The sequence below is a fragment of the Parvibaculum sp. genome (genome assembly GCF_049671045.1).
Taxonomy (GTDB): Bacteria; Pseudomonadota; Alphaproteobacteria; order Parvibaculales; family Parvibaculaceae; genus Parvibaculum.
In genome coordinates, this window is sequence record NZ_JBATUH010000041.1 from 1 (window position 1) to 51173 (window position 51173).

47 protein-coding genes and 2 pseudogenes are annotated in these 51173 nt (G+C 65.4%); 17 read left to right on the plus strand and 32 right to left on the minus strand.

Annotated features, from left to right (window positions below; all coding sequences use genetic code 11):
• Nucleotides 1-287 (plus strand): hypothetical protein (locus tag WBG82_RS04985; RefSeq protein ID WP_424422135.1); only part of this gene is annotated, 287 nt, incomplete at its 5' end.
• 4 nt (nt 288-291) lie between these two features.
• The gene (locus WBG82_RS04990; protein ID WP_424422137.1) at nt 292-1749 is read left to right on the plus strand and encodes a methyl-accepting chemotaxis protein; all 1458 of its coding nucleotides are present in this window, start codon (nt 292-294) and stop codon (nt 1747-1749) included.
• A gap of 35 nt (nt 1750-1784) precedes the next feature.
• Here the strand turns inward: WBG82_RS04990 and WBG82_RS04995 are convergent, their stop codons facing one another.
• The 7 genes from WBG82_RS04995 to WBG82_RS05025 form a co-directional block, all read right to left on the minus strand.
• The gene (locus WBG82_RS04995; protein WP_424422139.1) at nt 1785-2879 is read right to left on the minus strand and encodes a zinc-binding dehydrogenase; all 1095 of its coding nucleotides are present in this window, start codon (nt 2877-2879) and stop codon (nt 1785-1787) included.
• Between the two features lie 105 nt (nt 2880-2984).
• Nucleotides 2985-3251, minus strand: a complete 267-nt coding sequence (locus WBG82_RS05000) for a SemiSWEET transporter (protein WP_424422142.1) — start codon at nt 3249-3251, stop codon at nt 2985-2987.
• Nucleotides 3252-3316: 65 nt separating this feature from the next.
• Nucleotides 3317-4489, minus strand: a complete 1173-nt coding sequence (gene chrA / locus WBG82_RS05005) for a chromate efflux transporter (protein ID WP_424422144.1) — start codon at nt 4487-4489, stop codon at nt 3317-3319.
• Nucleotides 4490-4599: 110 nt separating this feature from the next.
• Nucleotides 4600-5694 (minus strand): acyl-CoA dehydrogenase family protein, encoded by a 1095-nt coding sequence (locus WBG82_RS05010; protein WP_424422146.1) that lies wholly within the window; start codon nt 5692-5694, stop codon nt 4600-4602.
• Between the two features lie 12 nt (nt 5695-5706).
• A complete protein-coding gene (locus tag WBG82_RS05015) occupies nt 5707-6900 on the minus strand; it encodes an acyl-CoA dehydrogenase family protein (RefSeq protein WP_424422148.1) in 1194 nt (397 codons plus the stop codon).
• A gap of 166 nt (nt 6901-7066) precedes the next feature.
• Nucleotides 7067-9325, minus strand: a complete 2259-nt coding sequence (locus WBG82_RS05020; protein ID WP_424422151.1) for a putative bifunctional diguanylate cyclase/phosphodiesterase — start codon at nt 9323-9325, stop codon at nt 7067-7069.
• Between the two features lie 148 nt (nt 9326-9473).
• The gene (locus WBG82_RS05025; RefSeq protein WP_424422153.1) at nt 9474-11504 is read right to left on the minus strand and encodes a TonB-dependent receptor; all 2031 of its coding nucleotides are present in this window, start codon (nt 11502-11504) and stop codon (nt 9474-9476) included.
• A 179-nt stretch (nt 11505-11683) separates the two neighbouring features.
• Here WBG82_RS05025 and ppk2 point away from each other — a divergent pair, with 179 nt between their 5' ends.
• The 5 genes from ppk2 to WBG82_RS05050 all read left to right on the plus strand — a co-directional run bounded on the left by ppk2 (nt 11684) and on the right by WBG82_RS05050 (nt 17318).
• Nucleotides 11684-12514: a polyphosphate kinase 2 gene (ppk2, locus tag WBG82_RS05030; protein WP_424422156.1), complete on the plus strand. Its 831-nt coding sequence runs from the start codon at nt 11684-11686 to the stop codon at nt 12512-12514.
• Complete coding sequence (locus tag WBG82_RS05035; RefSeq protein WP_424422158.1) at nt 12511-13836, plus strand: MgtC/SapB family protein; 1326 nt, start codon at nt 12511-12513, stop codon at nt 13834-13836. The genes ppk2 and WBG82_RS05035 overlap by 4 nt, the downstream gene beginning before the upstream one ends.
• Nucleotides 13833-15035 (plus strand): MFS transporter, encoded by a 1203-nt coding sequence (locus WBG82_RS05040; protein WP_424422160.1) that lies wholly within the window; start codon nt 13833-13835, stop codon nt 15033-15035. The genes WBG82_RS05035 and WBG82_RS05040 overlap by 4 nt, the downstream gene beginning before the upstream one ends.
• Nucleotides 15032-15871, plus strand: coding sequence for a 23S rRNA (adenine(2030)-N(6))-methyltransferase RlmJ (locus WBG82_RS05045; RefSeq protein ID WP_424422162.1), 840 nt, complete (start codon nt 15032-15034; stop codon nt 15869-15871). Before WBG82_RS05040 ends, WBG82_RS05045 begins: the two co-directional genes overlap by 4 nt.
• Before the next feature lie 139 nt (nt 15872-16010).
• Entirely contained in the window at nt 16011-17318 is a 1308-nt protein-coding gene (locus WBG82_RS05050) for an MFS transporter (RefSeq protein ID WP_424422164.1), read from the plus strand.
• Nucleotides 17319-17373: 55 nt separating this feature from the next.
• On the opposite strand, the gene WBG82_RS05055 is transcribed toward WBG82_RS05050, so the two are convergent.
• Complete coding sequence (locus tag WBG82_RS05055) at nt 17374-18804, minus strand: aldehyde dehydrogenase family protein (RefSeq protein ID WP_424422167.1); 1431 nt, start codon at nt 18802-18804, stop codon at nt 17374-17376.
• Between the two features lie 357 nt (nt 18805-19161).
• On the opposite strand from WBG82_RS05055, the gene WBG82_RS05060 reads away from it, so the two are divergent.
• Complete coding sequence (locus tag WBG82_RS05060) at nt 19162-20700, plus strand: FAD-dependent oxidoreductase (RefSeq protein WP_424422169.1); 1539 nt, start codon at nt 19162-19164, stop codon at nt 20698-20700.
• 3 nt (nt 20701-20703) lie between these two features.
• Nucleotides 20704-21129 carry a hypothetical protein gene (locus WBG82_RS05065; RefSeq protein ID WP_424422172.1) on the plus strand — a complete coding sequence of 142 codons (426 nt, stop codon included), beginning with the start codon at nt 20704-20706 and terminating at the stop codon, nt 21127-21129.
• 69 nt (nt 21130-21198) lie between these two features.
• Here the strand turns inward: WBG82_RS05065 and mtgA are convergent, their stop codons facing one another.
• Nucleotides 21199-21945, minus strand: a complete 747-nt coding sequence (gene mtgA / locus WBG82_RS05070; protein ID WP_424422175.1) for a monofunctional biosynthetic peptidoglycan transglycosylase — start codon at nt 21943-21945, stop codon at nt 21199-21201.
• Between the two features lie 151 nt (nt 21946-22096).
• Between mtgA and WBG82_RS05075 the strand changes: the two genes are divergently transcribed.
• The 5 genes from WBG82_RS05075 to mctP all read left to right on the plus strand — a co-directional run bounded on the left by WBG82_RS05075 (nt 22097) and on the right by mctP (nt 28904).
• Entirely contained in the window at nt 22097-22330 is a 234-nt protein-coding gene (locus tag WBG82_RS05075) for a hypothetical protein (RefSeq protein ID WP_324300490.1), read from the plus strand.
• A gap of 337 nt (nt 22331-22667) precedes the next feature.
• Complete coding sequence (locus tag WBG82_RS05080; RefSeq protein ID WP_424422178.1) at nt 22668-23804, plus strand: efflux RND transporter periplasmic adaptor subunit; 1137 nt, start codon at nt 22668-22670, stop codon at nt 23802-23804.
• Nucleotides 23801-26932, plus strand: a complete 3132-nt coding sequence (locus WBG82_RS05085) for an efflux RND transporter permease subunit (RefSeq protein WP_424422180.1) — start codon at nt 23801-23803, stop codon at nt 26930-26932. The genes WBG82_RS05080 and WBG82_RS05085 overlap by 4 nt, the downstream gene beginning before the upstream one ends.
• Before the next feature lie 212 nt (nt 26933-27144).
• Entirely contained in the window at nt 27145-27360 is a 216-nt protein-coding gene (locus tag WBG82_RS05090) for a DUF3311 domain-containing protein (protein ID WP_424422182.1), read from the plus strand.
• 8 nt (nt 27361-27368) lie between these two features.
• On the plus strand, nt 27369-28904 hold the full coding sequence (gene mctP, locus WBG82_RS05095; RefSeq protein WP_424422184.1) for a monocarboxylate uptake permease MctP: 1536 nt from the start codon (nt 27369-27371) through the stop codon (nt 28902-28904).
• Here the strand turns inward: mctP and mtnC are convergent.
• The 4 genes from mtnC to WBG82_RS05115 all read right to left on the minus strand — a co-directional run bounded on the left by mtnC (nt 28895) and on the right by WBG82_RS05115 (nt 31522).
• Nucleotides 28895-29614, minus strand: coding sequence for an acireductone synthase (gene mtnC, locus WBG82_RS05100; RefSeq protein WP_424422186.1), 720 nt, complete (start codon nt 29612-29614; stop codon nt 28895-28897). The two genes, mctP and mtnC, sit on opposite strands and share 10 nt — an antisense overlap.
• Nucleotides 29611-30168, minus strand: coding sequence for a 1,2-dihydroxy-3-keto-5-methylthiopentene dioxygenase (locus WBG82_RS05105; protein WP_424422188.1), 558 nt, complete (start codon nt 30166-30168; stop codon nt 29611-29613). The genes mtnC and WBG82_RS05105 overlap by 4 nt, the downstream gene beginning before the upstream one ends.
• Nucleotides 30165-30794 (minus strand): methylthioribulose 1-phosphate dehydratase, encoded by a 630-nt coding sequence (gene mtnB / locus WBG82_RS05110; protein ID WP_424422190.1) that lies wholly within the window; start codon nt 30792-30794, stop codon nt 30165-30167. Before mtnB ends, WBG82_RS05105 begins: the two co-directional genes overlap by 4 nt.
• A gap of 95 nt (nt 30795-30889) precedes the next feature.
• Nucleotides 30890-31522, minus strand: coding sequence for a TetR/AcrR family transcriptional regulator (locus WBG82_RS05115; protein WP_424422192.1), 633 nt, complete (start codon nt 31520-31522; stop codon nt 30890-30892).
• A gap of 215 nt (nt 31523-31737) precedes the next feature.
• Between WBG82_RS05115 and WBG82_RS05120 the strand changes: the two genes are divergently transcribed.
• Nucleotides 31738-32238, plus strand: coding sequence for a winged helix DNA-binding protein (locus WBG82_RS05120; protein WP_424422195.1), 501 nt, complete (start codon nt 31738-31740; stop codon nt 32236-32238).
• Nucleotides 32239-32241: 3 nt separating this feature from the next.
• Here WBG82_RS05120 and WBG82_RS05125 read toward each other — a convergent pair whose 3' ends face one another.
• The 11 genes from WBG82_RS05125 to WBG82_RS05175 all read right to left on the minus strand — a co-directional run bounded on the left by WBG82_RS05125 (nt 32242) and on the right by WBG82_RS05175 (nt 43609).
• The gene (locus WBG82_RS05125) at nt 32242-32535 is read right to left on the minus strand and encodes a GNAT family N-acetyltransferase (RefSeq protein ID WP_424422197.1); all 294 of its coding nucleotides are present in this window, start codon (nt 32533-32535) and stop codon (nt 32242-32244) included.
• A gap of 159 nt (nt 32536-32694) precedes the next feature.
• Nucleotides 32695-33840 carry an L-lactate dehydrogenase gene (locus WBG82_RS05130; protein WP_424422199.1) on the minus strand — a complete coding sequence of 382 codons (1146 nt, stop codon included), beginning with the start codon at nt 33838-33840 and terminating at the stop codon, nt 32695-32697.
• Nucleotides 33837-34799: a prephenate dehydrogenase/arogenate dehydrogenase family protein gene (locus WBG82_RS05135; protein ID WP_424422201.1), complete on the minus strand. Its 963-nt coding sequence runs from the start codon at nt 34797-34799 to the stop codon at nt 33837-33839. The genes WBG82_RS05130 and WBG82_RS05135 overlap by 4 nt, the downstream gene beginning before the upstream one ends.
• 117 nt (nt 34800-34916) lie before the next feature.
• Complete coding sequence (locus WBG82_RS05140; RefSeq protein ID WP_424422229.1) at nt 34917-37190, minus strand: heavy metal translocating P-type ATPase; 2274 nt, start codon at nt 37188-37190, stop codon at nt 34917-34919.
• Between the two features lie 31 nt (nt 37191-37221).
• Nucleotides 37222-38004: a DUF2189 domain-containing protein gene (locus WBG82_RS05145; RefSeq protein ID WP_424422204.1), complete on the minus strand. Its 783-nt coding sequence runs from the start codon at nt 38002-38004 to the stop codon at nt 37222-37224.
• Between the two features lie 43 nt (nt 38005-38047).
• Nucleotides 38048-38272: a hypothetical protein gene (locus WBG82_RS05150; RefSeq protein ID WP_424422207.1), complete on the minus strand. Its 225-nt coding sequence runs from the start codon at nt 38270-38272 to the stop codon at nt 38048-38050.
• Complete coding sequence (ccoP, locus tag WBG82_RS05155; RefSeq protein WP_424422210.1) at nt 38269-39162, minus strand: cytochrome-c oxidase, cbb3-type subunit III; 894 nt, start codon at nt 39160-39162, stop codon at nt 38269-38271. Before ccoP ends, WBG82_RS05150 begins: the two co-directional genes overlap by 4 nt.
• The gene (locus WBG82_RS05160) at nt 39153-39323 is read right to left on the minus strand and encodes a cbb3-type cytochrome c oxidase subunit 3 (RefSeq protein ID WP_424422212.1); all 171 of its coding nucleotides are present in this window, start codon (nt 39321-39323) and stop codon (nt 39153-39155) included. The genes ccoP and WBG82_RS05160 overlap by 10 nt, the downstream gene beginning before the upstream one ends.
• A gap of 1 nt (nt 39324) precedes the next feature.
• Nucleotides 39325-40053 (minus strand): cytochrome-c oxidase, cbb3-type subunit II, encoded by a 729-nt coding sequence (gene ccoO, locus WBG82_RS05165; RefSeq protein WP_424422215.1) that lies wholly within the window; start codon nt 40051-40053, stop codon nt 39325-39327.
• A gap of 6 nt (nt 40054-40059) precedes the next feature.
• The gene (gene ccoN / locus WBG82_RS05170) at nt 40060-41715 is read right to left on the minus strand and encodes a cytochrome-c oxidase, cbb3-type subunit I (RefSeq protein ID WP_424422217.1); all 1656 of its coding nucleotides are present in this window, start codon (nt 41713-41715) and stop codon (nt 40060-40062) included.
• Between the two features lie 385 nt (nt 41716-42100).
• Nucleotides 42101-43609, minus strand: a complete 1509-nt coding sequence (locus WBG82_RS05175) for a flavin-containing monooxygenase (RefSeq protein ID WP_424422220.1) — start codon at nt 43607-43609, stop codon at nt 42101-42103.
• 116 nt (nt 43610-43725) lie between these two features.
• Between WBG82_RS05175 and WBG82_RS05180 the strand changes: the two are divergent.
• Nucleotides 43726-44189: pseudogene (locus tag WBG82_RS05180) on the plus strand (DUF2190 family protein).
• 97 nt (nt 44190-44286) lie between these two features.
• Nucleotides 44287-44916 carry a hypothetical protein gene (locus WBG82_RS05185; RefSeq protein WP_424422223.1) on the plus strand — a complete coding sequence of 210 codons (630 nt, stop codon included), beginning with the start codon at nt 44287-44289 and terminating at the stop codon, nt 44914-44916.
• 232 nt (nt 44917-45148) lie between these two features.
• Here the strand turns inward: WBG82_RS05185 and WBG82_RS05190 are convergent, their stop codons facing one another.
• The 8 genes and pseudogenes from WBG82_RS05190 to WBG82_RS05225 all read right to left on the minus strand — a co-directional run.
• Nucleotides 45149-46126, minus strand: a complete 978-nt coding sequence (locus tag WBG82_RS05190) for a nucleotidyl transferase AbiEii/AbiGii toxin family protein (RefSeq protein ID WP_325407429.1) — start codon at nt 46124-46126, stop codon at nt 45149-45151.
• Complete coding sequence (locus WBG82_RS05195) at nt 46127-46936, minus strand: transcriptional regulator (RefSeq protein ID WP_325407431.1); 810 nt, start codon at nt 46934-46936, stop codon at nt 46127-46129.
• A gap of 290 nt (nt 46937-47226) precedes the next feature.
• Nucleotides 47227-47535 carry a DUF736 domain-containing protein gene (locus tag WBG82_RS05200; RefSeq protein WP_325407433.1) on the minus strand — a complete coding sequence of 103 codons (309 nt, stop codon included), beginning with the start codon at nt 47533-47535 and terminating at the stop codon, nt 47227-47229.
• A 1-nt stretch (nt 47536) separates the two neighbouring features.
• On the minus strand, nt 47537-47839 hold the full coding sequence (locus WBG82_RS05205; protein WP_325407435.1) for a DUF2274 domain-containing protein: 303 nt from the start codon (nt 47837-47839) through the stop codon (nt 47537-47539).
• A 5-nt stretch (nt 47840-47844) separates the two neighbouring features.
• The gene (locus WBG82_RS05210) at nt 47845-49113 is read right to left on the minus strand and encodes a TrbI/VirB10 family protein (RefSeq protein WP_325407437.1); all 1269 of its coding nucleotides are present in this window, start codon (nt 49111-49113) and stop codon (nt 47845-47847) included.
• 9 nt (nt 49114-49122) lie between these two features.
• Nucleotides 49123-50142, minus strand: coding sequence for a P-type conjugative transfer protein TrbG (gene trbG, locus WBG82_RS05215; RefSeq protein WP_325407438.1), 1020 nt, complete (start codon nt 50140-50142; stop codon nt 49123-49125).
• 16 nt (nt 50143-50158) lie between these two features.
• Nucleotides 50159-50857 carry a conjugal transfer protein TrbF gene (trbF, locus tag WBG82_RS05220; protein ID WP_325407440.1) on the minus strand — a complete coding sequence of 233 codons (699 nt, stop codon included), beginning with the start codon at nt 50855-50857 and terminating at the stop codon, nt 50159-50161.
• Nucleotides 50857-51173, minus strand: a pseudogene (locus WBG82_RS05225) (P-type conjugative transfer protein TrbL); the annotation flags it as partial. The pseudogene WBG82_RS05225 and the gene trbF, both read right to left, overlap by 1 nt.

Here is a 51173-nt window from a genome sequence, read left to right on the forward strand (position 1 = left end):
GCGCCGCCGCGCCCCGGCCCGGCGCCGCGAGCGTCGCCGTCGTCTTCATGCCCGGCACCGGCTTTCCCGAGGCGGCGGCGAGACTAGCCGAGATCGATGCCCGCATCATGCGCATCGGCGCCGCCGAGAACATCGTCATCGCCCGCTTCGAGCATGGCTGGTCGCTCCCCGCGCTGTGGAAGATCGGCGCGCTCTTTCCTCTCGATGCGCTGGGGGTGGGCGACTGCCTCCTGCCGCGCAGGCAAGCTCTCTCCCCGCTCTCTCCGGCAAAAACCGTTCTGGATTAGGCCCATGTCAACGATCGACCGCATCCGCCTCAACTCGCTTCGCTTCCTGATCGCCTATCTGTGGCTGCATGTGCCGCTGCTCGCGCTCGGCGGAATCTGGTTCGGCGTGCCATGGATGTCGGCGACGATCGGCGCCGCCGTCTTCGCCGCGCTCGCAACCGCCGTCTGGCGGGCAAACCCGCAAGGCATGCCGACGCGGATGCTCGCCTCCGTGAGCCTCATGATCATGGCCATGCTGCTGGTCGACGAATTCCGGGGCAAGGCGCTGCAGATCGACCTCCATCTCTATTTCATGGCAGCGCTCGCCATGCTCGTCACGCTGGTCGACTGGCGCGCGATCGTCGTTTCGGCGGCGGCCGTCGCGATCCACCACCTCGCGCTCAATTTCTTCCTGCCCGAAATGCTCTGGCCCGGCGGCGCCGATTTCAGCCGCGTCCTCACCCACGCCGTCATCGTCGTCGTGGAGACGGCGGCGCTCATCTACGGCGCCTTCCACATGGAACAGGCGATCGGGAACGCCGACGAGGCGGTCGCCCGCGCCACCGCCGCCGAAGCCGAGGCCACGCGCCTCTCGCATCAGCGGGTCGAGGATGAGCGGCGCGCCAGCCAGGAGCGCAGGCAGGAGCGCACGCGCCTTGCCGATGATTTCGAGGCCATGGTCGGCCGCGTCGTCAGCTCCATCGGCGAGCGCTCGGTCGAGGTGAAGTCGACTGCCGAAGCGATGGTCGCCTCCGCGCACAAGACCGACGATCTCGCCGGAAGCGTCGCCAATGAAACCAACCTCGCCTCGACAAGCGTTCAGACCGTCGCATCCGCGGCCGAGCAACTGTCGAGTTCGATCGGGGAGATTGCGCGGCAGGTCGCCCGGTCGACCGAGATCGCGAGCGAGGCGGTTGCCGAGGCGGAAGCCGCCGACCGGACCGTCCAGAACCTTTCCGAAAGCGCCCAGCGCATCAGCGAGGTGATCGAGCTCATCACCAGCATCGCCATGCAGACGAACATGCTCGCCCTCAATGCGACGATCGAGGCCGCACGCGCCGGCGAAGCGGGGCGCGGCTTCGCCGTGGTCGCCGCCGAGGTGAAGACCCTCGCCAATCAGACGGCGCAGGCGACCGAAGGCATCTCGACGCAGATCAACGCCATCCAGTGCGTCACCGAGCAGACCGTCGGCGCCATCGCCTCGATCCGCGGCCGCATCTCCAGCATCAGCGAGATGAGCCAGGCCATCGCCGCCGCCGTTCAGGAGCAGAACGCGGCGACGGGAGAAATCACGAGAAGCACCCATGTCGCCGCCGAAAGCACCGGCGAGGCGGCAAGGACGGTCGATACAGTCCGCGCCGATACGGGCGAGACGGTGAGGACCGCCGAAGCGGTCGCACACTCCGCGGCCGAGCTGGCGAGCGAGGTCGCCACGCTCGGGCACGAAGTGCGTCAGTTCATGGGCTCGATCCGCAGCGCCTGACGGGCAGCAAGCGCCCGCCCGTCAACGCCCGCCCGTCAGCGCCAGGGCTCGACGAGAATCTTGGCGTGCTGCTCGGGATTGGCGAGATCGGAGAAAGCCTGCTTCACGCCCTCGACGCCGACCTGCCCGGTGACGAGCGGCGCGACCTCGATCTGTCCTTCGGCGATGTGGCGAAGGGTCAACGCGAATTCGTCCGGCGTATAGCCGAGCACGAATTGCATGTTGATTTCCTTGTTGATGCCGAAGAAGGGCTCGATGCGGTCCTGCTCCATGCAGACACCGACGACGACGATGCGCGCCTCGCGCGGCGCGCCTTCGAGCATCTGCTGGATGATGCCCGGCACGCCGACACATTCGAAGATCACCGCTGGGCGCATCTTGGGCCCGAGGCCGAGAATGGAGATGACGCTTGTGGGGTCATAGCCTTCGGGCGTCGCCTCCTCGGTCCAGCGCTTGTAGGGCGAATGTTCGGCCGGATCGACCACGAGGTCGGCACCCATGCGCTCGGCGAGCTTGCGCCGCGCCGGGCTGAAATCGGCCGCGATGATCGGCCCGACGCCCGCGATCTTGAGCCCCGCGATGACGGCGAGCCCAACCGGCCCGCAGCCGATGACGAGGGGAATGTCCTCCTTGGTGAGCCGCGCCTTCTGCACAGCGTGCCATCCGACCGCCATCGGCTCGGTCAGCGCCGCATGCTCCGCCGACAGACCGTTCGGAACTTCGAGAAGCAGCATCTCGTTCAGCACCATGTTCTCGGCGAAGCCGCCCGGCATCTCGTTGGAATAGCCGACCGGATGCACTTTCGCCTTCTCGCCCGCCACCGTGACCGCAATCGGCACCGAGCAGACCCGCGTGCCTGGCTTCAGCGTCTTCTGCGTGTTGGGCCCGTGATCGAGGATCTCGGCGCAGAACTCGTGTCCGAACACGATGTCGCGCTTGAGGTCCATCACGAAGCTCGAGCCCGAGCGCTTCGCCGCATCGACCATGTGATGCGCGTGATGGAACGCATGAAGGTCCGAGCCACAGATGCCGCAGGCCAGCGTCTTGACCAGGACCTGCCCGTCGCCGGGCTTTGGCTCCGGCATCGTATCGACGACGAGATCGCCATCGCGGAATATGGCAGCGCGCATTTTGTCCTCCCGGAATAGCCCGTTTCTGAATGTCGGTGGCGCTATGCAATCAGGCACCGCGCCATCGCGCAAGTCACGACATCGCGCGGAACGGCGAACGTCGCGTCAGCAAGGGTCGCGGCGGCGTTTCGACTGGTTGGCGAGCGCGATGAGAAGGATCGGCAGCGCGAAGACGAAGGTGAGCGCATTGGCCGCGATGAGCGCCACATCGCCAAGCAGCACGCCATAGACGAGCCAGAAGAAGACGCCGATCACCATGCAGAGATACATCAGCACCGAGATTCCGTCCGTGTTCCGGGTTTTGATCGTCTTCCAGGCCTGAGGCAGGAAGGAAACCGTCGTCAGGAAGGCTGCGGCATATCCGATATACATGGGCTGTCATCCCGAAGCACCGGCGGCCTGCTGCCGCCAACTCATCAATAGAGCAGTTCGCACACTCACGAAACGAGGATACCGGCGCCGCCGCAAAGAAGAACGATGGTCCAGACCGGCAGTCGTGTGAACGAAAGCGCCCCCCAGGCGAGAAGCGCGATCCCCGCATCGGCTGGCACGCGAATGGCCGTTGTCACGATGGGGTCGTAGAAGGCCGCGGCGAGGATGCCGACCACGGCCGCGTTGACGCCCATCATCGCCGCGCGTGCGGGCATGAGATGCGACAGGCGGACCCAGAACGGCATGGCCCCCGGCACGAGTAGGAAGGAGGGCGCGAACATGCCGGCAAGGCAGATGGCCGCGCCAATGAGGCCGCGCGGCCCTTCGCTGAGCGCCGCGCCGACATAGGCCGCGAAGCTGAAAAGCGGGCCGGGAACCGCCTGCGCCGCGCCATAGCCGGCAAGGAACACATCCCGCTCGATGAAGCCGCGCGGCACGAGCCCGGTTTCGAGAAGCGGCAGCACGACATGGCCACCGCCAAAGACGAGCGAGCCCGCCCGGAAGAAAATATCGAAGAGCTGGAGACCCGGCCCGCCTCGAGCCGCAAGCAGCGGCAGGACGAGGAGAAACAGGAAGAAGAGCGCGAGCGCCAGCGCGCCCGCCTTGCGGCTGATCGCAACCTGCAGCGGCACATGATCGCCGGGCGCCGCGGGCTTCAGCACGGCAAGCCCGATGAGCCCGCCCGCCAGGAGAACGCCGATCTGCGTCAGCGCGCCGGGCGAGAGGAGCGCCACCACGGCCGCACCGGCGCCAAGCGCCAGCCGAGGCGCGTCCGGCGTCAGTGCCCGCCCCATCTGGATGACCGCCTGTGCGACGACGCCGACAGCGGCGAGCATCAGCCCATGCGTGATGCCGCGTGCAACATCGCCTTCAAGAAGCGAGGCGCCATAGGCGACGGCGATGAGCGCCATGGCCGATGGAAGCGTGAAGCCCGCCCAGGCCGCCGCCATGCCGGGCAGCCCCGCGTGCATGAGGCCGAGCCCCATGCCGACCTGGCTGCTCGACGGCCCCGGCAGGAACTGCGCCAGCGCGACGAGATCGGCATAGGCGCGATCGTCGAGCCAGCGGCGGCGTTCGACGAATTCGGCGCGAAAATAGCCCAGATGCGCGATGGGCCCGCCAAAGGAAGTGAGGCCGAGCCTCAGAAAGATTCCGAAGACCTCGCCCGCTTTCCCCATGACCGGCATCCCCCGACGCTCCGGCCAGACGCTATCGAATGGCCCGTGACATTGATAACGCCTGCCACGAGCCATTCAATGCAAGGATTTGCGTCGATGCGGCAGTTTCGTCAGTCCGCCGCCCAGCCCTGCAGCACGGCCGCGTCATGCCGCGCGCGCTCGGGCGAGCCGAGCAGCTGCCGGTCGAGGCCGATGCGCTTGAACCAGTAATGCAGCCCGAGAAGATCAGTGAAGCCCATGCCGCCATGCACCTCGGTCGCGGTGCGGGCGACGAAGCGGCCGACCTCGGCCAGATGCGCCTTGGCATGCGCCGCCATCAGCGACGCCTCGCCGGGGATCGCATCGAAGGCATGCGCCGCATACCAGACGAGCGAGCGGCCGGGCTCGAGCTCCGCCGCCATTTCGGCGCACATATGCTTCACCGCCTGGAACGAACCGATGACGCGGCCGAACTGCTTGCGCTCCTTGGCGTAGTCGACCGCCTTGTCGATCATCATCCAGCCCGCGCCGAGCGTATCGGCGGCAAGCATGACGCGGCCCGCATCGAGCATGCGGCGCGACGTCGCCGCCACATCGCCGGAGGCGAGCGGCTCGGCCTCGACATCGCTGAAGCCGAGTTCACCGATGGAGCGCGTGAGGTCGATGGTCGTCAGCCGCTTGCGCGCGAGGCCCGGCGCGTCCGCCCGGACGAGATGAAGGCCGCCTTCCCGGTCGCCCACGATGAAGAAATCCGCGCCGCCGAAATCGACCGCGAAGAGCGCCGTGCCGTTGAGCTTTCCGTTGCGCGCCGTCACGCCCGCTTTGTCGCGGGCGCCAGACGCCCGCTCGGAAATCGCGACGCCGGCGATCACCTCGCCCGCCGCGAGCTTCGGCAGGTACGCCTCCTGCTGCGCCCTGCTGCCTGCGCCCAGGAGCGCGACCGGCGCCATGACGCCGCTGGCGAGGAAGGGCACCGGCGCGACATGCCGGCCGAGCGCCTCGGAGACGAGCGCGGCATCGAGCAGGCCGAGCCCCATCCCCCCTTCGGCCTCGGGGATGAGCATGCCCGACACGCCGAGTTCGACCAGCGCCTGCCAGACATCGCGGGCGTAATCCTCACCGCCATCCGCGGCCTTGCGCACGCGCTCGAGGGGCGAGACTTTTTCGAGCGTCCTGCCGACGCTCTCCTGCATCAGCCTCTGGTCTTCCGAAAGTCCGAATTCCATGTCCCGCTCTCCTCAGGCTTTTGCGAGCTTCGGTTCGCGGGGCATGCCAAGGCCGCGCTCCGAAATGATGTTCTTCTGAATCTGCGCCGTTCCCCCGCCGATGATGAGGCCGAGATCGAACATGTAGCGATGCTGCCACGCACCATGCGCGCGCAGGCGCGGACTGTCGCCATAGAGAACGCCGAGTTCCCCGAGCGCGTCGATGGCAAGCGCGGCGAGCTGATGATTGAGTTCGCAGCCCTGCAGCTTCACGATGAGCCGCGCGATGCCAGCATCCTCCTTCTTCGCCGACGCCGTCAGAAGGCGCAGCCCGTGAAACTGCATGGCGAAGACGCGCGCCTGCAACTGAAGCAGCCGGTCGCGGAACAGCGGATTGTCGATGAGGCGCTCGCCATCGAGCGTTTCCTCATGCATGAGCGCGACGATCTCCTTCAGCCGCGTTCCCGCCTGATTGGGATCGCCGAGCATTCCGCGCTCATGCTTGAGCGTCGCATTGGCGACATACCAGCCCTGCCCGCGGCCCGCGACGATATCCTTCTTCGGCACGCGCACATCGGTGAAGAAGACCTCGTTGAACTCGGCATGGCCCGTCATCGTCTTCAGCGGCCGCACCTCGATGCCGGGCGTCTTCATCGAGAAGATGAGATAGGAAATGCCCTCATGCTTCGGCTTGTCGGGCTCGGTGCGCACGAGACAGAAGATCATGTCGGCCGCATGCGCCGTCGAGGTCCAGATCTTCTGGCCGTTGATGACGAAATCGTCGCCATCCTCCACCGCCTTCGTCTGCAGAGAGGCGAGATCGGAGCCGGAGCCCGGCTCCGAATAGCCCTGGCACCAGACCACCTCGCCGCGAAGCGTCGGCGCGATCCATTTCTTCTTCTGCTCCTCGGTGCCGAGTTCGAGCAGCGTCGGAACCAGCATGGAAATGCCCTGGTTGGCGAGGCCCATGGGCACGCCCGCGCTCGAAAATTCCTCCGCGATGATCCGCGATTTCAGAATGTCGGGCTCGGCGCCATAGCCGCCATATTCCTTGGGGATCGTGCGCGCGGCATAGCCATGCTCGATCAGGAGGCGCTGCCATTCGAGAGAATCGCCCGAGGGACGCGACACGCCGAAACGGCGCGGCGCCCTGTCGCGATGCTTCGCGATGAAGTCGCGCACCTCCTGCCGGAATGCCTCATATTCGGGACCATACGCAAGATCCATCACATCCTCCTGCAACATCGTTCGCCCGCCCCGGACTTTGCGCGAGGGCGGATGCATGTCTTGTTTCATGCAGAATGTAGCTTGGGAACGCCGCGCGTAAAGCCGCGCGAAACTTGCGCCGGCCGCAACAGGCAGCCCCTGCGTCAACCGGGAGCAAGCTTTCGGATCAGGCCGCCGAGCCGGGCACGCCCTGCCTGCGGGGCGAGCCCTTGCTTGCCGCGATGGTCATGACGTCGCGCAGTTCCTCCACGGGATGGAGCCCGTTCGGCGAATGGCGGAGGAAGACCTCGAACTCGGCCGCCGGCATCGGCCGGCCGAGAAAATAGCCCTGCGCCTCGTCGCAACCCAGTGCGCGCAGGATTTCGAGCTGCGCCACATTTTCCACGCCCTCCGCGAGCACGTTGAGGCCGAGGCTGTGCGCAAGATCTATGATGACCTTCGGAATGATTTTCCCGTCGCGCGTATCCGCGATGTCGCGCACGAAGCTGCGGTCGATCTTGAGCCGCTTCACCGGAAATCTCTTGAGATAGGCGAGTGAGGAATAGCCCGTGCCGAAATCGTCGATGCCGATGCCGACGCCGAGGCTGCGCAGGCGCCGCAAGGTGCCGATGACCACATCGACATCGCGCATCACCATGCTCTCGGTCACTTCGAGTTCGAGATATTGCGGCGAAATGGCGTGGCGCACGAGCGTGTTGGCCACCATGTCGCTGAGATCCGGCCGGCGAAGATCGACCGCCGATACGTTGACCGCGATGCCGACCTTTGGAAGCCCCGCATCCTGCCAGGCGCGGTTCTGCCTGCACGCTTCCTCGAGCACCCACCGCGTCAGATCGCCGATGAAGCCGCAACGCTCGGCCACAGGCACGAAGAGATCGGGTGCGATGAGCCCGCGCTCGGGATGCTGCCAGCGGATGAGCGCCTCTGCCCCGCTGATGCGGCCGGAGGTGATGTCGACCTTAGGCTGGTAGTAGAGCACGAACTGCTTCTGCGCGAGCGCCGCGCGAAGATCGCGCTCGATGGAATTGCGCTCCATCACCCGCAGGTGCAACTCGTGACGATAGAGCACGCAGGCGCCCGACCCCTCGAACTTGGCCCGCGAAAGCGCGAGATCGGCATTCTTGAGAAGGACGTCCGGGTCGCGCGCATCCTGCGGATAGAGCGTGAGCCCCACACAGGCCGTCTGATGGATTTCCTGCGCGCCGATGCGGAAGGGCACGCCGACCGCGCGAATGAAGCGATTGGCATATTCCACCGCCTCGTCGGAGGACATGGCCCCGCGGATGACGACGCCGAATTCGTCCGCGCCGAGCCGCGCGACGATGTCGCCCGGCTTCTGGCAACCTCGCAATATGTCCGCCGTGCGCTGGAGGATCGCGTCGCCGGAATCGTGGCCGAGCGTGTCGTTGATATCCTTGAACTTGTCGAGATTGAGGATCATCACGGCGATGGTCTCGCCGGTGCGGGCCGCTTCCGCGATCTCCTCGGCAAGGCGCGATTTGAGAAAGCTCCAGTTGCCGAGGCCCGTCAGGCCGTCGGTATGGGCGAGGCTGGCGAGCCGGCTTTCGCTCGCGCTCGTGGCCTTGAACGAATTTGCAAGCGCACTCGCCACGATCGCGATTTCATCGGCGGGGCCTGAGGAAGGCAGGTCGGGCATGAGCTCGCGCCGCTCGGCGAAATTCCGCAGCGCCTCGATGGGCCCGACGACGATCCGCTGCATGAGGAGCGACACCGTCACCATGCCGACGATGATCGCACCCGTGAGCCATACGAGAACGTTCCAGGCCTTCGCCTTCAGGCTTTCGACGAGCGCGGCCTGATCGAGACGAATGAAGACGGCGGCCGCCTCGCCGCCGGGGAGCGAGACGCGACGCAGAAACGCGGCAAGGCCGGGACCGGCCGTCTCGACAGGCCGGAGCGCTGCCGCCCCCTCGGCAAGGAATTGCCGCAGGTCGCGCCCGGAAATCGGGCTCGCCGAAAAGCCGTCCCCTTCATCCTTCGATGCGGCGATGACCCGCCCGCCTTCATCGATGATGGCGACGGCATCGACATGCGACTGCTCCGCCATGCGCGAAACGAGATCGCGCAGATCGGCGTCTCCGTCGCTCGTGCCGATGGCGGATGCGAGCATGTCCGTGACGATGACCGCGCGCGTATGCATGCGCTCGCCTGCCTCGCTGTCATAGACATGAAAGACGAGGAGGCCGCTCGCGGCGAGCATGATGAGGGCGGCCAGTCCGAGCAGGATGACGACCTTCACGCGCAGCGCGAGGAAAAATCGGGTTGTGAGGCGGCGGAACGCCAGGCGAGCGCCCTCCGCGAGCGCGACGCGCGCTCCGGCTTTCGACCGATCCTCCGATGGAACGGAGGCATCGTTGCGTCCGCCCTCGTGGCCGGTGCCGCGCTGTGGAGCCGATCGCACCATGCTTGGCCTGGAAATCCCCTCTCATCCGCCGGATGAAGAAGGCACGAACGCTCTCCCGGCGGACACACTGATCCCGACCGTTATAAGGAAGTGATAGCTAAAATTCGGTTACGGGACGGCGGACAGGGCCCGGATCGACGTCGATCCCCTAGAACCTTGCAAGCGCCACGAAACGGATGCTTCGCCCCGGAAGCATCATTCCGTCCTTCTTAAACGAGACATGGTTGCGGACGTCGTCGTTGAGAAGATTGTCGCCGATGAGCGCAAGCTCGACCGCCGTCCCGCCGGTGAGAGACCTTGAAGGCCGATAGCGAAGCTCCGCATTGACGCGCGTATAGCCGGCGGTTTCCGTTTCGCCCGGCCCGAGCCTCTTTTGGTTGAAGGCGTGGAGAAAGCCGAGCCGGGCCGCCAGCAGGTCCGCCTCGTAATAGATGCCGGCGCCGATGCGCATTGGCGGAATGCGGGGCACATTGCCGCCCTCATCGAGCGTGGCGCGCACGAAGTCGAACTGCCCGTCGACGCCGATGATCCCTTCTCCGGCTTCCGCAAGCGCCCTGCGGCCGCCGATCTCGACGCCGCGGAAGGTCGCGCCCCTTGCGCTGAAGCGGAGCTGATCGAGTTCGTCGCCCGTGCCGCCCGGCACATTCGTGCAGCTGTCGTAGGTGTCGTCGCAGCTCTCGCCCGTCAGCGCCTTCAGAATGTAGTCGCGGAACCTCGTCTGATAGACCGCGGCCTCGAAGGATGAGCGTTTGCCCTCGCGGCGCAGCGACAATTCGGTCGAGAAGGCCGTCTCCTTGCCGAGCATCGGGTCGCCGATCTCGAAGGTGCCGGTCGCCTCATGCGGGCCCTTCGAGAAAAGCTCGGCCGCCTCGGGGGCTCGCTGCGAAAGCTGCGCGGTCGCGCCCACCACCCAGTCTCCACCGGGCGTCCACACCAGCCCCGCGGAGCCGCTGAGCGGCACGAAGCTCCGCTCGACCCGATCGACGGCCAATGTCGCCTCATCGAGCGCCCCGCCATTGACGACGACCCGCTCCGCGCGGGCGCCGAGCTGAAGCCTGAGCGCACGGGCAAGCGGCATCTCCTCGAAGAGGAACATGGCGAGCATCGTCCTGTCGGTCGGGGCGAGCAGTTCGCCACCCTCGCCGCCGGCGTTCAGATGGTGCCGAACCGCATGAATGCCGAATGCGCCGGTGATGGAGCCGGGCTCGCCGTGCAGGAGCTCCGCCCGCCCCTCCCACAAGCGGTCGTCGAATTGCGAGCCGACATCGCCCGACTGCGCGCCGACCTCGTCGTGATGATAGTTGCTGTAGCCGCCGGTGAGGCGAAGCGTTTCAAACAGGCTTCCAAGATCGTCGAATTCCGCTGCCGCCTGCATTTTCGTCTGGGTCATGTCGATCAATGTCGGGTCGAGCAGATCGTCCGGCACCGGAATGCCGTACCGGCTGCCGTAATGCGAGATCGAGGCGCCGGCATATCCCTGATCGAAGAACACGGACGCGCCGCCCGCCACGCCCTTCGCATTCGACCATGTCATGGCCTGCCGCGACGGATCGCCGGGAATGCGGTAATCCTCGGTCTTCCTGTCGAAGGCATCGAGATGCCAGACGATGGGACCGGCCGCGGCCTCCACCAGTCCTGCCGCCTGCCGTCCCTTGTCGGCGGTGCCATAGCCTGCCGTCACCTCGCCTTTCAGCCCGCCTGCCGGCACCGATGACGGGATGCGCGAATTGATGACATCGACCACGCCGCCGATTGCCTGCGATCCATAGCGCAGCGTCGCCGGACCGCGGATCACTTCGACCTTCGTCGCGCTGAAGGGATCGATCGGCACGGCATGATCCTCGCTCACCGTCGAGACGCCATTGCCGCCCAGACCGTTTTCGAGGATCTGAACACGCGCATTGTCGAGCCCGCGAATGATGGGCCGGCTCGCGCCGCCCGCGAAGGAGGATTGCGCCATTCCGGGTGCATCGGCAAGGAGCGCGCCGAGCGTCGACGCGCCGCTTTCCACGATCCGGTCGCGCCCGACGACGGTCACCGGCATTGCAAGTTCGTCGAGCGGCGAAGCCCAGGGCGCGGCGGTCACCACCAGCTCCGGCACATCGTCCTGCGCGACGGCCGGAGCGGACCAGACGACGGAAAGACCGAGACCGATCGAAACAGCAAACCCCCGGCGCATGACACATCGCTCCTTTTCTGAAATGTTATAACATTACATATCAGAGAAATTTTGCCGCGCAACCCGCAAGTGGAAATGAAGCCGCGCCCGAACGGCAAGGGCGCCGCATGAATGCCCCTTCTGAAAACGCCGCCGACGCACTACTCTGAAGGCACAACGCAGGGTGATCGAGGCTTGCCATGGCAGACAAGCTGAAAAAGGCGGGCAAGGCCGGAAAGAAGAACGCCGGTTTCCGGGACCCGAACGACGAAAACGACGATGACCTCTACAAGAAGGAGCTTTACGAGCTGCAGGTCGAGTTCGTGAAACTCCACAAGGATGTCATCGCCAACAATCGCAAGCTGCTCGTGATCTTCGAGGGGCGCGACGCCGCCGGCAAGGACGGCACCATCAAGCGCATCACCGAACATCTGAGCCCGCGCGAAACGCGTATCGTCGCACTCGGCAAGCCCTCCGACCGCGAAACGAGCCAGTGGTATTTCCAGCGCTATGCGCGCTACCTCCCGGCGGCGCAGGAAATCGTGTTCTTCAACCGGAGCTGGTACAACCGCGCCGGCGTCGAGCCCGTCATGGGCTATTGCACCGAGAAGGAGCGCGAGGAGTTTCTCGCCACCGTTCCCTCCTTCGAGGAAATGCTCAAGGGAGCCGGCATCACACTCTTCAAATACTATCTCGACATCACCCGCGACGAGCAGAAGAAGCGGCTCGAGGACCGCCGCAAGGACCCGCTGAAACAGTGGAAACTTTCGCCCGTCGACAATGCGGCGCTGAAGCACTGGGCGGATTACAGCCGCGCCCGCGACGTGATGTTCGCCCGCACGCACACGCTTCATGCGCCCTGGTATGTCGTCTCGGCCAACCGGAAACGCGAAGCCCGGCTCAATGTGATGCGCGACCTGCTGAGCCGCATCGACTATGACGGCAAGAAGGCCAAGCTGACGGTGCCCGATCGCGAGATCGTCTTTTCCTTCGATCCCGCATTTCTCGAAAACGATCGGATCGCCAGATGACGCCGCCTTCCCCGGCCTTCCCGCTCGAGCCGGAGCGTCTGGCCGTCCTGCTCGCGCTCGGCTTCTTCTTCGGCCTCGCCTTCGAGCAATATTTCATCCGCAGCCGCATCAAGCCGCCGGGCGGCGTGCGCACCTTTCCGCTGCTGGCGCTCGCGGGCGCGCTGCTCTATGCGCTCGACCCCGCGCATGGGCTGCTGCTGCTCGGCGGCCTCGTGATACTGGGGGCATGGCTCACCGTCTATTATCGCGAGCGCCTCGTCCATCAGCATGCGGAAGCGGAGGAAGACGGCAGCGGAGGCGACCGGCGGCTCGACGCGGGCATCATGGCCCCCGTCGGCAACATCCTCGCCTTTCTCCTCGGCCCCATCGCCCTTGCGCAGCCGCTCTGGGTGGCCGTCGGCATCGCGGTCGCCGCCGTGCTCCTCACCGGCGCGCGCGACCGGCTCCACGCGCTTGCGACCACGCTCGGCTCGGAGGAGTTCACGACACTCGCCACATTCCTGATCGTCATCGGCATCGTTCTGCCGCTGGCGCCGAACGAGCCGGTAACGTCGCTCACCGACATCACACCCTATGAGGTCTGGCTGGCCGTCGTCGCCGTCTCGACGCTTTCCTATCTCAGCTATCTCATGCAGCGCTTTCTCGCGCCGCGTCACGGCATTCTCATTTCGGCGGCCCTTGGCGGGCTCTATTCCTCGACGGCGACAACGGTGGTGCTCTCCCGCCGCGCCGCCGCCGCGACCACCGCCCTCGCGCGAACCCAGGCCGCCATCGTGCTCGCCACGGCCGTCATGTTTCTGCGCATCCTTGTCGTCGTGGGCATCTTCAGCCCCACACTGGCATTTCAGCTCCTGCCCGCCATCTCCGTTCTCTGCACCCTCGGCCTCGCCGCGAGCGCCTGGCTCCTGTGGTCGGAACGCGGCGCGGCCGGCACCCGCGAGGACCGCCCCGCCGCGTCAACGAACCCGCTCGAACTCTCCACGGCCATCGTCTTCGCCATCCTCTTCATCGCCCTTTCGATCGCGGTGAGCTGGGTGAAGATCCGCTTCGGTCAGGGCGGCATCTTCGCGCTCGGCGTGCTCGCGGGCTTCGCCGATATCGACCCCTTCGTCCTCAGCCTCGCGCAAGGAACGGCGCGCGCAATCGACTTCAATGTCGCCGCCGCCGCAATCATCGTCGCCGCCTCCGCGAACAATTTCCTGAAGGCGGTTTACACGCTCGCCTTTGCGGGCCGCGTGGCGGGAGCAAGGCCCGCCCTTGCGCTTTTCGCGCTGGCGCTCGCGGGCGTTCCCGCCGCCATGTATCTCTACACCCCCCGATGACGGCGGGCGGAAGACCGGGCGCAACGAGCAGCAGTCGCCTGCCGGCGAGCATCTGGGCACTGGGTCTCGTCAGCCTCTTCATGGACATGTCGTCCGAACTCGTCCATGCCCTGCTCCCCGTCTTTCTGGTAACGACGCTCGGCGCGAGCATGCTGTCTGTCGGCATCATCGAGGGCATCGCCGAAGCGACGGCATCGATCACCAAAGTCTTTTCCGGCCTTGTCAGCGACTGGATCGGCAAGCGCAAGCTGCTCGCCGTCGCGGGATACGGGCTCGCCGCGCTGACGAAGCCGCTCTTCCCGCTCGCAACGACGATCGACACCGTTCTCGCCGCGCGTTTTATCGACCGCGTGGGCAAGGGCATTCGCGGCGCCCCGCGCGATGCGCTTGTCGCCGATCTCGTGGCCCCCGCCCAGCGCGGCGCGGCCTATGGGCTGCGCCAGGCGCTCGACACGGCGGGTGCGGTGGCTGGCCCTCTCCTCGCCATCCTTTTCATGTCGATCTTCGCCGACCGGATCAGAACCGTCTTCTGGATCGCAACGCTGCCCGCCATCCTCTCCGTCGTCATTCTCATCCTCGCCGTGCGCGAACCGGAGCGCCCGCGCATGGAAGCCGCGCCGCGCGCGCCCTTCCGCCTCGCGGATCTCAAGGGCCTCGGGCGAGCCTATTGGGAAGTCGTCGCAGTCGGCGCTGTGCTCACGCTCGCGCGCTTCTCGGAAGCCTTTCTCGTCCTGCGCGCGCAGGGCACGGGCCTCACCGTCACCTATGTTCCGCTGGTGATGGTCGTCATGAGCGGCGTCTATACGCTCGCCGCCTATCCGGCCGGGCTCCTCGCCGACAGGCTCGACCGCCGCTCGCTCCTTGCCTTCGGCTTCGTGCCGCTCATCGTCGCCGACATCACGCTCGGCGAGGCCACATCGCCCGTCGCCGTCTTTTGTGGCGTCGCATTCTGGGGTCTCCATATGGGGCTCACGCAAGGGCTTCTCGCCACCCTCGTCGCCGATGCCTCGCCGGCCGCCCTTCGCGGCAGCGCCTTCGGCCTGTTCAATTTTGCAAGCGGCATCGTGCTGCTTGCGGCAAGTGTCATTGCCGGCGCTCTGTGGCAGAACTACGGTCCCGCTGTCACCTTCTACTCCGGCGCTGCGATCACGGGCGCAGGACTCGCCGGACTTGTCATCGTCAACAGGCGCCGATCGTGAACTACCGCCACGCCTACCATGCCGGCAATTTCGCCGATGTGATGAAGCACGCGATCCTCGTGCTCGCGCTCGAGCATCTGCGGCAGAAGGAAAAGCCTTTCTTCGTGCTCGACACCCATGCCGGAACGGGCGAGACGGACCTGACCGGCATCGAGGCGCAGAAGACGGGCGAATTCCGCGACGGCATTGCGCGCATCCTCGGCGATCCCGCGCCCCATCCGGCGCTTCGGCCCTATCTCACAACGCTCGCGGAGCTTGGCTGCGTGGGCGAGAACCCCGGCCACTATCCGGGATCGCCGCTCATTGCCCGCAGCCTCGCGCGCGCGGGCGACCGCCTCGCCTTTTGCGAGCTTCACCCGGATGACGCCGCCGATCTCAAGGCCCTTTTTCGCCGCGACCGCGCGGTCAGGGTCCATGAAACCGACGGCTATGCCGCGCTGAAGGCGCTGCTGCCGCCTCCCGAGCGGCGCGGCCTCGTGCTCATCGACCCGCCCTTCGAGGCGCGTGACGAATTCCACCGCCTGCTCGCGGCGCTCGGCGAGGCGCTCACGCGCTGGGCGAGCGGCACCTACCTCGTCTGGTATCCGGTCAAGGACCCGAGCGTCTCCGGCCGGTTCCTCGACCGCCTTGCGGAGGACGGCCCGCCCAAGACGCTGCGCGCCGAACTTCTGATTCGCGCCGCCGACGATCCGGCGCGGCTTTCGGGCTGCGGCATCGTCGCCATCAACCCACCCTGGACGCTGGAGGGGACGCTTCGCGATCTCCTGCCCTGGCTCGCGGCGAAACTCGCGCAAGGCCCCGGCGCCCATGCGCGCATCGAATGGCTGAGGCCGTGAGCAATCCCCGAGCGCCGCGCGAAGGCGGCATAAAACCGGATGGTCCCTCGCGGTCAGCAGGGATATAAAGACGCGCCGCCGGAAGCGAACCCCGGAACCGACCGATGAAGATTCGCGCGCGGCAGAGAGGAATCGAACCATGGATGGGGGGGCAAACCACCCTGCGGTGTGGTCGCAAGAGCGCAAGGCGGCAGAAGAGGCGTACCACGCCGAAGTCGAGCGCAATCTCACCCGCAATTATGTGGCCAATCTCGCTCACGGCCTGCTCGGCCAGACCGGCTTCCGCCTTGTAACGGCGCCGACCTTCGTACCGGCCTATATCTATCTTCTGTCAGGCTCGGAATTCGTCGTCGGCCTCGCGCTCGCCTCGCAATGGCTCGGCAACGCGCTTTCCGCGACGCTCGGCGCGACGCTCGTCGAGCATCGAAAGCGCGTGCTGCCCATGGGGCTCCTCGTCGGCTGGGGCATGCGCGGCGGCGTGCTCGGCCTCTCGCTCAGCGGCTACTTTCTGCCCGACCATCTGGCGCTGATCTTCGCCTGCGTGTTTCTCGGCTTTTTTGGCCTCTTCAACGGCATCCAGTCCGTCATATTCCAGCTGCTGATGGCGAAGGTCATTCCCTTGCGCCTGCGCGGAAGGCTGACGGGCTTCCGCAATTTCGCCGCCGGACTGACCGCGGCCGGCGTCGCCTATATCGGCGGCAAATATTTCGTCGAGGCCCATGCGCTCGGCAACGGCTATGCGACGACATTCCTCGCCGCCTTCGTCCTCACATCGGCGGGCCTCTCCATGCTCCTGATGGTGAGGGAGCCGGATTCGCCCGAAGTCCGGCCGCGCGCGAGCCTCGCCCTGCGCCTGCGTGAAATTCCGGGTCTTCTTCGCGAGGACAGGGAGCTTCTCTTTTTCTGCGTCGCTTCCTCGGCGGCGGCCCTCGGCACGCTCGCCGTACCCTTCTACATTCTCTTCGCCGGCGAAACGATCGGCCTTTCCGGCACGACGCTCGGCGCCCTCTCGACCGCCTTCCTGCTCGCGCAGACGGGCATGAACCTCGTCTGGGGCGCGCTTGCCGACCGCATCGGCAACCGCATCGTCTTCCTGCTCGCCGTCGGCCTCTGGGCCGTCTCCACCGTGCTCCTGATGGAAACGCATTCGCTCATCGGCATCGCCATCGTCTTTGCCGGCCTTGGCGCTGGCCAGGGCGGCTTCCAGAACAGCACGCAGAACATGATCCTCGAATTCGGCGCGCGCGAGGATCTCGCCATGCGCATCGCCATGCTGAACACCGGCACATCCTTCGCCAGCGCCATCGGACCGCTCATCGGCGGCTTCATCGCGGGCGCGGCTTCCTATGCCGCCGTCTTCTGGATTTCGACGTCCATGCTCGCCATAGCCTTCGCCATGGTCTTCTTCCTGGTGGCCGAGCCCCGGAAGCGCAACGTCTTCCATTGAAAAAGCCGGCGCCCTCGGGGCGCCGGCTTCGTCAACTCTGGCTTTGGACCAGAAATCAGGCGGGGTTGTAGCCGAGCACGGCCTTCACCTCGAGGAACTCCTCGAAGCCGAACTCACCCCACTCGCGGCCATTGCCGGACTGCTTGTAGCCGCCGAAAGGCGCATTGAGGTCCGGGCCCGCGCCGTTCAGATGCACGTTGCCGGTGCGCAGGCGCGAGGCCACCTGACGCGCGCGCTCAACCGAACCCGACTGCACATAGCCCGACAGGCCATAGACCGTTTCATTGGCGATGCGGATGGCGTCTTCCTCGTCCTTGTAGGGCAGGATCGCCAGCACCGGGCCGAAGATTTCCTCGCGCGCGATCGTCATGTCGTTGGTGACATTGGCGAAGACCGTCGGGCGGACATAGTAGCCCTTGTTGAGACCTTCCGGCCGGCCGAGACCGCCCGCGACCAGCGTCGCGCCTTCCTCGATGCCCTTCTGGATGAGGCCCTGAATCTTGTTGAACTGGACCTCGCTCACCACCGGACCGATGACCGTGCCTTCGGCATTGGGATCGCCCGCCTTGACCTTCTCGGCGGCAGCCTTGGCGACCGCGATCGCCTCGTCCTGACGGCTCGCCGGAACGAGCATGCGCGAAGGCGCGTTACAGGACTGGCCCGAATTGCTCATCATGGTCATGACGCTGCTGGAGATCGCCTTGTTGAAGTCGGCGTCGTCCAGAACGATGTTGGCCGACTTGCCGCCGAGTTCGAGCGCCACGCGCTTAACCGTGTCGGCAGCGGCCTTGGAGACGAGGATGCCCGCGCGGGTCGAACCCGTGAACGACACCATGTCGACATCGGGATGCGAGGAGAGCGGCGAACCAACATCGACGCCGTCGCCATTGACGAGGTTGAAGACGCCCGCCGGGACGCCCGCCTCATGCAGAACCTCGGCGAAGAGATAGGCGTTGATCGGCGCGACTTCCGACGGCTTCAGAACCATGGTGCAGCCGACCGCGAGAGCCGGCGCGACCTTGCAGGCGATCTGGTTGATCGGCCAGTTCCACGGCGTGATGAAGGCGCAGACGCCGACCGGCTCGCGCACGATGCGCGTGGTGCCCTTGTCGCGCTCGAATTCGTAGGTCTTGAGGATTTCGAGATTGGTGTTGAAGTGGGCAAGACCCATCGCCGCCTGGGCACGCTGGGCGAGCTGCACGGGGGCGCCCATTTCCGCCGTGATGGCGGCGGCGATTTCCGCATAGCGCTTCTGATAGACAGCCATGATCGACTGCAGAAGCTCGATGCGCTCCTGACGGGTGGTCGTCGAGAACTTCGGGAAGGCCGCCTTCGCCGCCGCGACTGCCTTGTCGACGTCCTGCTTGTTGCCCATGCTGATGCGCGCGCAGGGCTCCTCGGTCGCAGGATTGATGACGTCGAGCGTCCTGGGCTGGCTCGGATCGACCCACTGGCCGTTGATGTAGAACTTCAGATAATCGGTCATAGCAATCCTCCGTTTGATGCCGTCCCCGCCCTCGGCGCACCGGTTTCGACTCATCGCTCCTCACCGCCGGATCGATGGTGAGGGTTTCGAATTACGCCGACCCGGAGCTTGATGCCGCAGGGTCCGCCCGTTTTTGCCGGGAGGGGTATTTCTTTGGGAGAAACCTGACACAGAGACTTGAGCCGGGTCCAGTCCAAAAAGCCGTCCAAATCCGCCAATTCCCTTTTTGCCGCGGAGAAAGATTCCCGCCGCCGGAATTCCACGCTCCGGTCGCAAAATTGACATAGGCGAAAAATAGAGGAAATTGGTGCGACTTTCGGGCCCTGCGGCCCTTGAAATCCCGGAGCGAAAGAGCCGATGTTCATCGACGGACGCCAGGTCCCGGACAATACCGTCATCGAGACGGACATAGCGATCATCGGCGCTGGCGCGGCCGGCATCACCATCGCGAGGAAACTCCGCAATACCGACGCCACCGTCACGCTGATCGAAAGCGGCGGCCTCGACTTCGATCCCGAAACCCAGGACCTCTATGCCGGCGAGACCGTCGGCGTGCCCTACACGCTCGACACTTCGCGCCTTCGCTATTTCGGCGGCTCGACCAATCACTGGGGCGGCTGGTGCCGTCCCTTCGAGCCGATCGACTTCGAGCAGCGCGACTGGGTGCCCCATTCGGGCTGGCCCATCACGCGCGCGCAACTCGATCCCTATTACGTCAAGGCGAACGAGGTCTGCCAGATCGGCCCCTTCATCTATGACGATGCGGAAGCCTTCTCCGAAGGCGGCAAATACCGCCCGCTCGATCTGCCGGGCGGCGAGGTGATGACGCGCTTCTTCGAATACAGCCCGCCCACCCGATTCGGCTGGACCTATCGCCCCGACATCGAGAAGGCGGCGAACATCAAGACCTATCTCCACTCGAACGTGCTCGAGATCGTGCCGGACGAAACGGCCGGGCGCGTCGAGCGCCTCCGGGTCGGCACGCTGAGCGGGCGGCGCTTCGAGGTGCGGCCGAAGCTCGTCATTCTCGCCACCGGCGGCATCGAGAATGCGCGCATGCTGCTCCTCTCCAACAGCGTCGAGAAGGCGGGCCTCGGCAACGGACGCGGCCTTGTCGGGCGCTACTTCATGGAGCATCCGCACATCAACCGGCCTTGCGAGATCATGATCACCGATCCCGCGCTGGTCGCGCCCTACTACCAGACCTACACGAAATCGGCGGGCGTCAATATTCGCGGCGTCTTCATGTTCACGGCCGACTATCTGCGCAAGCATCGCCGCCTCGGCACGGTCATGACCTTCTACAAGGTGCAGGAAATCCGCACCGACATCGAGGTCGAGACGAAGGACCCCGAGGATGCGCGCGCGATCGAGGCGGGCCTGGCGCAACTCGTGCGCTCGACCACGTCCAGGGCGGGCGAGAGCCCCCTCCTCGCCATGCGCTACGGCACGGGCTGCGCCACCGAACAGGCGCCGAACCCCGACAGCCGCATTCTGCTTTCGCAGGAGAAGGACGCGCTCGGCCTCAACCGCACGAAGATGGACTGGAAGCTCACCGCCGAAGACCGCACCAATCTGCGCCGCAATCTCGCCGCGCTCTCCCGCGCCTTCGGCGCCTGGGGCGAGGGCCGCGTGCGCGTGCTCTTCCCCGAGCGCGACGCCTGGGAGGAAGCGGAAGGCTGGGGCAATCACCACATGGGCACCACCCGCATGGCCGACGATCCGCGCAAGGGTGTCGTCGATGCGAACTGCAAGGTGCATGGCGTCGAGAACCTCTATGTCGCGGGAAGCTCCGTCTTCACGACATCGGCCACCGTCAATCCGACACTGACCGTCGTCGCGCTCGCGCTTCGCCTCGCCGAGCATGTGCAGACCCGCTTCGTCAGGGGGGTGTGAGCCATGGCGACGACGATCTCCCGCAGAAACATGCTCGTGCTCGCCATGGCCGGTGCCGCGGCGGCGGCGCTTCCCGCCGCGTTCGTCGCCATCGAACGCGAAACCGGCGACATGACCGACCAGCTTCTGTCGATGCTCTCCGACCCTGCCGGCGCCGCCGAGATCGGCAAGCGCTGGGCGGCATCGACCAGGCGCGAGCACAACGCCGCCGCGCTGGCGCAGAAGATCGCCAAGCGGCTGCGCGCGCATGGCTGGCGCCCCGGCGACGAGGCGGAGCTGATGCGCGCCGCGCTCGCGGCCCGCGTGCGTCACGAATTCGCGCGGGACGATCTCGTGGACATCGAGGGCTGGCAGGTCACGCGCACGGATGCGGAACTCTGCGTGCTGGCCGCGCTCCACAGCGGCGTGGCGCTTTCGAGCGAAGGCTGAAGCAGCGGCGCGGTCGAGGCGTGCGGCGCTTTTCTGCGCGGAACGCCAGCGGCTCGCAACATTGCGCCATTACGGGCAAGGCGTTCCCTTGCCGAGCGCCACGCTGTTCGCGCGCGCCATGATCGTCGCGGCGCGGTCGCGCGTCCACGGTCCCGGCCGGTCGGGATGCCAGTAGATCGGATTGGGCAGCACGGCGGCGAGAAGCGCCGCCTGATGAGCGGAGAGCTGCGCGGCGCCGACGCCGAAATAGTGCCGGGAGGCCGCTTCCGCGCCATAGATGCCCGGCCCCCATTCGATCACATTGAGATAAAGCTCGAGGATGCGCGCCTTGGGCAACAGCGCTTCGAGCCAGACGGTCAGATAGGCTTCGCCCGCCTTGCGCAGAAACGTACGGGCGGGCCAGAGAAAGAGGTTCTTCGACGTCTGCATGCTGATCGTGCTCGCCCCGAGCACGCGCTTGCGCTTCTTCTGATAGCGCTCGACGGCATTGCCGACCGCATCCCAGTCAAAGCCGCGATGGGCGCAGAACTTCGCATCCTCCGCCGCGATCACCGCCCGTTGCAGATGGGGCGATATGCGCGAAAGCGGAACCCAGGATCTGGAGATACCATAACCCTCGGCCGCCCGGATGAGCATGAGCGGCGTCACCGGCGGCGGCACGACCCGGTAGAGAAGGATGACGACCGCCGGCCCCACAAAGGCGGCAAGCAGCAGATAGCCGGCCCAGCGCCTGAAGGCGCCAGCCCGCGCACCCCGACGCTGGCGCTGCCCGCGCCGGTCCCGCCGCCCCCCCGACTTTCTTTCAAACCTGTTCACGCCCGGATCATCGGTGAGCGCGGCACTGGAGACAAGCCCGGTAATTGCCTGATTTGTGTCACTTTTTCGCCTCCTTCGACCTCGATTCTGGCGATCGTGGGATGCGTCGCGGGAATCGGCGCCCCCCGCCCATTGCTGAAGGGAGGCCAAGATGAAGAAAGCAGCGACGATGCTGGTTGTAGCAGCTCTGCTCGGAACCAGCGCCTGCACCAACCTCGACAGCACCACCCAGGGCGCGCTCTCGGGCGGCGCCATCGGTACCGCCGTGGGTCTTGCAGCGACGGCCGTCGCGGGCACGAGCCTTGCGACGGGCGCCATTGTAGGCGGCGCGGTCGGTGCCGCGGCCGGTGCCTATGTGGGCTGTCAGAAACAGGGCAAATGCTGAGGCAAAGCCCCGTCCCATCCAATTCCGAAGGCCCGCCCGGCAATCCCGCGGCGGGCCTTTTGCCGACTGCGGGGGCCTTCGGCCCTCGGGCGCAACATGTCGCGCGAGCGTCGCAAAAGGCACGTAGTGAGGACCGCCGGGCCTGAAATGTCCGGGCCGCGCCCGGTATTCCTGTTCTTGCCTGTCCCCGCGCGGCACGGACTGGGGTAAACCAATCGGCAGAATTGAGTCGTATGCTTCGAGGCGCGACGGAAGAATGCCGCCAGTTCCGTTTGAGCCGGTGGCAGCCCCCGGCCACGCGCACGGGATGACATGACCAGAGCCGAAAGTCCTTGATATGCGAAAAGCGTCTCCCCGCACCATTCTCGTCGCGCTGTGCGGCCTCGTCGCGATCGGCTTCGCCTTCCATTGGCTCTTCTCGCCCTCCGCCGCGAACCGCAAGCCGGGACGGAGCGACATCCCGCCCGTGACCGTCGCTGCGGCCGAGACGCGCAATGTTCCCGTCGATGTCGAGGCGGTGGGAACCGTCCTTGCGAACGCCACCGTGCAGGTGAAGTCCCGCATCGACGGCCAGATCGTCGCCGTCGCCTTCAAGGAGGGACAGATCGTCCGCAAAGGCGACCTTCTCTTCCAGATCGATCGCGCGCCCTATGAAGCAGCGCTGCGGGCGGCGAAGGCCAATCTCCAGCGCGACGAGGCGCAGCTCGACAATGCGCGCCTCGACCTCGGACGCGCGAACAAGCTCCTCGCCAAGGGCTATGCGTCGCAGCAGACACACGATGCCGCCAAGGCGCAGGTGAAGGCGCTCGAAGGCAGCGTCGCCGCAGACAGAGCCGCCGTCGATCAGGCCGCGCTCCAGCTCGGCTATACGGAAATCCGTTCGCCCATCGACGGCAAGACCGGCCCCTACCTCGTCGACGCCGGCAACATCGTCAAGGCGGCCGATGCGAACCCGCTCGTCGTGGTGACGCAGATCCAGCCGGTGAAGATTTCGTTTTCGCTCGCACAGCAGCATCTGGCGAAACTCCACAGCCGCATGGCGGAGAAGGCGCTCAACGCCTCGTTCAGGCCGCACAATTCCAGCCGGGAGGTTTCCGCGCCCATCGACTTCATCGGCAACCAGGTGAACGCCGATGCGGGAACGATCGAACTGCGCGCCACCTATGACAATGCCGTCCTCGATCTCGTGCCGGGCGAATTCGTGAATGTGCGCGTGCATCTCGACGAGATCACGAACGCCGTCGTCGTGCCGCGCGAGGCGGTCAACACGGGCCAGGACCGCCTCTATGTCTATGTGGTGACCGCCGATAACAAGGCCGAGGCACGCAATGTCGACGTGCTCCATCGCAGCGGCGACATGGCGGCGCTGGCGCCCGGCGCGGTGAAGCCCGGCGAGCAGGTCGTGACGGACGGACAGATGCGCGTCGCGCCCGGCATGCCGGTGAAAATCGTGCCGAGGGGGCCCGGCGCATGAATGTCTCCGAAATATTCATCCGCCGCCCCGTCATGACGACGCTCGTAATGACGGCGATCGTGCTCTTCGGCATGTTCGGCTATTCGACCCTGCCGACGAGCGAACTGCCCGCCGTCGATTTTCCGACGATCTCGGTTTCCGCCTCGCTTCCGGGCGCAGATCCAGAAACCATGGCATCGGCCGTCGCGACGCCGCTCGAAAGCCAGTTCTCGACCATCGCCGGCATCGACCAGATGACCTCGACGTCGAGCCTCGGCTCGACCCGCATCACCATCCAGTTCAAGCTCGACCGCAACATCGACGCCGCCGCGCAGGACGTGCAGGCGGCGATCTCCGCGGCCCAGCGCCAGCTTCCTTCCGGCATGCCGAGCCCGCCGACGCTGCGCAAGGTCAATCCGGCGGACTCGCCCGTTCTCTTCCTGACGCTGAGCTCGCCCACCCTGCCGCTCAACGAGGTCGATCGCTATGCGGAGACGATCCTCGCCCGGCGGCTCTCCACGATCGACGGCGTCGCGCAGGTGAACGTCTATGGCTCGCAGAAATACGCCGTCCGCCTGCAGGTGAACCCCGACGCGCTCGCCGCCCGCGGCATCGGCATCGACGAGGTGACGGCGGCCGCGCAATCGCTCAACGTCAACAATCCCACAGGCTCCCTCAGCGGCCCCACGCGCAACACCGTCATCCGCGCCGACGGGCAGCTCGTCGATGCCGACGCCTTTCGCCGCCAGATCGTCGCCTGGCGCAACGGCGCCCCGGTGCGCTTCGGCGATATCGGCGATGTCGTCGACAGCGTCGAGAACGATCAGGTCGCAAGCTGGGCGGGCAAGGACCGCGCCATCGTGCTCTCGATCCAGCGCCAGCCGGGCGCGAACACGATCGCCGTCGTCGATGCGATCCACGCCGTCATTCCGGGCTTCATGGAGCAGCTTCCCGCCTCCGTCTCGCTCGACGTTCTCTATGACCGCAGCCAATCCATCCGCGCCTCGGTCGAGGATGTGCAGTTCACGCTCGTGCTTGCCGCAGCGCTCGTCATTCTGGTGATCTTCCTTTTCCTGCGCACATTGTCGGCGACGATCATTCCCTCGCTCGCGCTTCCGATCTCGGTCGTCGGCACATTCGCGGGCATGGCCTTCATGGGCTACAGCCTCGACAATCTCTCGCTCATGGCGCTGACACTTTCGGTCGGCTTCGTCGTCGACGACGCGATCGTGATGCTCGAAAACATCATGCGCCATATCGAGAACGGCGTGCGCCCGTTCGAGGCCGCGCTCAAGGGCTCGCGCGAAATCGCCTTCACCATTCTCTCGATGACGGTCTCGCTCGCCGCCGTCTTCATTCCCGTGCTCTTCATGGGCGGCATCGTCGGCCGGCTACTGCATGAATTCGCCGTCACCATCGTGATCGCGATTGTCGTTTCCGGCTTCGTCTCGATCACGCTGACGCCGATGCTGTGCAGCCGCATCATCCGGCCGGGCCATGGAGCAGCGGCGCATGGGCGGCAGATCGCCATTCTGCGCTGGAGTGAGCGCGCCTTCGCAGCGATGGAAAGCGCCTATGAGCGGACGCTGCGCACAAGCCTCGTGCATCACCGGATCGTGTTCGGCGTCTTCCTGCTGAGCGTCGCGGCGACGGTTCTCTTCTTCAACATCATTCCCAAGGACTTCCTGCCGAGCGGCGACAACGGCCAGGTCTTCGCCATGACCGAAGGCCCGAACGGGATCTCGCTCGAGGACATGTCGCGCCATCAGCAGCGGGCCGCCGCCATCATCCTCGCCGATCCGAATGTCGCCGCCGTCATGTCCTCGGTCGGCGCGGGCGGATCGCGCTCGACCGTCAATGCGGGCACCATCGTCGCGCGCCTGAAGCCTCGCTCGGAACGCAAGCTCAGCGCCGATGAGGTCATTCAGGAATTGCGACCGAAGCTCGCCGTCGTGCCCGGCATCAAGGTCTATCTCCAGAACCCGCCCGCGATCCGCGTCGGCGGGCAGCTCTCGAAGGCGTCCTACCAGTACACGTTGCAGGACCTCGATTCCGATACGCTTTACGGTGGCGCGACGCGATTGCAGAACGCGCTTGCCTCCGCCCCCGGCTTTCAGGACGTGACGAGCGATCTCGACCTCACGACGCCAACGCTGAGCGTCGAGATCGACCGCGACCGCGCCGCCCGGCTCGGCATCACGCCCGAGCAGATACAGAGCGCGCTCGCCTCCGCCTTTGGCGGCATCCAGATCTCGACGATCTATACCTCGTCCGACCAGTACAAGGTCATCATCGAACTGCAGAAGAAATACCAGCAGGACGAAGCGGCGCTGCAGCGGCTCTATCTGCGCTCGTCATCGGGCACGCTCGTTCCGCTGACCGCCATGGTGCGGACGAAGCGGATCGCGACCTCGCTGACCGAGAACCATCTGGGCCAGCTTCCGGCCGTCACCATCTCCTTCAACCTCGCGCCGGGCGTCGCGCTCAGCGATGCGGTGAGCGCCATCGAGAAGGTGCAGGGCGAAATCCGCCTGCCCGACACGATCACGACGAGTTTTCAGGGAACGGCGCAGGCCTTCCAGAGTTCGATGAGCGGGCTCGGCCTGCTGCTCGTGCTCGCCATTCTCGTCGTCTATATCGTCCTCGGCATTCTCTATGAGAGCTTCATCCACCCGCTGACGATCCTTTCCGGCCTGCCCTCGGCCGCCGTCGGCGCGTTGCTGACGCTCTATCTCTTCGGTCTGCCGCTCACCCTCTATGCCTTTGTCGGCATGATCATGCTCATCGGCATCGTGAAGAAGAACGCGATCATGATGATCGACTTCGCGCTGGAGCGCGAACGGGCCGAAGGCATGGCGCCCGAGGAGGCGATCTTCCGCGCCGCGATCATCCGCTTCCGCCCGATCATGATGACGACGATGGCGGCCCTTGTGGGCACGCTCCCCATCGCCATCGGCTTCGGCGAGGGTGGCGAGGTGCGCCAGCCGCTCGGCCTCGCGGTGGTGGGCGGGCTTGCCCTCTCGCAGCTCCTGACGCTCTACATCACCCCCGTTCTTTACGTCTATCTCGACCGGATCGGCACGCGCTTCGGCGGCGGCCACAGGCAGAGGGTGGAAGCGATCGACCTGCCCGTGGCGGCTGGCGAATGACCGCGCCCGCTCCACACGGGGCGTGACAGAGCGCGGGACTGCAACTAATGTTCCGGCGGGCGGAGTGAGAGACGGTTCCTGAGAACCCGGGGGTCCGCGAAAGGGAGGAGAAGCCGGCCCGCGCCGATGCGCGGGGTTTGCGCTGCCTGCCACCCGCATCCGCTCCCCGACCCCGCCCCGGAGAAACCGGTCGAGCCCGAGGTCGAGGACGAATGACCAAGAACGCAAACGAAGACCAGCAGCCGCGGCGCAAGCGCCGCTGGCTCGTGCCTCTCGTCTTCCTTCCCTTCGTGGCGGTGCTCTGGGTGCCGTTCTACAACTCGCATGAGCCCGCTCTTGCCGGCATTCCCTTCTTCTACTGGTTCCAGTTCGTCTGGATCATCATCGGCGCCGCGCTGACGATCTTCGTCTATCTCGCGACTGAATAGAGCCCCCCATGCACTGGACCGCGATTACCGTCTTCACCGGGCTCTTCGCCTTCGTCACCATTCTCGGCTTCGTCGCCGCGCGCTGGCGCCAGGGCGACCTCAACCAGATCCAGGAATGGGGCCTCGCCGGGCGCCGCTTCGGTACCGTCGTCACCTGGTTTCTTCTCGGCGGTGATCTCTACACCGCCTACACCTTCATCGCCGTCCCGGCCCTCATCTATTCGGCCGGCGCGATGGGCTTCTTCGCGATCCCCTACACGATCCTCGTCTATCCGCTGGTCTTCGTGATGTTCCCGCGCCTCTGGTCGGTCGCGCACAAGCACGGCTTCGTCACGGCGGCCGATTTCGTGAACGGCCGCTACGGCCATCAGGGCCTCGCCTTCGCCGTCGCGCTCACCGGCATCGTCGCGACCATGCCCTATATCGCGCTCCAGCTCGTCGGCATGGAAGTCGTGATCGGCGCGATGGGCATCCATGCCGACGGGCTTCTCGGCGAACTGCCGCTCATCATCGCCTTCCTGATCCTCGCCGCCTTCACCTATACGAGCGGCCTGCGCGCCCCGGCGATGATCGCCATCGTCAAGGACGTGCTCATCTATGTGGCGGTGATCGGCGCCATCATCATCATTCCGGGCAAGCTCGGCGGCTACACCGCGATCTTCAGCGCGATCCCGCCCGAAAAACTCACCCTGCCGCCGCCCCCCGAAGGCAGCCTCGGCAGCTACAGCGCCTATGCCACGCTGGCGCTCGGCTCGGCGCTCGCGCTCTTCCTCTATCCCCACTCGATGACGGGCGTGATGAGCTCGAGCTCGGGCCATGTCATCCGCCGCAACGCCGCGATCCTGCCGGCCTATTCCGTCGTGCTCGGCCTCATCGCGCTGCTCGGATACATGGCTTTCGCGGACAATCTTTCGGCGAAGCCCGAATTCGCCGAGGGCTTCGCGCGCTATGGCGCGAATTTCGCCGTGCCCGCGCTCTTCCTCGACAAGCTGCCGGGCTGGTTCGCGGGCATCGCCTTCGCCGCCATCGGCATCGGCGCGCTCGTGCCCGCCGCGATCATGTCGATCGCGGTCGCCAATCTCTTCACCCGCAACATCTACAAGGCCTATTTCCGGCCCGATTGCACGCCCGAGGCCGAAGCGCGCATGGCGAAGATCATTTCGCTCATCGCCAAGATCGGCGCGCTGTTCTTCGTCCTCGGCCTCCAGCAGAGCCTCGCCATCCAGCTCCAGCTTCTCGGCGGCATCTGGATCATCCAGACCTTGCCGGCGATCTTCTTCGGCCTCTATACGCGCTGGTTCGACCCCCGCGCGCTCCTCGTCGGCTGGGCCGTGGGCATCGGCACGGGCACATGGATGGCATGGACGCTCGGCTTCAAATCGTCGATCTACCCGCTCGTCCTCTTCGGCGTGACCATGCCGGGCTATGCCGCGCTCTATACGGTCATCCTTAATCTCGCCATTGCCGCCATCCTCACGCCGGTCTTCCGCGCGATCTCCACGACCGCGCATCAGGACGTGACCGAGCGGGAGGACTACGCCTGAGTCTCGCCTGAGAGGCCGAAGGCGCGATCGACAGGCGCGAAGGAGCCAGCGACGAGCACGCCCTCCTCGCGATGCGAGGCGTCCGCGGCGAGCGCGCGGTCGATGCGGGCGACATTGAAGCCCGCCTCGCGCGCGGCGGTGATTTCGCCCGCGAGGTCGGAGAGAAAGAGGATGCGGGCGGGCTCGAGGCCGAGCGCGCGCGCGATCCCGGCATAGGAGCCCGTCTCTACCTTGGCGCCGATACGCGTGTCGAAATAGCCCGAAAAGAGGCCGGTGAGATCGCCCTTGTCGGAATGGCCGAAGATGAGCTTCTGCGCTTCCTCCGAGCCCGAAGAATAGACATAGAGCCTGAGCCCCCGCGCATGCCAGCGCCGCATATGCTTGGCTGCGTCCTCATAGACCTGCCCCTTGAGCACGCCCGCCTCATAGCCCGAGCGCCAGATGAGGCCCTGCAGCGTCTTGAGCGGCCCGGCCTTGCGGTCCTCGTCGATCCAGCCGATGAGGAGCGCGACGGTTGCGTCGAGATCGTATTCCGGATGGCCCGCAAGCTCGCGCGCCGCGGCGAGCGCGGCCGCGACCTCCGGCTCGCCCTGATGCGCCGCGCAGAACTCCGCGATGCGCGCCCGCGCGTAAGGAAACAGCGCCTCATGCACGAAGGCAATGGGCGTCGTCGTGCCCTCGATGTCGGTGACGATGGCCGCGATGGTCATGCCGCCCCGGCGCTCTCGTAAAGCGGGAAGCGCGTGGCGATGTCGTCGCCCGTGAAATGGCCGACCCAGCCCTCCGGCGTCGTGAAGATGCGGATGGCGCAGAAATGCGGATTGGCGCCGGTGTCGAACCAGTGCGTCGTGCCGGCGGGTACGCTGATGAGATCGTCGCGCTCGCAGACGACGCGATGGACGCGGCCGCCCGCCCGCAGATAGAAGGCGCCCGAGCCCTCGACGAAGAAGCGCACCTCGTCATCGTCATGCGTGTGCTCGGCGAGAAACTTCTGGCGCATCGCCACCCGGTCCGGATGGTCAGGCTTCACCCGCACAACATCGACGCTCTTGTAGCCGCCCTCCTGCATGAGGCGCGTCACCTCGGCGTCATAGGCGGCAAGAACCTCCTCCTGGCCCGCATCGGGCTGAAGCTCGGCCGCGGCCTTCCAGCGCTCGAACCTGACGCCGATTTCCGCAAGCACCTTGGCGATTTCCGCGCCGTCTCGCGTATCGACAAGCACCTTCGAGGGGTCCGTATCGGGATAGACGGTGAGATGGGTCATCGCGCGCGCTCCTGCTGAAGTTCGGCGGTCAAGAGAAAGTCGAAAGCCTCCATGTGGCGGATCGCATCCCCGGCGCTCGCGCCCCATGTATAGAGGCCGTGCCCCGATATGAGATAGCCGGGAACGGGCCCCGCCTCTGCGAGCCGTTCCTCGATGAGCGCCGCCAGACGATCCGTGTCCTGATCGTTCGGAACGATCGGAATGTCGAGCACTGTCTCATGCGTTTTGATGCCGGAAAACGCCTTGAGAAGCTCCCAGCCTTCCAGCCGGAAGAAGCCCGCCCGCTCATGGGCGCGCGAAAGGATCGTCGCCGGAAGCGAGTGAATATGCGCGATGGCGCCGATGGAGGGATCGACCGCATAGCGCATGAGATGAAGCGGCGCCTCGGCGGAAGCGCGCGGATGTTTCGCGCCGGAAATCTCGGCCTCGATCACATCCGCCTCGGTGAGCCGCGCCTTGTCGGCGCCCGTCGCCGTCAGCGCCGCGCGCGCGTGGTCGATGCGCACCGAAAAATTGCCGCTCGTCGCCGGCACCCAGTGACGCTCGCCCGCGAGCCGCGCCATGGCGACGACGCCCCGGGCGGCCTCGGTAAAGGACAATGGCTCACAAGCTGTCGTTTTCGGCATTGGGAATGCTCTCCGGCGGAACGCGAAGCCCGGCAGGGGCAGCGGCGCCTACATAGCACATCCCTCCCGCTTTTGTAGCACCGGCCCCCGATCTCTCAGCGGCTCGCCGCGAGCAGGAGGCTCAGAAGCCCCTCGATCACCTCGTTGCGCGGGCGGTCGAAATTCGAGATCACCCAGCGCATGGCGACATGGACGATCGCCCCCACGATGCCTGCGGCCACCACTTCCTCCCGCACCGCGCTCGTGGCGCCGCGCGGCAGCAGAACCCGCGCCTCGTTGCGCACGAGATCGGTGAAGGCGGCCATGGCATCGCGGTAGATGCGGTCCTTGTCCCGGCCCGCGCTCAGCACGTCGATGAGAAGGATGCGCCCGAGGCCCGGATCGCGCTCGATCGTGCCGAAATAGGCCCCGAGAAGCGCGCGCGCCTTGGCTTCGGCCGAGCCGTCCGCCGCCGCGATCGCCTCCTGCATCGCCCCGCCGATCCTGACCATGACCAGCTCATAGACGGCGACGAAGAGGTCGTCCTTGCGCGCGAAGGATTCGTAGAAATAGCGCTCCGTGAGCCCCGCCTCGGCGCAGACCTGGCGGACTGTCGCGGCCCTGTAGCCGATTGTGCCGAAGATGCGGAAACCCGCCTCGACGAGCTTCGCCCGCCTTGCAGCCTGCCTTTCGGAGCGGCTCTCGCCGCGATAGCGGCGCTGGGGTTTGAGTTCGGCTGATTCGGACATGGGCAGATATTGTTATGGGTGATGGGCGGAAACAATCCGGCAAAAAATCAAGGCGCGATGGCGCCAAAGGCAGATAGACGCAACCTATAATGGAAGTATGCCTATAATTATCTCGTTATAGTTGCATTAATAATTATGTGTGCAACTATAGTTCTATGAGACAGCGATTCGAAACGCTCGATAGAGCGCCGTCGGCCCCCCTCGGCTCTGCGGAGTTGGACCGGCCTCACCTCGTTCCGACCATCAGCGCGGAGACTGCGGCCCGCAGCGCGCGGCAGGGCCGCCCATGGCCCCTCGAGCCTGCCGCCGAAAGCGCGGGCAACACGCCGCCCGGCGCGCAGGAGCCTTGCGAGGCGCCGCTCAACCGGCAGCGCACGCGGATGCTGCTCGACCTCTACAATGCCCGGATGAGGCTCTTTCCCTCCGGCCTCTTCGCCGATCCGGCCTGGGAAATGCTGCTCGACCTCACCCATGCAAGGCTCGCCGGCAAGCGCGTCTCGGTCTCGAGCCTCTGCATCGCCGCTCATGTTCCGGCGACGACGGCGCTTCGCCGCATTGGCGATCTGGTGAAGAGCGGCCTCGTCACGCGCATCAGGGACGAGAATGACGGCAGGCGCGTCTTCGTCGAGTTGACGGAAGAAGGTCTCGCCCGGATGAACCTCTATTTCGAGGCCGTGCTGAAATCCCTGAATGCGGGACAGGCGAGAAGCTCGTGACCCTCAGCTTGCAAGGAGATCGCGATATTCGGGATGCTTCTCGACGAAACGCGCGATGAATGAGCATTGGGGCACGATCTTCATACCCAACGCACGGATGGAATCGAGCGCGCCTCTGGCGAGCCGGGAACCGACGCCCTTGCCCGCCAGAGCCTCCGGCACTTCCGTATGGACGAGGACGACGCGGCCCGGCTGGCGCTCATAGGTGACGAAGGCCGTCGCGCCATCGACGACAAGCTCGTAGCGGTGGCGCGCCGGATTGTCCCGGACCTCGGTGGAAACGGCTTCTGCTGGCATCTCGCTCTCCCGGATTGAACCTCACGAGGCTAATACGCCCCGCCGCCAATGCAACCGCGTCGCCTGCATTGGTATCGCCCGCGCGAGCCCAGGCCCTGCGCGGAACGGCAATTCCGTCAACGGATCATGCCTGCCTGCCGGGCCTGAGCCTTCACGCCCTCAGCGGACGAGAAGGTCCCGCCCCGCCTTCCTGACATCCGTGCAGCCCGTGAGCGCCATCGCCACCTCAAGCTCGCGCTGAAGCGTCGTCAGCATGGCGCGAACGCCCGCCTCGCCGCCGCCCGCAAGCGCATAGGCCCATGCCCTGCCGATCATGACGGAGCGCGCGCCAAGCGCCAGCGCCTTCAGCACATCGAGGCCCGAGCGCACGCCGCCATCCATCAGCACCGTCGCGCGCTCGCCGACAGCCTCGACGATGGGCGGCAGCGCCTCCACCGTCGACGGCACGCCATCGAGCTGGCGGCCGCCATGATTGGAGACGACGATGCCGCTCGCGCCGGCCTCGACGGCAAGGCGCGCATCCTCGGCATCGAGAATGCCCTTGATGACGATCGGCCCGTCCCAGCGCTCGCGCACCCACTCCAGATCGCGCCAGCTCACGCTCGGATCGAAATTGCGGCCGAGCCACATGGCGAAATCGTTGGTGCCCTTCGCATTCGGCATGGCGCTCGCCAGATTGCCGAAAGTGGCCGGGCCGCCATTGAGCATCACATCCCAGAGCCAGAAGGGATGGCAGGCGCCATCGGCGGCGCGCCTGAGCTTGTCGAGAAGCGAAAGCTCGCCCGAAAGCCCGGAGCGCACATCGCGGTAGCGCGCGCCCGGCACCGGCAGATCGACCGTGAAGATGAGCACGGGCGAGCCCGCCGCCTTGGCGCGCTCGAGCACGGCCGACATGAAGCCGCGATCCTTGATCATGTAGAGCTGGAACCAGAGCGGCTTGCTGATCGCGGCGCTCACCTCCTCGATCGAGCAGATGCTGACCGTCGAGAGACAGAACGGCAGGCCGGCCGCATCCGCCGCGCGGGCGGCCTGCACCTCGCCCCGCCTCGCATAGAGCCCGGCCATGCCGACCGGTGCGAGAAGGATCGGCATGGCGAGCTTCTGGCCGAAAATCTCGGTCGAGAGATCGAGCTTCGACACATCGGTCAGCACGCGCTGGCGCAGCGCCACGCGCTCCATGTCCCCGACATTGCGCGCCAGCGTCGTCTCCGCATAGGAGCCGCCATCGATATAGTCGAAGAACATGCGCGGCAGACGCCGCCTGGCCCGCATGCGCCAGTCGGAAACAGATGCCGGTTGCGTCATTCCTGTCTCTCCCCACTCACGCCCGATGGCTCGGGCCGCGAAATGCGGTCAGTATACGACAGGCCGGGGCCGCGACATATGCCCGTCGCGCCATTCCTGTCGGGGCCTGCCAGCCTTTGCGCCGCGTCGAGAAAGCGCGCCCGCATCTCGCCCGCAAAGGGGTTCTCGCGCGTGATCGCCCTGTAAAGCTCATCCGTATCATGACGAACGGAGGCAACCATCCGCATCATGTGCTCGAAGGTCGGCGTCGTGTGGTCGAGCGGGGGCAAATCCATGGCGAGGATGACGCGCGAGAGGAGATGGGTGAGCCCCTGCACATAGGCCATCTGGCGGTCGTGGCGCTCGGGCGTCGTCGGGAAGGCATCGAGGCCGAGCACGGCCTTCAGAAAGCGCCGAACGAGAACGTCGCGCCGCCCCCGCGCGCGGCAGACGGCGATCCGCAGGCCGCTTATGCCGCCCTTCCCGCTTTGCGGGCCGAAGAGCGGATGCGTGCCGACGATATCGACATGGGGTGGCAGCGCCGCGTCGAGGATCTCGAGCGGCCTCACCTTGAGCGAGCAGACATCAACGACAAGGGCGCCGGGCCTGAGCAGCGGCGCGATGGAACGCGCCACTTCGCCCAGCGCCGAAAGCGGCACGGCGAGCACCACCACCTCCTGCCGCGCGGCGGTTTCGAGATCGGCGCGGCGGGCACGCTCGGGAAGGCGCATGGCCTCGACATGCGGCCCCGCATCATGGAGCGAGAGATCGAAATGGCGCGCGAGATGCGGGATCGCAAAGGCGCCGAAGGCGCCAATGCCGATGATGCCCATGCCTGGCCGTGGAGGAGGAAGACCCGCCAGGTGTGGCGGCCTTGGGCGCGCATCGATGGAAAATTCGGCTTGATCTGGCATTTTTCTCGTCCTGTCTGGCCGCCAGGACGGATATGCACAAACGAAAATGCCGCCTGACGGCGGCATGTTTCGAACATAGGTGATCGACCTGCCGCTCCTATGGGAACAGCCGGTAATAGGAACGGAGCGCGTGCGAGGTCTCGATCATCATGGGCGGGGATCATCGACTTTTTGGCTCGCCCGTCAAGCCCTTCCCGAAACCCCCTGTCCGGCGCTCCCGAGGCGGGAGATCGGCGCGAGGGCCGCGCGGGAGCGCGCCCGCGCCTTGCCTGGGGGTCGCAGCCGCAGCGCATTCGCGACCACGGCGATGGAGGAACCCGACATCGCCAGCGCCGCCACGAGAGGCGTGACATGGCCAAGGATCGCGACCGGCAGCGCGACGGCGTTGTAGGCAACGGCCAGCGCGAAATTCTGCCGGACGAGACGCCCCGCGGCGCGCGATATGGCGAGCGTCAGCGGAACCGCGTCGAGGCTCTCATGAAGGAAGACGAAATCCGCCGCATTGCGCCCGACATCGGCGGCGCTCGCAGGCGCCATGGAGACATGCGCGGCGGCAAGCGCGGGCGTGTCGTTGAGGCCGTCGCCCACCATCATCACCTTGCGACCGGCGGCGCCCAACGCGGCGATGCGCGCGGCCTTCTCTCCCGGCAGGACGCCCGCCTCGAAATCGCCGATCCCGACCTCGCCCGCAAGGCGCCGCACGGCCGGCAGATTGTCGCCCGAGATGATCGAGACGGCGAGCCCTCGGGCCCGAAGCTCGGCGATCGCTTCTCTCGCCCCCGGCCGCAGGGCGTCGTCGAAATGAAAGGCTTCCATGAGTTGCCCGTTCTTCGAGAGCGCAGCGCCCGCCTCCTCCGGCGCGGGCGAGAGCCCGCCCGACGTCTCGAGCACCCAGTCCGTCCGGCCGAGACGGAACACATCGCCGCCGCTACGAGCTTCGAGGCCGAAGCCCGGAAACTCCCGAACGCTGTCGAGCGGGGCCGAGGCGATGCCTGCCGCCGAAGCCGCCGCCGCGAGCGCCCGCGAGCAGGGGTGCAGCGAACGGACGGCCATGCCCGCCGCAATCGCCAAATTCGCGCGGCTGACAGTCGCGGCCCCGCCAAGGCTCAACTCGCCGCGCGTCAGCGTGCCGGTCTTGTCGAAGACGACCGTATCGACCTCGTCGAGCCGCTCCATCGCCGAGCCGTCCCTCACCATGACGCCGCTCTCGAACAGCCGCCGCGCCGCCACGACCTGCACCATCGGCACGGCGAGCCCCAGCGCGCAGGGGCAGGTGATGATGAGAACCGCGACCGCGATCGTCACCGCGCGGTGAAAATCTCCACTCGCGACCATCCAGCCGATGAAGCTCAAAAGCGCGGCGAGATGTACGACGGGCGCATAGAGCCGCGAGGCCCGGTCGGCGAGACGGCGATAGGCCCCGCGCCCTGCTTCGGCGGCCTCCATGAGGCGCACCATTTCGGCGAGGAATGAGTCCTTCGCGGCGGCTGCGGCCTCGAGCGTGAGCGGCCCGGTGAGGTTGAGCGTTCCGGCCCGAACCATCGCTCCCGGCGCGACCGCGAGCGGCATGCTCTCACCCGAGACGAGCGAATTGTCGAGATCGGACGCGCCATCGACGACGCGCGCATCGACGGGAACCCGCTCGCCTGCCGCGAGCAGGATCGTCATTCCGGGCGCGATTTCATCGACCGGCAGATAATCGCGCGATCCGTCGGCCTGCCGGACCATGGCGCCCCGCGCAGCGAGCGCCGCCAGCCCCTTCACCGCCACTCGCGCCTTCTCGCGCATCAGATGATCGAGCGTGCGCCCGATAAGCAGGAAAAAGAGAAGCGTGACCGACGCATCGAAATAGGCCTCCTGGCCATGATGGATCGTGTCGTAAAGGCTCATGGCGAAGGCCACCAGCACGCCGATCGAGATCGGCACATCCATATTCGCCTGTCCGTGCCTCAGGCTGTTCCACGCCGAGCGGAAGAAGATGCGGCCCGAAAAGGCGAGCACGGGAAGCGCGATGACGGCCGAAATCCAGTGAAATATGTCGCGCGTCGCGGGCTCCGCCCCCGACCACACCGAAACCGAGAGCAGCATGATGTTGCCCGCCGCGAAGCCCGCAATGGCGAGCGCGCGCAAGAGTTCCGAATAGGTGTGATCCTTCTCCTCCGCGCTCATGTCGTGGAGATGGGCCTCATAGCCCATGCCCCGCAGCGCCTCGAGAAGCGGTGGCGCGTCCGCGCTCTCCCGCCAGCGCACCGCGACCCGCTTCGTCGAAAGATTGACGCGCACATGCTCCACGCCGGCAAGCGCACTGAGGCCCGCTTCTATGGTGCGGATGCAGCCGCCGCAATGAATGCCGGGGACGGAGATATCGGTCTGGCGCAGGTCGTCGCCGACGGCGCGGCTTGCCAGCAGCATCTCTCCGTCAGAGGGGGATAGCCCCCTGGCTCCGCCGCGCGGCATGCTGCCCTTGCCCGATGTTTCCATCGCTTCGCTATTGCACCGCCTTGTATGCATGCCAGCTCGCATGGCCGAGCAGCGGGAAGACGATGACGAGGCCGAGAAGGCCGCTCGCCAGGCTGGCGGTGAAGAGCGCCGCCACGATGAGGCCCCAGCAGATCATCACCGGCAGATTGTTCCAGACGAGCACCATGCTGGTGCCCATGGCGGTGAGCGCATCCACGCGCTGATCGAGCAGCATGGGAATGGCGAAGATGCTGATGGAGAAGGAGAAGGCGGCAAAGAGGCTCCCGACCAGCGTGCCGACGACGAGCATGGACCAGCCGACAGGTGTCGTGAACAGCATCGGCGCGATGTGATCGAGCCCGGGGAAAGGCCGCACGCCAAAAAACAGCGCATAGATGATGACGGCGGCGCGCATCCACAAGAGCATCAGCAGACAGAGCAGCGCGCCGGCAAAGACGATCTGCCCCCTGGACTTCGCGCGAACGAGGATCATGCCGCCGAGCGAAACCTTTTCGTTGCGCGCAAGGCGGCGGCTCTTCTCGTAAAGGCCGACGGCGAGGATCGGCCCCACCACCAGGAAGCCTGAAAGCGCCGGGAAGAGAACATGATCCCAGCCAAGCGCGAACATGGCTCCGATGACGAGGAACGATGTGAGCAGCACGACGAGACCATAGGCAAGGCTCGGCCCCGGCTGCGTGGCGAGATCCCGCCAGCCTGCGCGCAGCCACTCGAACGCCGCGCCCAGAGGCAGATCGCGCCTGTAGCTTTTCTCCGGCGCGAGCGGAGGAACAATGGGCGGAAGTCGGGTCATGATCGCCTCCACTTGATCGGTCGCGTTTTTCGGGCGGGTCGTTTCAGCATGCGGAGCCTGCGGCGCTGAAGGAATTGCCGCCGGGCGCCTTTTCACTCGCCTTGACATGGGGCACGCAATCCGGCTGCGACTTGACGGCCACATAAACGAGATGCGCATTGGCAAGAAGGACGAACAGCACGCCCGCCGCCACGGCCGAAGTGACGAGAAAGATCGTCTTCGCGCGGGAGGATTTCACGGGCCAGCCGCTCCCTTCATGCACGCTCATGGCTTTCCGGAGCCGAGATCCAGAATGTAGAGCGTCAGGATCTTCCGGTCGACATCCGACAGCCTCTGCTCCCAGTTCGGCATGTGCCCCTGCCGGCCGCCATAGACCGTGGTGAAGACGGACTGCCGGTCGCCGCCATAGAGCCAGAAATGATCCGTGAGGTTGGGCGCGCCGAGATCGGTATTGCCCTTCCCGTCCACACCATGACAGGAGGCGCAATTCTTCTCGAAAACCTCCTTGCCCGCCGCCACATGGGCACCCCTGGGGGCACCCTCCGGGCCGGTCGCAAGCGCAGGATCGGAGAGCGAGCGGACATAGGCGACGACATCGAGAATGGCGTCGCGGCCCAGCATTCCATCGCGCCCGAAGGCAAGCATCTGGCTCGACCGCGTTTCCTCATGCGGGGAATTGATGCCGACGCGGATCGTCTCGCTCACCGCCTCCGCGCTGCCGCCCCAGAGCCAGGCGCCATCCCTCAAATTGGGGAAACCCTTGCCGCCCCGCGCATCGGTGCCATGACAGACGGCGCAATTATCGCCATAGAGCGTTCGGCCCGTCTCGCGAACCGCGCGCATCAATGCAGGGTCGGCCTGAATATCGGCGAAGCTCGCGCTCTCGATCTTCGCGGTCCATGCGGCCCGGTCGCTCGCCGCCTGCTTCAGATCGGCATCGACGCCGGAATGCTGGGTCACGCCGAGCAGACCTCTCGTATAGCCGACGCCGTACGGCCATGCGGGCATGAGCAGCCAATAGCCGACCGCGAAAGCGAAGGCCAGGATCAGGAAGAAATAGACCACGCGGGGAACCGGCGTATTGAGTTCCTTGATGCCGTTCCATTCATGGCCGGTCATCATCTGCCCCGTGTGGCGGTCGCGCTCGCCTATCGACATGGCGTGTCCTCATTGTCGAGAATGTCGTTCGCCGCGCGGTCGAATTGCGCCTGCTTCGACGGCCAGAAGGCATAGGCCACTGCGACGAGCGACATTGCGATGAGATAGAAAAGCCCGAACGACTTGGCGAAGGCGACCAGCGTTCCGTGATCGAGGTCCATTCTATTCGCCTCCCGCCGGGGTCTTCTGCGCCGCATCCGTCAGCCGGCCGAGAATCTGGAGATAAGCGACGAGCGCGTCCATTTCCGTGACGCGGGCCGGATCGCCGTCAAAGACGCGGACATTGGTGGCCTCGCCATAACGCGCGGTCACACCGGCCGCCTTGTCGCTGTCGGGCTCGGCCTGGGCGATCGCATCCTCGGCGGCATGAGCTATCATCTCGTCCGTATAGGGAACGCCTACGCTCTTCTGGGTTCTCAGGCGAAGCTCGAGGTCGTCGGTCCGGAGCTCGTTGCGGTTGAGCCAGTTATAGTTCGGCATCACCGATTCCTTCACCACCGAGCGCGGATTGGTGAGATGCGCGACATGCCACTGGTCGGAATATTTGCCGCCGACGCGCGCGAGATCCGGCCCCGTTCTCTTCGAGCCCCAGAGCATCGGGTGATCGTATTTCGATTCGACCGCGAGCGAATATTTCCCGTAGCGCTCCACCTCGTCGCGCAGGGTGCGGATCATCTGCGAATGGCACGCATAGCAGCCCTCGCGGATATAGATGTCGCGTCCCGCAAGCTCGAGCGGCGTATAGACGCGCATGTCGGGCGCGGCCTCGACCGTCTCGTCGATGGTGAAGAGCGGAGCGATCTCGACGAAGCCGCCGATGCTGGCCACCAGAATGATCGCGAGCGCGAAACCGATCGTGTGACGCTCGAGCCTGTAATGGGTGTTGAGCATGTCCGGTCACTCCCCCGCTTCGAGCGCCGCGCCGGCGACGGCCGGAACGGGCACTTCATGTGCGGCGACATCGCTCTTCTCCGGCACCGCGCGAATGGTCATCCAGATGTTGTAGAAGCAGAGCACGGCGCCCGCGAAGAAGATGAGCCCGCCAAAGGCGCGCGCGATGTAATAGGGATGCATCGCGACAAGAGAGTCGATGAAGGAATAGGCGAGCGTTCCGCTGTCGTTATAGGTCCGCCACATCAGCCCCTGAATGATGCCGGAGTTCCACATCGCGAAGACGTAGACGAGCGTGCCGGCAAGGGCGAGCCAGAAATGGACCTCGACAAGCGCCGGCGAAAACATGCGCTCGCGCTTCCAGAGCCACGGCACGAGATTGTAGAAGGTGCCGAATGTGATCATCGACACCCAGCCGAGCGTGCCTGCGTGAACATGGCCGACGGTCCAGTCGGTGTAATGCGATAGCGCATTGACGGGCCTGATCGCCATGAACGATCCCTCGAAGGTGGAGAGCCCGTAAAAGACGGCGGCGACCATCATGAAGCGCAGCGTGGCGTCGTCGCGCACGCGCTCCCATGCGCCGTTCAGCGTGAGCAGCGCATTGCCCGCCGCGATCCATGACGGCACGAGGAGCATGAGCGAGAAGGTCATGCCGAGCGTCTGCACCCATTGGGGCAGGGCCGTGTAGTGAAGATGATGGGAGCCCGCCCACATATAGAAGAAGGTGATGCCCCAGAAACCGACGATCGACATGCGGTAGGAATAGATCGGCCGGTTCGCCCTCTTCGGCAGGAAGTAATACATCATGCCGAGGAAGCCGGCGGTGAGGAAGAAGGCGACGGCATTGTGCCCGTACCACCATTCCGTCATCGCATCCTGCACGCCCGCAAAAGCCGAATAGCTCTTGGCATGCGTGAACGAAATGGGCATCGCCAGGTTGTTGATGATGTGCAGCACCGCGACGACGAGGATGAAGGCCATGTAGTACCAGTTGGCCACATAGATGTGCGGCTCCTGACGCCGCGCCAGCGTGCGCAGATAGAGCAGGAAATAGACGACCCAGACGATCACCAGCCAGATATCCGCATACCATTCCGGCTCGGCATATTCCTTGGACTGCGTAATGCCCATGAGATAGCCGCTGGCGGCGAGGATGCAGAACAGATTGAAGCCGAGCAGAACGAACCAGGGGCTGAACTGATCGGGGAGGCGCGCCCGCGATGTCCGCTGCACGACATGGAACGATGTGGCGATGAGCGCATTGCCGCCGAAGCCGAAGATGACGCCCGTCGTGTGTACCGGCCGCAGGCGCCCGAAGCTCGCCCATGCCGCATCGAACGTCATTTCCGGATAGGCGAGCAGCCATGCGACCCAGTCGCCGACGAACATGCCGACCATGGCCCAGATCATGGCGAAGATGATGCCCGCTCTGGTCGGGTCGTCGTAATATTGCGTGAGCCGCACCTTATCCGGCTCCGGCGCGTAGTAGCCGGATATGACCGCCGACATCGCCACGATGCTGAAGACCATGACGACGAAGCCCTGACCGCCCAGCGGATCTGAGCGGCCCGCTATCGCCATCACAAGCCCGCAAACCGTGAGCAGTATCAGCGTGGCGATCGCGGCTTGTCTTTCGCCCAATGTCAGTCGTGAGATCATGTCGACCTGCTCTGCCTGTGCCGGGCGCCTGCGCCCCTGCAAGTTCAAAATGGTCCGATATGCCGCCTCCGGATGAAGCGGGCCCGACGATGGTAACCGGATTTCATCTGCGACCGGAAGAGCCGGACACACACGCCCCGGCATGCCCCGGCGCCGGTGTGAGCCGGGGTCATGTTGCCGCGCCGCCCCTCAAAGAGGCATTTGATATGCGCAATATCAAACGGCTCTGCGCGAACATCAACAAGACCTTCGCCAGTGCGACGAAATGTGCCGCTCCGGACTTCATCGCCCCCCGAGCACAAAAAAAACCGCCGCAACCTTGCAGGGCTGCGGCGGCTCCATGTCGTGGCGCGGGCGGCGGGGCGGTCAGCCCCGCCATCCTGTCTCATTCATAGACGAAGGAGGCTTCATCGAGGTCGATTTCCGGCAGCTCGTCCTTCTCGAGCCAGTAGTCCTGCGTGTGCTGCCATTCGGGCTTGTCGCCGCGCTTCGGCAGGAGATGCATGCCGCGCATGAGATAGCCCGGATTGAAGTTCTCCGCGTCGATCCAGGGGAGCAAGGGCATGTCCTTGTCCTCGGGCCGGAGAGCGACCGTCACTTTCTCCGCGCCCTTCTCCTTCATGTGATTCAGCAGACGGCAGACGAAATCGCCGAGAAGATCCACACGAAGCGTCCAGCTCGCGCGGAAATAGCCGAAGACCCAGACCATGTTGGGCACGCCGGTGAACATCATGCCGCGATAGGTGACGGTCTCGGAGAAATCGAGCGGCTTGCCGTCGATTTCAAAGCCGATGTCGCCGAGCACGCTGAGATTGAAGCCCGTCGCCGTGATGATGATGTCGGCTTCGAGTTCCTTGCCCGATTTGAGCAGAATGCCCTTCTCGGTGAAGCGGTCGATCTCGTCGGTGACGACCGATGCCTTGCCGGACGCGATACCCTGGAAGATATCGCCATCGGGCACGAATGCGACACGCTGCTGCCAGGGCCGGTAGCGCGGCGTGAAGTTCTTTTCGACTTCTTCCTTCGGAAGGAACATGCCGACCGCGGCGAGCAATTCCTGCTTCACAACTTCCGGCTCCTCGAAGGAGCGGCGCGCAAATTCCGCCTGGTCGTGAAGAACCTTGCGGCGCGTGATCTCATGGATCCACTCTTCGTCGACCTTGAGCATACGAAGCTGATCGGCAAGCTCGTTCGCGTTGCGGCCCGGGATGAAATAGGTCGGCGAACGCTGAAGCAGCGTCACATGCCCGCAATCTCCGGCGATGGCCGGCACGAGCGTCGCCGCCGTGGCGCCCGAACCGATGACGATGACCTTCTTGCCCTTGTAGTCGAGATCTTCGGGCCAGGTCTGCGGATGGATGATCTGCCCACGGAACTTATCCATATCCGCCCATTCAGGCGTGTAGCCCTCGGAGTGACGGTAATAGCCCTGGCACATCCAGAGGAAGTTCGCGGTGATGTGCACCGCTTCATCCGTGTCGGTCCTGCGCGCCTCGATCGTCCAGCGCTTGTCCTTGCTGGACCAGCTTGCCGAGAGGATCTTGTGGCGGTAGCGGATGTGGCGGGCGAGATCGTTCTCGTCGATCACCTCGCCCATATAGGTGAGGATCTCTTGCGCCGTGGCGATGGGTGTGCCCGTCCACGGCTTGAAGCGATAGCCGAAAGTGTAGAGATCGCTGTCCGAGCGGACGCCCGGATAGCGGTGCATGCGCCACGTGCCGCCATAATTGTCGAGCCCCTCGAGCACGACGAAGCTCGTCCCCGGGCATTGCTGGGTGAGGTGATAGGCGGCGCCGATGCCGGAAATGCCCGCCCCCACGATCAGCACGTCGAAATGTTCGGTCTTGCCCGGCGCGGCGGCCGCGGGCCTCTCTAGCGTCTGTGTCCCTGTCATGAGCCTTGCTCTTTCTTCTTGTTGACGCATGGCCGGGGCTCAGCCCTGACGGCCATGTGGATATTGAATTGTCAAAACTGACAATCTGTCCGTCAATTAATATCTGAAAACGCCGCATGTCAAAATTGCCGCAGGGGGGCAGCAGGGGGGCACGAGGGCCAGCGCGGCCTTCGCCTCAAGGCACGCGATCCGCTATCATTCGGCGCGTGCCGGGGGCAGGTACATTGGGCCACAGACGTCCATCATGTCGCGTTTCAGTACCCCGAATCGCTCCTCCCGCCCCCGCGGGCGGCATCGCCTCGGGCGACGCGCTGATCGTCGGCAGCATCTTCGGCATCGCCGCCTATTCCTCGGCCGAGGGCGACCCCGTCGAACTCTCAACCACCGGCGTGTTCCAGCTGCCAAAGGCCAGCGCCGCGGTCCTCACCTCGGCGCGCGCGTGGCGTGGGACGACACGGCGAAGGCAGTGACCACCCCCGGCCGCGGGGCCTTCCCCATAGGGGTGGCGGTGGACGCCGCAGGGAACGGTGTCACCAGCGCTGCGGTGCGGCTGGATGGCGTGGCGACGGCAGCGGCGTGATCCCGCGGACTGTTTGTTGAGGTGACGGAGGCGGGTAGATAAAAATTGCTAGGGGCCTCGGCGCTCCGGATAGGACACCACGAACAAGGAGCACCGATTGGACCTCGACATCCCGCACCTGCTCACCGGCCTGGCCGCGCGCAGGCCTGTCTTTCATTCGGAGGCTGACCTCCAGCATGAGCTGGCGTGGCGCCTGCGAGAAGTTCACCCCGAGCTTCAGGTGCGCCTCGAATACCCGCTCGCCCATCCGAGCAATGCGGCCATCGACATCCTGATCAAGAATGGCAGTGAGGAGATGGCGCTGGAACTGAAGTACCTTTGTCAGCACGTCGAGCATGTGATCGATGGCGAGCAGTTCGCGCTCAAGCCACAGGGCGCACAAGACATTCGGCGTTACGACGTGCTGAAGGATATCGGGCGCATGGAGCAATTCCTGGCCGCCCGACCCGCCGCCTCTGCCGCCGTCCTCGTGCTGAGCAACGACCCCTCCTATTGGATAGGGCCGAAGCGCGACGGCACATGCGATGCCGCGTTCGCGCTGCGTGAGGGTCGGACGGTGACGGGCATGCTGGATTGGGCGGATCACGCCGGGCCGGGCACGAAACGCGGACGGGAATCGTCCATCGCGCTCCAGGGCGCCTATGCCATGAACTGGCGGGATTATTCCCGCATTGACGCGCGCTTCGGGGAGTTCCGCTATCTCTACGTCCCGGTCGAGCGCCCATGACACGGGCCGCCAGCGTTCTGTTGACACAGTGTTGACACGGGCTTGGAACGCAAAAGGCCTCCCGTGCGGGAGGCCCTTAAGCGGCTGTATTCTTTGAGAGATTTGGTTGCGGGGGCCCGCAACCAACGATACTTGCGATTGACGGAATGTGAGATTCCGAGAACGCGAACAAGATTTGACTGAGTTCGCTGTCGCCGACTTGAACCAAATGACGCAGTTTGACCTTTGGCATCTATCGGTCCAATCCCCGATGTTTCCGAACATGCTGACATTTCCAGGCGAGCATCGGCATGGCACCAATGCTCGTCCGTATCTCAGGTGCCACATCAAGCAGATCAGGGTTGATCTCACTGCGGTCGAGAACGCCATCGAGAAAATCCCGCTCGTTCGCGGTCAGATCAAATAAAAGTACAAATCGCTCCCGGCAGAGCGCAACCGTCTCCTCGATCCACGCATCGATCTCGTCTTTGCCGCCGAAGTAACCGCGCGGCAGGCAGATCATAAGTTTCTGACGAAGCTCCCGCGGGTCGCCCTTGATCGCGTCGGTCGAAACCGCTCGCCAATCCCGGCGCGCGCAGGCGCCGAACGCGAGAAACGCGGCTTTGATGTTCTTCCAGTCCAGTCCCTCAATCGACAGGATACGGCGCGCATCGAAAAGGTCGCGTGCGGCATGGCGATCGAAGAGTGCGACGAGCTTGCCGGCGACGACCTCATGAATATCGAGCACCAGCACGTCGCTTGCACGCACTTCTCCAAGCGCGACCGACGACACGCGGGCGGTGCCGAACAGAGGCTGACGCGCCATGTAGTTCACGTCGAGCTCAAGCGTCGCGTTTCCGCCGAGCGCCGACGCAAAGCGCATGATCCACTTGCCACCGGCATGCTCGTCAGGCTGGCGGCGGATGTCGTATCCTTGGGACGCCAGTAGTCGGCCCAGAGCCGCCTCAAGCTGCGGCCGCTCAGTTTCCATCGCCGCACGATCGAGCGCGCCAACATAGTTGAGGTCGATATCGACCGATAAACGGTCGAGACCGAGATGAAAGACGTTGAGCGCCGTGCCACCCTTGAGAGCGAATTGCTCGCTCAGAATCCGGTCGCGAGCGATCTCCTGCAGGATGTCGAGAAGGCGCATCACCTTCTCGAGCGTGCCGACCTGATGACCGGTCTCGCTGGCGATGCGCTGCAGGGTCTGGGTCGAGGGCGCCGCCATTTACACCCCCTCGAACTGAGACTCTATGACCTCGACGGGCAGGATCACGTTCCACCCCGCGGCCGTCCGGCCTTCGCCCGGTTTGGTGGCTAAGGCGTATCGCGCTTGTCGCGGGGCGAGCGTGTGCAGCTTTTTGAGCGCGGCACTTTCCACACCGAGCCGGTCCTGTTCGCGCTCCAGCCAATATCCCAAGGCGCCGGCCGCCGTCGCGTTGCCGAGCGCGCGTGCATGCCGGACTAAGGCAGCAGCGTCGACGCGGGCGACCAGGTCAAGTGAATTGAAAAGCTCCTCCGCACCGCCGGCAAGATCATACCGATCAAAAAGGTCAGCGATCGTCCGCTCGATCGTCGTTACGCGAACGTCGAGCCCCATGCGATCGACGACCGTAACGCCGTCCATCAGGCTTCCGTTTTTCGAGGCGAAGTCCTGCGGCGGTTTCACGAACCGGCAGGAGAAATCCGCAGTCTCTACGACGCCCGGCTCGCCGGGCGCGATGACCTGCACCTCATGGCCTTCCGTATAAGCACAACCGTGAAGCTCGAGGGCCGAGTGATAGGCGATAACGCCGCCGCGCCGCAGGCGGGACGCCGCCAAGAAACGATCGACCGACCACTTGGCGGAATCGGCATGCTTTGGGACGGACGCGAAAACGCCCCGCGCGATGCGCTTGATATTGCCGGCCCGAAGGTGCTGGGAGAGCATCGCCGTGACCACCTTGTCGTCGGGGCGACGGCCGACCGCGGCGGCATACTCGGCCCGGTCGAAGACCGGCCTGGCGCTGAAAAACGGGGCTGAAACGAGCCGGGACATGATCAAACTTTCTTATAATCGGAAAAAGAAATATATCAGATATGGTTTTACCTCCAATGAAGAAAGTATGTTCGGATAAACACTACTTTGTAAAGTCCGTCTCAAACCATATTTGAAATATAGTCTTCCCCGGAATTTGGAAAGTTCTAAGAGATTCGGCCTCCAAGCCGGCAGGCTAGGCTCGGACCGTCTGGAGCCGGAGCCACTCAAAAGACGTGTCACAAAACCTCGGACCATAGGGCTAACGTCCGAGGTTTTGTTGCATCATCGAACGCCCCACCGGCCCGCGTCTAACCTTCCCGCCGCCTCCAGACGAGATGGGCTTCCTCCCCACCCTCCGCCGGGAACAGCGCCGCATGAACGGGTGCTGCCAGTACCGGATCGTCGAGCCGGACACTCAGATACTCCTTCTCACCGCCCCGCTCCCGCCATGCGGCGCCGACTTCGGAACGACCCACAAACAGCTTGAACGCCGGTGCCCGCTCGCTGTCGCGATTGTCGTTCGGCACGAAGCGCAGCTTCGCGTCGATGGCGAGGGTCCTGATCGTGCCGGACCAGCCGCCTTCCTTTGTCGACGTGAACATCCCGATCACAGACATCTCAATCCTCCTTACTGGTTGGCGGTAACGACACGCGAGGTGCGCGTCCTCTCGAGCCCGGCTTAACGACGCCAGCACCCTCACCTTCCGGCAACTCCTTCCGTGCCTTGGCAAAACCGCGGTCGGCCTCCAGAAAGCTCTGCAGCATGTAGGGAATGAGTTCCGAGACGGACTCCGCCTCGCCATAGGTCTCGCGGTAGAGCGCCGCATAGGTCTGCAGCGCCTTGTTGAGATCGGGTGGCGCGGTGAAGGTGATCTTGACGGGTATACGATCGGGGAGTTTGCCGAGTTTCAGGTCGGGCATGGATGTCATCCTCGGTAAGCGCGCAGGATCAAGTCCTTCTGCACGATGACGCGGATCGGCCAGCCGGGCCTGACCGTGATCGTCGGCTGGATGTTGAGATTCTTCTCGATGAGGCGCTGTCCGGCCTGCGAAACGTTCTGCTGCGTCGACTGACGGATCGCGCGCAGGAGATCGCTTTCCTCGCTGCCGAAACCGAGTTCGGTGCCGACGCCGAGCAGCGTCGCCAGCGCCACGCCCTTGACGAGCGCCCATGTGTGGTAATCGACCTCATCGGCGACGCCGGCATAGCCGGCGGCATCCGTCGCCGGCAGGTTGTCGATCACGATCGAAGAACCATCCGGCATAACGATGCGGTGCCAGACGAGCAGCGCGCGGGACTGGCCGAAAGCGACGACACTGTCGTAACTGCCGATGAGCCTGGACCCTTGCGGGATTAGCAACGTTTTCCCGCTCACCGTATCGAAAATATTCTCCGTGATCTGGGCGACGACAAGGCCCGGCAGATCGGAGTTCAACCCGGTAATCAGGCTCGCGGCGATGACGCTGCCGGCCATGAGTTGATGCGCCGAGACCGGTTCCTGCAGCGCATGAGGGTTATAGATGTCTCGGTCCGGTCCCCGGTTCATAAAATCGAGCTTGCGCTGCTGATGGTTCTGGTCGCGCTCCGGATCGAGAGCGAGACGGTCCTCGACGGCGGCCACAGCTTGAAAGCCTGTGCCCTCTCCCGCATTGGTCACTCCTGTTTGTGGACCCCTCCCCTCGCCGCTTCCGCTCCCCTTCAGTTGAAAGAACACGCCCGCTTCCGCCGCTTGCCGCGCCTGCTGCGCAAGCCGCAATCGTTCGGCGCGGGCGTCGTTCTCCTCGGCGCTCGGCACGAAACTCGGGCGGAGACCCGCATTGTTGTCGATGCCGAGTTCCGCCTCGCGTCTTAGGATCGGGCGGCCAAATTCGCCGGGAAGTGGCGCGCCGAGTGCGGGCACCGGCTTCGGGATCTCGTCATAGCTCTCTGGCAGCGCCGCCAACCCCTCCGCCCTCTCCTTCCGGTCCGGGTGGTAGAGTTCCGAGCCATCCGGTCCCATGAGACGGAAGCTTGAGCCCTCCAGCGCCAGAAAGGCGAGCGCGAAGATCGTCGCCGAGCCCGCCGCCGCGACGCCGATAACGACGCTGCGGCGGAAGCGCGTCACGCGGCGCGGTTTCGCGCGCAGCACCAGCGTTTCGGGATCGACTTTTCCGGGCGGGGGCGTCTGATCGTGCGGCGAGGCGGGACCGGCCATACCTCTCTCCTATCGTCCCGGCCGCAGCCGCGAGGGACGATCATCGCCGGCGCTCGCTACATTATCTGTACGGCTGATGCGCACCACTTGCTGCGGCGCCTCGCCGAGGCGCAGTTCCGCCGCCGCGAAGAGGCGGTCGACAATGTAGTAGTGGCCGCGCATGCGGTAGTTGACGAGTTCACCGCCGCCGGACGGTCCGACGACGAAGAGCGGCGGCGCCTCGCCCTGATCGAGCCGCGCCGGAAATTCGATATAGACTTTCGAACCGTCGTCGAAGGCGCGGAGCGGTCGCCAGGGCGGATCGTCGCCGGTGATCTCGTAGCGAAAACGGAGCGAAGCGAGATCGATACCGCTTGCGATTGTCGATGCCGCTTGCGCCTTCGCATTCCGCGCCTGCAAGGCGAGCAGCTCGTCCCGCGGATAGGCCCAGGAAAGTGCGGCCATGGCCGTCGCCTCGGTGCTCTCAAGCGCCAGACGATAGGCACGTCGATCGGTGGTGATGACGAGATTGGTCTCGAGCCCGGCGGCGAAAGGCTTCACCAACACATGGACGCGTTTGCCGGGGCCGCTGCCGCTTACCGTGTCGCCGATCACCCAGCGTACCGTGTCGCCGGCCGAGACGGCGATGAGTTCCTCGCCCGGCTGCAAAGCGATGTCGCTAACGCGCTCCGGCGCCGCATAGAGCCGGTAGAGCGCGCCTTCGGTGAAGGGATAGACCTGGATCGCATTGATATAGCCATCCCGCATGGGTTCGATCAGCGCCTCCTTGTTGGCGGCCTCGACCCTCTCCGCAGGCGCCCTCTTGTCCGACTTCGGCTTCGCCGTATCCAAAGTCTGCAACTGACCCGGCAGCGGCAAGGGCTCGGGCATGGCGACGATCTCGACGGGTTTCGGGGGCTGAGGCTCGAGCTGTGCCGGTTGCAGATCGGCCGCGTCATAGCGGATCTGGGGCGGTGGCACCTTGTCGGCGCAGGCTGTCAGCACAAGCGCGGAGACGGTCGCCGTAAATACAAGACGGATCGGGGTCATCTAGTCCTCCGTAGGGTCAGGGGGTTTCACCGGGATTGAGTTCGCGCGACCAGTCGAGCGCTTCGACATAAAGACCGAGCGGGTTCTTCCGGAGCGTCTCGGCATCGCGGGGCGTTCGAATGGCGATGGTGAGGATCGCGGTCCAGCGCGTCGTCGCGGCGAGGCTGCCGCGCTCGTAGTGCCGCTCGCGCCATTTTACCTGGAAGGAGCGTTCCGAGACGCGGACGACGCTTGTCACTTCAACGGACACATTGCGCGTGCCGACCGATTTGAAAGGATCGCTCTCACGCGCGAATTCGTTGAGGAAATTCGCCGCGCGGCCGGTCGCATGGTCGTAGGCCTCCAGCCAGCTCTTCCGCAGAACGATCGGATCGGAGGAAAGCGAGCGGACATTCGAGATGAAGCGCGCTAGCACAAAGGCGACCTGCGCGTCGCCCGGCGTGTAGCTCTCGATGGCGGGCCGCACGGCACGGACCTCGCCCGAACGCTCGATCTCGACCACATATGGGGTCACGTGAGACTGCAGCGATTGCCAATAGAGTCCCGCCGAGAGCCCGGCGCTGAGCGCGAGACACCCAAACGCCATTAACCGCCAGTTCCGCGCCTGCACGCGGGCCGCACCGATCCGCTCGTCCCAGGCTTGAGCCGCCTTCTGGTACGGCGTGACCGGTTCGGGGGTCCGGCTATATCGCTCAGCACTACGCTTGAAGAGCATCAGGATCTCCCGTCATCGAAGGAAGGATTGGCGCCGGCACCCGGCCGGTCGCCTTCACGGATCGCCTGCATCGCGGTCTGGGTATGGATGCGGCGGCGCTGCTCGGCGCGGAGACGCCGCGCCCAGTCGGGCGTGCCCGCCGCCATGCTTGATGAAATTCCGGCTGAAGACGACGCGGCCATGCCCGCCGCAGGCCCCATCGCCGATGCACCGGCCGTCGCGGTCCCCATGCCGGTGCCGGCCCGAAGTGCTGAAAGTCCGGCCGAGCTTCCCATTCGGGCGGCTCCGAGCGCCATGCCGCCTGCGAGCGCCGCAC

Excerpts from the sequence above, each read along its gene's own strand:
- WBG82_RS04990 (WP_424422137.1), top strand. The coding sequence starts at position 292 with ATGTCAACGATCGACCGCATCCGCCTCAACTCGCTTCGCTTCCTGATC.
- WBG82_RS04995 (WP_424422139.1), bottom strand. The coding sequence starts at position 2,879 with ATGCGCGCTGCCATATTCCGCGATGGCGATCTCGTCGTCGATACGATG.
- WBG82_RS05000 (WP_424422142.1), bottom strand. The coding sequence starts at position 3,251 with ATGTATATCGGATATGCCGCAGCCTTCCTGACGACGGTTTCCTTCCTG.
- chrA (WP_424422144.1), bottom strand. The coding sequence starts at position 4,489 with ATGGGGAAAGCGGGCGAGGTCTTCGGAATCTTTCTGAGGCTCGGCCTC.
- WBG82_RS05010 (WP_424422146.1), bottom strand. The coding sequence starts at position 5,694 with ATGGAATTCGGACTTTCGGAAGACCAGAGGCTGATGCAGGAGAGCGTC.
- WBG82_RS05015 (WP_424422148.1), bottom strand. The coding sequence starts at position 6,900 with ATGGATCTTGCGTATGGTCCCGAATATGAGGCATTCCGGCAGGAGGTG.
- WBG82_RS05020 (WP_424422151.1), bottom strand. The coding sequence starts at position 9,325 with ATGGTGCGATCGGCTCCACAGCGCGGCACCGGCCACGAGGGCGGACGC.
- WBG82_RS05025 (WP_424422153.1), bottom strand. The coding sequence starts at position 11,504 with ATGCGCCGGGGGTTTGCTGTTTCGATCGGTCTCGGTCTTTCCGTCGTC.
- ppk2 (WP_424422156.1), top strand. The coding sequence starts at position 11,684 with ATGGCAGACAAGCTGAAAAAGGCGGGCAAGGCCGGAAAGAAGAACGCC.
- WBG82_RS05035 (WP_424422158.1), top strand. The coding sequence starts at position 12,511 with ATGACGCCGCCTTCCCCGGCCTTCCCGCTCGAGCCGGAGCGTCTGGCC.
- WBG82_RS05040 (WP_424422160.1), top strand. The coding sequence starts at position 13,833 with ATGACGGCGGGCGGAAGACCGGGCGCAACGAGCAGCAGTCGCCTGCCG.
- WBG82_RS05050 (WP_424422164.1), top strand. The coding sequence starts at position 16,011 with ATGGATGGGGGGGCAAACCACCCTGCGGTGTGGTCGCAAGAGCGCAAG.
- WBG82_RS05055 (WP_424422167.1), bottom strand. The coding sequence starts at position 18,804 with ATGACCGATTATCTGAAGTTCTACATCAACGGCCAGTGGGTCGATCCG.
- WBG82_RS05060 (WP_424422169.1), top strand. The coding sequence starts at position 19,162 with ATGTTCATCGACGGACGCCAGGTCCCGGACAATACCGTCATCGAGACG.
- WBG82_RS05065 (WP_424422172.1), top strand. The coding sequence starts at position 20,704 with ATGGCGACGACGATCTCCCGCAGAAACATGCTCGTGCTCGCCATGGCC.
- WBG82_RS05075 (WP_324300490.1), top strand. The coding sequence starts at position 22,097 with ATGAAGAAAGCAGCGACGATGCTGGTTGTAGCAGCTCTGCTCGGAACC.
- WBG82_RS05080 (WP_424422178.1), top strand. The coding sequence starts at position 22,668 with ATGCGAAAAGCGTCTCCCCGCACCATTCTCGTCGCGCTGTGCGGCCTC.
- WBG82_RS05085 (WP_424422180.1), top strand. The coding sequence starts at position 23,801 with ATGAATGTCTCCGAAATATTCATCCGCCGCCCCGTCATGACGACGCTC.
- WBG82_RS05090 (WP_424422182.1), top strand. The coding sequence starts at position 27,145 with ATGACCAAGAACGCAAACGAAGACCAGCAGCCGCGGCGCAAGCGCCGC.
- mctP (WP_424422184.1), top strand. The coding sequence starts at position 27,369 with ATGCACTGGACCGCGATTACCGTCTTCACCGGGCTCTTCGCCTTCGTC.
- mtnC (WP_424422186.1), bottom strand. The coding sequence starts at position 29,614 with ATGACCATCGCGGCCATCGTCACCGACATCGAGGGCACGACGACGCCC.
- WBG82_RS05105 (WP_424422188.1), bottom strand. The coding sequence starts at position 30,168 with ATGACCCATCTCACCGTCTATCCCGATACGGACCCCTCGAAGGTGCTT.
- mtnB (WP_424422190.1), bottom strand. The coding sequence starts at position 30,794 with ATGCCGAAAACGACAGCTTGTGAGCCATTGTCCTTTACCGAGGCCGCC.
- WBG82_RS05115 (WP_424422192.1), bottom strand. The coding sequence starts at position 31,522 with ATGTCCGAATCAGCCGAACTCAAACCCCAGCGCCGCTATCGCGGCGAG.
- WBG82_RS05125 (WP_424422197.1), bottom strand. The coding sequence starts at position 32,535 with ATGCCAGCAGAAGCCGTTTCCACCGAGGTCCGGGACAATCCGGCGCGC.
- WBG82_RS05130 (WP_424422199.1), bottom strand. The coding sequence starts at position 33,840 with ATGACGCAACCGGCATCTGTTTCCGACTGGCGCATGCGGGCCAGGCGG.
- WBG82_RS05135 (WP_424422201.1), bottom strand. The coding sequence starts at position 34,799 with ATGCCGCCGTCAGGCGGCATTTTCGTTTGTGCATATCCGTCCTGGCGG.
- WBG82_RS05140 (WP_424422229.1), bottom strand. The coding sequence starts at position 37,190 with ATGCCGCGCGGCGGAGCCAGGGGGCTATCCCCCTCTGACGGAGAGATG.
- WBG82_RS05145 (WP_424422204.1), bottom strand. The coding sequence starts at position 38,004 with ATGACCCGACTTCCGCCCATTGTTCCTCCGCTCGCGCCGGAGAAAAGC.
- WBG82_RS05150 (WP_424422207.1), bottom strand. The coding sequence starts at position 38,272 with ATGAGCGTGCATGAAGGGAGCGGCTGGCCCGTGAAATCCTCCCGCGCG.
- ccoP (WP_424422210.1), bottom strand. The coding sequence starts at position 39,162 with ATGTCGATAGGCGAGCGCGACCGCCACACGGGGCAGATGATGACCGGC.
- WBG82_RS05160 (WP_424422212.1), bottom strand. The coding sequence starts at position 39,323 with ATGGACCTCGATCACGGAACGCTGGTCGCCTTCGCCAAGTCGTTCGGG.
- ccoO (WP_424422215.1), bottom strand. The coding sequence starts at position 40,053 with ATGCTCAACACCCATTACAGGCTCGAGCGTCACACGATCGGTTTCGCG.
- ccoN (WP_424422217.1), bottom strand. The coding sequence starts at position 41,715 with ATGATCTCACGACTGACATTGGGCGAAAGACAAGCCGCGATCGCCACG.
- WBG82_RS05175 (WP_424422220.1), bottom strand. The coding sequence starts at position 43,609 with ATGACAGGGACACAGACGCTAGAGAGGCCCGCGGCCGCCGCGCCGGGC.
- WBG82_RS05190 (WP_325407429.1), bottom strand. The coding sequence starts at position 46,126 with ATGGCGGCGCCCTCGACCCAGACCCTGCAGCGCATCGCCAGCGAGACC.
- WBG82_RS05195 (WP_325407431.1), bottom strand. The coding sequence starts at position 46,936 with ATGTCCCGGCTCGTTTCAGCCCCGTTTTTCAGCGCCAGGCCGGTCTTC.
- WBG82_RS05200 (WP_325407433.1), bottom strand. The coding sequence starts at position 47,535 with ATGTCTGTGATCGGGATGTTCACGTCGACAAAGGAAGGCGGCTGGTCC.
- WBG82_RS05205 (WP_325407435.1), bottom strand. The coding sequence starts at position 47,839 with ATGCCCGACCTGAAACTCGGCAAACTCCCCGATCGTATACCCGTCAAG.
- WBG82_RS05210 (WP_325407437.1), bottom strand. The coding sequence starts at position 49,113 with ATGGCCGGTCCCGCCTCGCCGCACGATCAGACGCCCCCGCCCGGAAAA.
- trbG (WP_325407438.1), bottom strand. The coding sequence starts at position 50,142 with ATGACCCCGATCCGTCTTGTATTTACGGCGACCGTCTCCGCGCTTGTG.
- trbF (WP_325407440.1), bottom strand. The coding sequence starts at position 50,857 with ATGCTCTTCAAGCGTAGTGCTGAGCGATATAGCCGGACCCCCGAACCG.